General features: G+C 69.7%; 49 protein-coding genes (1 of these 49 running past the window's edge). 13 read left to right on the top strand and 36 right to left on the bottom strand.

From position 1 onward, the window contains the following. Positions 1-84: 84 nt before the first annotated feature. Positions 85-318, bottom strand: coding sequence for a hypothetical protein (locus P3T34_RS12070; protein ID WP_280666031.1), 234 nt, complete (start codon positions 316-318; stop codon positions 85-87). A 242-nt stretch (positions 319-560) separates the two neighbouring features. Here P3T34_RS12070 and P3T34_RS12065 point away from each other — a divergent pair, with 242 nt between their 5' ends. After that, positions 561-1,412, top strand: coding sequence for a DUF6602 domain-containing protein (locus P3T34_RS12065; RefSeq protein ID WP_280666030.1), 852 nt, complete (start codon positions 561-563; stop codon positions 1,410-1,412). A 38-nt stretch (positions 1,413-1,450) separates the two neighbouring features. On the opposite strand, the gene P3T34_RS12060 is transcribed toward P3T34_RS12065, so the two are convergent. The 11 genes from P3T34_RS12060 to P3T34_RS12005 all read right to left on the bottom strand — a co-directional run bounded on the left by P3T34_RS12060 (position 1,451) and on the right by P3T34_RS12005 (position 13,370). Beyond that, positions 1,451-1,936, bottom strand: a complete 486-nt coding sequence (locus tag P3T34_RS12060) for an NUDIX hydrolase (RefSeq protein ID WP_280666029.1) — start codon at positions 1,934-1,936, stop codon at positions 1,451-1,453. After that, positions 1,933-2,655, bottom strand: a complete 723-nt coding sequence (locus P3T34_RS39900) for an NUDIX domain-containing protein (RefSeq protein ID WP_348534651.1) — start codon at positions 2,653-2,655, stop codon at positions 1,933-1,935. Before P3T34_RS39900 ends, P3T34_RS12060 begins: the two co-directional genes overlap by 4 nt. Positions 2,656-2,659: 4 nt before the next feature. Continuing rightward, a complete protein-coding gene (locus P3T34_RS12045) occupies positions 2,660-4,576 on the bottom strand; it encodes an ABC transporter ATP-binding protein (protein WP_280666028.1) in 1,917 nt (638 codons plus the stop codon). A 54-nt stretch (positions 4,577-4,630) separates the two neighbouring features. After that, complete coding sequence (locus P3T34_RS12040; RefSeq protein ID WP_280666027.1) at positions 4,631-5,785, bottom strand: hypothetical protein; 1,155 nt, start codon at positions 5,783-5,785, stop codon at positions 4,631-4,633. 89 nt (positions 5,786-5,874) lie between these two features. Continuing rightward, entirely contained in the window at positions 5,875-7,959 is a 2,085-nt protein-coding gene (gene fxlM, locus P3T34_RS12035) for a methyltransferase, FxLD system (RefSeq protein WP_280666026.1), read from the bottom strand. A 30-nt stretch (positions 7,960-7,989) separates the two neighbouring features. Further along, complete coding sequence (locus tag P3T34_RS12030) at positions 7,990-9,261, bottom strand: lanthionine synthetase C family protein (protein ID WP_280666025.1); 1,272 nt, start codon at positions 9,259-9,261, stop codon at positions 7,990-7,992. Continuing rightward, the gene (locus P3T34_RS12025) at positions 9,258-12,221 is read right to left on the bottom strand and encodes a lantibiotic dehydratase (RefSeq protein ID WP_280672002.1); all 2,964 of its coding nucleotides are present in this window, start codon (positions 12,219-12,221) and stop codon (positions 9,258-9,260) included. Before P3T34_RS12025 ends, P3T34_RS12030 begins: the two co-directional genes overlap by 4 nt. A gap of 229 nt (positions 12,222-12,450) precedes the next feature. Continuing rightward, the gene (locus P3T34_RS12020) at positions 12,451-12,597 is read right to left on the bottom strand and encodes an FxLD family lanthipeptide (RefSeq protein ID WP_280666024.1); all 147 of its coding nucleotides are present in this window, start codon (positions 12,595-12,597) and stop codon (positions 12,451-12,453) included. Between the two features lie 100 nt (positions 12,598-12,697). Next, a complete protein-coding gene (locus P3T34_RS12015; protein ID WP_280666023.1) occupies positions 12,698-12,928 on the bottom strand; it encodes a hypothetical protein in 231 nt (76 codons plus the stop codon). Then, a complete protein-coding gene (locus P3T34_RS12010) occupies positions 12,925-13,131 on the bottom strand; it encodes a hypothetical protein (protein ID WP_280666022.1) in 207 nt (68 codons plus the stop codon). Before P3T34_RS12010 ends, P3T34_RS12015 begins: the two co-directional genes overlap by 4 nt. Then, a complete protein-coding gene (locus tag P3T34_RS12005) occupies positions 13,128-13,370 on the bottom strand; it encodes a hypothetical protein (RefSeq protein ID WP_280666021.1) in 243 nt (80 codons plus the stop codon). Before P3T34_RS12005 ends, P3T34_RS12010 begins: the two co-directional genes overlap by 4 nt. A gap of 257 nt (positions 13,371-13,627) precedes the next feature. Between P3T34_RS12005 and P3T34_RS12000 the strand changes: the two genes are divergently transcribed. Continuing rightward, positions 13,628-14,950, top strand: a complete 1,323-nt coding sequence (locus P3T34_RS12000) for an XRE family transcriptional regulator (RefSeq protein WP_280666020.1) — start codon at positions 13,628-13,630, stop codon at positions 14,948-14,950. On the opposite strand, the gene P3T34_RS11995 is transcribed toward P3T34_RS12000, so the two are convergent. From P3T34_RS11995 to P3T34_RS11960, 8 genes are all read right to left on the bottom strand, one after another. Next, positions 14,947-15,759: an alpha/beta fold hydrolase gene (locus P3T34_RS11995; RefSeq protein ID WP_280666019.1), complete on the bottom strand. Its 813-nt coding sequence runs from the start codon at positions 15,757-15,759 to the stop codon at positions 14,947-14,949. The genes P3T34_RS12000 and P3T34_RS11995 overlap by 4 nt on opposite strands. 88 nt (positions 15,760-15,847) lie before the next feature. Then, positions 15,848-16,045, bottom strand: coding sequence for a hypothetical protein (locus tag P3T34_RS11990; protein ID WP_280666018.1), 198 nt, complete (start codon positions 16,043-16,045; stop codon positions 15,848-15,850). A gap of 101 nt (positions 16,046-16,146) precedes the next feature. Further along, the gene (locus P3T34_RS11985; RefSeq protein ID WP_280666017.1) at positions 16,147-16,701 is read right to left on the bottom strand and encodes a hypothetical protein; all 555 of its coding nucleotides are present in this window, start codon (positions 16,699-16,701) and stop codon (positions 16,147-16,149) included. A gap of 710 nt (positions 16,702-17,411) precedes the next feature. Beyond that, positions 17,412-18,806: a DUF2637 domain-containing protein gene (locus P3T34_RS11980; RefSeq protein ID WP_280671998.1), complete on the bottom strand. Its 1,395-nt coding sequence runs from the start codon at positions 18,804-18,806 to the stop codon at positions 17,412-17,414. Between the two features lie 93 nt (positions 18,807-18,899). Then, positions 18,900-19,286, bottom strand: a complete 387-nt coding sequence (locus P3T34_RS11975; RefSeq protein WP_280666016.1) for a hypothetical protein — start codon at positions 19,284-19,286, stop codon at positions 18,900-18,902. Beyond that, positions 19,283-19,537 carry a hypothetical protein gene (locus tag P3T34_RS11970; RefSeq protein WP_280666015.1) on the bottom strand — a complete coding sequence of 85 codons (255 nt, stop codon included), beginning with the start codon at positions 19,535-19,537 and terminating at the stop codon, positions 19,283-19,285. Before P3T34_RS11970 ends, P3T34_RS11975 begins: the two co-directional genes overlap by 4 nt. Continuing rightward, positions 19,534-19,668, bottom strand: coding sequence for a hypothetical protein (locus P3T34_RS11965; RefSeq protein ID WP_280666014.1), 135 nt, complete (start codon positions 19,666-19,668; stop codon positions 19,534-19,536). Before P3T34_RS11965 ends, P3T34_RS11970 begins: the two co-directional genes overlap by 4 nt. After that, positions 19,665-19,862 (bottom strand): hypothetical protein, encoded by a 198-nt coding sequence (locus tag P3T34_RS11960; protein ID WP_280666013.1) that lies wholly within the window; start codon positions 19,860-19,862, stop codon positions 19,665-19,667. Before P3T34_RS11960 ends, P3T34_RS11965 begins: the two co-directional genes overlap by 4 nt. A gap of 617 nt (positions 19,863-20,479) precedes the next feature. On the opposite strand from P3T34_RS11960, the gene P3T34_RS11955 reads away from it, so the two are divergent. After that, complete coding sequence (locus P3T34_RS11955; RefSeq protein WP_280666012.1) at positions 20,480-20,920, top strand: type II toxin-antitoxin system prevent-host-death family antitoxin; 441 nt, start codon at positions 20,480-20,482, stop codon at positions 20,918-20,920. A 77-nt stretch (positions 20,921-20,997) separates the two neighbouring features. Here the strand turns inward: P3T34_RS11955 and P3T34_RS11950 are convergent, their stop codons facing one another. After that, positions 20,998-22,353, bottom strand: a complete 1,356-nt coding sequence (locus P3T34_RS11950) for a hypothetical protein (RefSeq protein WP_280666011.1) — start codon at positions 22,351-22,353, stop codon at positions 20,998-21,000. Positions 22,354-22,938: 585 nt separating this feature from the next. Further along, complete coding sequence (locus P3T34_RS11945) at positions 22,939-23,175, bottom strand: hypothetical protein (RefSeq protein WP_280666010.1); 237 nt, start codon at positions 23,173-23,175, stop codon at positions 22,939-22,941. 476 nt (positions 23,176-23,651) lie between these two features. Between P3T34_RS11945 and P3T34_RS11940 the strand changes: the two genes are divergently transcribed. Then, entirely contained in the window at positions 23,652-24,698 is a 1,047-nt protein-coding gene (locus tag P3T34_RS11940) for a hypothetical protein (RefSeq protein WP_280666009.1), read from the top strand. A 7-nt stretch (positions 24,699-24,705) separates the two neighbouring features. Then, positions 24,706-24,933, top strand: a complete 228-nt coding sequence (locus tag P3T34_RS11935; RefSeq protein ID WP_280666008.1) for a hypothetical protein — start codon at positions 24,706-24,708, stop codon at positions 24,931-24,933. Positions 24,934-24,937: 4 nt separating this feature from the next. Here P3T34_RS11935 and P3T34_RS11930 read toward each other — a convergent pair whose 3' ends face one another. The 3 genes from P3T34_RS11930 to P3T34_RS11920 form a co-directional block, all read right to left on the bottom strand. After that, a complete protein-coding gene (locus P3T34_RS11930) occupies positions 24,938-25,465 on the bottom strand; it encodes a YceI family protein (RefSeq protein WP_280666007.1) in 528 nt (175 codons plus the stop codon). After that, positions 25,465-25,734 (bottom strand): hypothetical protein, encoded by a 270-nt coding sequence (locus P3T34_RS11925; protein ID WP_280666006.1) that lies wholly within the window; start codon positions 25,732-25,734, stop codon positions 25,465-25,467. The genes P3T34_RS11930 and P3T34_RS11925 overlap by 1 nt, the downstream gene beginning before the upstream one ends. A gap of 342 nt (positions 25,735-26,076) precedes the next feature. After that, complete coding sequence (locus P3T34_RS11920) at positions 26,077-32,622, bottom strand: LamG-like jellyroll fold domain-containing protein (protein ID WP_280666005.1); 6,546 nt, start codon at positions 32,620-32,622, stop codon at positions 26,077-26,079. A gap of 534 nt (positions 32,623-33,156) precedes the next feature. Between P3T34_RS11920 and P3T34_RS11915 the strand changes: the two genes are divergently transcribed. After that, positions 33,157-39,408: an RHS repeat-associated core domain-containing protein gene (locus P3T34_RS11915; RefSeq protein WP_280666004.1), complete on the top strand. Its 6,252-nt coding sequence runs from the start codon at positions 33,157-33,159 to the stop codon at positions 39,406-39,408. A gap of 686 nt (positions 39,409-40,094) precedes the next feature. Here P3T34_RS11915 and P3T34_RS11910 read toward each other — a convergent pair. Beyond that, on the bottom strand, positions 40,095-40,286 hold the full coding sequence (locus tag P3T34_RS11910) for a hypothetical protein (RefSeq protein WP_280666003.1): 192 nt from the start codon (positions 40,284-40,286) through the stop codon (positions 40,095-40,097). A 64-nt stretch (positions 40,287-40,350) separates the two neighbouring features. Between P3T34_RS11910 and P3T34_RS11905 the strand changes: the two genes are divergently transcribed. Further along, positions 40,351-40,611: a hypothetical protein gene (locus P3T34_RS11905; protein WP_280666002.1), complete on the top strand. Its 261-nt coding sequence runs from the start codon at positions 40,351-40,353 to the stop codon at positions 40,609-40,611. A gap of 34 nt (positions 40,612-40,645) precedes the next feature. Here P3T34_RS11905 and hemC read toward each other — a convergent pair whose 3' ends face one another. Beyond that, the gene (gene hemC, locus P3T34_RS11900; protein ID WP_280666001.1) at positions 40,646-41,611 is read right to left on the bottom strand and encodes a hydroxymethylbilane synthase; all 966 of its coding nucleotides are present in this window, start codon (positions 41,609-41,611) and stop codon (positions 40,646-40,648) included. 88 nt (positions 41,612-41,699) lie between these two features. Next, on the bottom strand, positions 41,700-42,695 hold the full coding sequence (locus P3T34_RS11895; protein WP_280666000.1) for a transglycosylase SLT domain-containing protein: 996 nt from the start codon (positions 42,693-42,695) through the stop codon (positions 41,700-41,702). A gap of 420 nt (positions 42,696-43,115) precedes the next feature. On the opposite strand from P3T34_RS11895, the gene P3T34_RS11890 reads away from it, so the two are divergent. After that, positions 43,116-45,179, top strand: coding sequence for an NEW3 domain-containing protein (locus P3T34_RS11890; protein WP_280671997.1), 2,064 nt, complete (start codon positions 43,116-43,118; stop codon positions 45,177-45,179). 58 nt (positions 45,180-45,237) lie between these two features. Here P3T34_RS11890 and P3T34_RS11885 read toward each other — a convergent pair whose 3' ends face one another. After that, a complete protein-coding gene (locus P3T34_RS11885) occupies positions 45,238-46,245 on the bottom strand; it encodes a phosphotransferase (RefSeq protein ID WP_280665999.1) in 1,008 nt (335 codons plus the stop codon). A gap of 75 nt (positions 46,246-46,320) precedes the next feature. Continuing rightward, complete coding sequence (locus P3T34_RS11880) at positions 46,321-46,827, bottom strand: pyridoxamine 5'-phosphate oxidase family protein (protein ID WP_280671995.1); 507 nt, start codon at positions 46,825-46,827, stop codon at positions 46,321-46,323. A 226-nt stretch (positions 46,828-47,053) separates the two neighbouring features. Between P3T34_RS11880 and P3T34_RS11875 the strand changes: the two genes are divergently transcribed. Further along, positions 47,054-47,650, top strand: coding sequence for a PadR family transcriptional regulator (locus P3T34_RS11875; RefSeq protein WP_280665998.1), 597 nt, complete (start codon positions 47,054-47,056; stop codon positions 47,648-47,650). 53 nt (positions 47,651-47,703) lie between these two features. On the opposite strand, the gene P3T34_RS11870 is transcribed toward P3T34_RS11875, so the two are convergent. After that, a complete protein-coding gene (locus P3T34_RS11870) occupies positions 47,704-47,922 on the bottom strand; it encodes a hypothetical protein (RefSeq protein ID WP_280665997.1) in 219 nt (72 codons plus the stop codon). A 346-nt stretch (positions 47,923-48,268) separates the two neighbouring features. Between P3T34_RS11870 and P3T34_RS11865 the strand changes: the two genes are divergently transcribed. Then, positions 48,269-48,976, top strand: coding sequence for a bifunctional DNA primase/polymerase (locus tag P3T34_RS11865; protein ID WP_280665996.1), 708 nt, complete (start codon positions 48,269-48,271; stop codon positions 48,974-48,976). 29 nt (positions 48,977-49,005) lie between these two features. Here P3T34_RS11865 and map read toward each other — a convergent pair whose 3' ends face one another. Continuing rightward, positions 49,006-49,863: a type I methionyl aminopeptidase gene (gene map / locus P3T34_RS11860; RefSeq protein ID WP_280671993.1), complete on the bottom strand. Its 858-nt coding sequence runs from the start codon at positions 49,861-49,863 to the stop codon at positions 49,006-49,008. An 84-nt stretch (positions 49,864-49,947) separates the two neighbouring features. Here map and P3T34_RS11855 point away from each other — a divergent pair, with 84 nt between their 5' ends. After that, a complete protein-coding gene (locus P3T34_RS11855; RefSeq protein WP_280665995.1) occupies positions 49,948-50,250 on the top strand; it encodes a hypothetical protein in 303 nt (100 codons plus the stop codon). Positions 50,251-50,257: 7 nt separating this feature from the next. On the opposite strand, the gene P3T34_RS11850 is transcribed toward P3T34_RS11855, so the two are convergent. Together P3T34_RS11850 and P3T34_RS11845 are read right to left on the bottom strand one after the other, a co-directional pair. Then, positions 50,258-51,577 carry an MFS transporter gene (locus P3T34_RS11850; protein ID WP_280665994.1) on the bottom strand — a complete coding sequence of 440 codons (1,320 nt, stop codon included), beginning with the start codon at positions 51,575-51,577 and terminating at the stop codon, positions 50,258-50,260. Between the two features lie 70 nt (positions 51,578-51,647). Continuing rightward, positions 51,648-52,253, bottom strand: coding sequence for a hypothetical protein (locus tag P3T34_RS11845; protein WP_280665993.1), 606 nt, complete (start codon positions 52,251-52,253; stop codon positions 51,648-51,650). 215 nt (positions 52,254-52,468) lie between these two features. Here P3T34_RS11845 and P3T34_RS11840 point away from each other — a divergent pair, with 215 nt between their 5' ends. Further along, positions 52,469-52,651, top strand: coding sequence for a hypothetical protein (locus P3T34_RS11840; RefSeq protein WP_280665992.1), 183 nt, complete (start codon positions 52,469-52,471; stop codon positions 52,649-52,651). A gap of 58 nt (positions 52,652-52,709) precedes the next feature. Here P3T34_RS11840 and P3T34_RS11835 read toward each other — a convergent pair whose 3' ends face one another. Then, the gene (locus P3T34_RS11835) at positions 52,710-53,519 is read right to left on the bottom strand and encodes a site-2 protease family protein (RefSeq protein WP_280665991.1); all 810 of its coding nucleotides are present in this window, start codon (positions 53,517-53,519) and stop codon (positions 52,710-52,712) included. 148 nt (positions 53,520-53,667) lie between these two features. On the opposite strand from P3T34_RS11835, the gene P3T34_RS11830 reads away from it, so the two are divergent. After that, positions 53,668-57,033 (top strand): BTAD domain-containing putative transcriptional regulator, encoded by a 3,366-nt coding sequence (locus tag P3T34_RS11830; protein ID WP_280665990.1) that lies wholly within the window; start codon positions 53,668-53,670, stop codon positions 57,031-57,033. 35 nt (positions 57,034-57,068) lie between these two features. On the opposite strand, the gene P3T34_RS11825 is transcribed toward P3T34_RS11830, so the two are convergent. Then, positions 57,069-57,671: the 3' portion of an ABC transporter permease gene (locus P3T34_RS11825; RefSeq protein ID WP_280665989.1), read on the bottom strand. The gene runs 198 nt beyond the window's last position; 603 of the gene's 801 nt are visible here — the last part of the coding sequence; its start codon lies beyond the right edge, outside the window; it ends in the stop codon at positions 57,069-57,071.

Here is a 57,671-nt window from a genome sequence, read left to right as displayed (position 1 = left end):
TATGCGAGCCGAGGGAGATATCCGCTTCGGTGGGTTGATGCTGACTCAGCGGGGATTGCTGGACTGGGTCGCGTGAGTCGCGGTTCATGAAGTTGCTCCGTTGAGAGAAGTCGGCGCCCAGCTGCCGGCCGGTGCTGCGTTCGGGTTGACGGTGGGGGCGCTATTGGTCGGCGCGAGGGACTGGTACTTGCCGCGCTGCTCGGCGAAAGGCTGGATGGAGGCGAGGCGGCCAGCGTGCTCCAGGAGTACGTTCTGGGCGGTCCGGCTGCCGGTCGCATTCGTCGGCATCGAGCCGCCACACGGTGTCGGGCTGGGCATGGAGAGCCTCCCTGCGAGAACGGTGATCATCAGCGTAGGGAGGGCCATTTTTCTGGAGGTACTCGCCGAGTTCGTTTGTGACTCGGGGATTCCCGAGGCAGTCCGACGTCGAGATCAGCGTGGAGCCGTCCGCCCTGGCCGCCTGGCGCTGATGACCCACTGGCGCCGCTCCGCGTTGCGCTTCCGTAACTTGCTTGGCGAAGGGCCAGACGCGTCCCCGGGCTGGGGCCTACCCTCGGCCCGTGGCTAACACCAGACTCGGCAAGATCATGGACTCGGTCGCCGAGCGGCTTCGTGCCGAGTTCAAACAGTCCGGCGGCTTCAACCACTCAGGAGAGAAGGGAACTGCCCGCGAGAAGCTGGTGGTGGATGTGATCACCAAGTATCTGCCGGGGCACGTCCAGGCGTTTCACAGCGGCGAGATCGTGTCCGCCGACGGCCAGGTGTCGAAGCAGTGCGACATCCTCATCTGCGACCGGTCTACACCGCCCCTCGTGGATATGGACAGCTATCGGGTGGTCCCCAACGAGTGCGTCTACGGGGTGGTAGAGGTGAAATCGAAGCTCAACCGCCAGGAGCTGCGCGGGGCATGCGAAAACATCCGCGCAGCCAAGCTGCTCCCCAAGACTGCATATGTCCCGCACGGCGCCTTCCAGACGCGCTACAGGCTCTACGGGAAGACGTATGATTACCAGCCGACCTACGGCATCATCTTCGCGTTCGACAGCGTCGACATGGAGAAGCTCGGCGAGCACTTCGCTGAGTGGTGTGCTGAGTATCCGCCTGATGAGTGCCCGGACAGCATCTGGGTACTCGGTAAGGGGTACTTCACATGGCTTGACGAGGTCGACCATCACCCGCAGGTTTCGCCGACGCCGGGCTCTCCCCTCTGCCACACGGAGCCAGGTCCGAGCGGCGACGTTCTTCTCCCCTTCGTGCTGTACCTCAACATGTACTTCGCGCAGTCGAGGATGAACCCGCTGCGGCTTCTTGATTACGCGGGCTCCAGCACCCTCGGGGTCCCAAAGCACAAATGGCTGGATGTTCCCCTCACGGAAGAAAGGGACGGAACGGGACTCTCCCCAAAGGGGTGATGGCCCGGGACTGGAGCCGGAGTCCGTCGTGGTACTGGTCAGTCGACTGGGGCTGTGATGTAGGCGGCCACGCCGGTCCGGCGCGCGGCGTCCAGAGAGCGCAGCAGCTCGTACTGTGCGGCGGGTACGAGCGGCTGCCACTCGTCCAAGCTCTTTACCGCGAAGTCGGTGTGTTCTTTCGGGTCCAGGATGATGCCAGCGATCTCCTCGGTGCTCCAGTCGCCGCCGTCGAAGATGAATCCGAACCGCGTCGGGAACTCCTCAGTGGGCGGTCGGAAGACGGCGGCCAGGAGCTTCGGCTCCCCGCCGATGATCCGCCCGGTCTCCTCCTGCGTCTCCCGGATCGCGGCCTCCCAGGGTGTCTCGCCCGGGTCGATCATCCCACCCGCGCAGATCTGCCAGCCCTTGTGGTGGGACTTGATCATGATCGGGCGTCCGGCTGTGTCGGTGGTGTAGGTGCACGCCCAGCCGAAGGCGTAGGGGTACTGCTCGAACAGCCAGTTGTGCTGTGGGTCGTGGATCACTGCTTGGCTCCGTTCGCGTCCCAGGCTGCCAGGTGCTCCGACAGGACCGAGGCGGCGTCCGGCGTCGTCTCCCGCAGCGCGACCATGGCGGTGACGATCACGTCGCACAGCTCACTCTGTAGATCCTTCATGGTGTGGCTGTAGCCCTTGCGGGGGTTGGCCCCGAGAACACCGATCAGCGCCTCCGCGACCTCGCCGGCCTCCTCCTGGATCTTCACCACCTGGAGAGGAAAGAACGGCTGCCCGATGGCGGCGCGGTGCTCGGTGACGTACGCGTGAATGCGGTCGATCACCGCCCACACCCGAGGCTTCCCCACCCGCAGGTGCCCTTCCAACTGCCGGATGTAGTCCTTGATGTGCGGTGGCACCTTCATGCCCTGCACGTCGGCCAGCGGGACGAACCGCAGCTCCTGGCCCTCCCCGAGAACGATCTCTCCGGGGTCGCCGTCCCAGACCGCGTGGAAGTACCGCTCTGCGAGAGTGTCGTGGTCGCCGTAGGGCACGACATCCAACGGCAGCAGGCCGGGCACGTCGAGGCCGGTCTCCTCCCGCAGTTCGCGCCGGGCGGTTTTGTACGGCGTCTCACCTGGCTCGCGCCCCCCACCGGGGGACATCCAGTAGCCGGGCCAGCAGATGCCTTCGATGTCGTCCCGCAGCTGGAGCAGGATTTCTCCCTGGCTGTTGGTGATGAGGCTGTCGGCGCTCTTGAAGTCGGTCATCTGATTACTCCTGCTCTGTTCGAGGGGCGGGGACGCCACGGTCGTTCTGCAATAGCCACAACTCCCGGAACAGGCCCGGTTCGTTGACCAGCTCGGTGAACGTGCCGGACTGGATCACGCGCCCGTGGTCGAGGACGACGATGCGGTCAGCCATGGCGATGTTTGCGAGGCGGTGACTGACCAGCACCACGGCGCGGTCGCGGGCGAGTTCGCGCAGTCCGGAGAAGATCCGGTGCTCGGCGCGGGGATCGAGGGCGGAGGTGGGTTCGTCCAGGACCAGGAGCCCGGCCGGGCGGTGGAAGGCCCGCGCGATGGCGATTCGCTGCCACTGGCCGCCGCTCAGCTCCTGGCCGCCCCACATCTCCCGCGCGAGCAGGGTCTCCAGGTCGTTGCGCAGCACCGCGAGCACGTCGTCGGCCCCGGAGGCGAGTGCCGCCCGGTGGACCGCCTCGTCGCCGCCGTGGGGCTGGCCGAGCGTGATGTTCTCCCGGGCGGTCATCGGGAAGCGGGCGTAGTTCTGCGGGACGACGCCGGTCTCGCGCCACAGTGCGTGCGGGTCCAGGTCGCGGGTGTCGACGCCGTCCCAGGTCACCGCGCCGTCCGTGGGGAGGTAGAGGCCGGCCAGGAGCTTGGACAGGGTGGTCTTGCCGCTGCCGTTCTCGCCGACCAGAGCGAGGACTTCGCCGCGTCGCACTTCCAGGCTGACCTTCTCCAAGGAGGGGCTGTCCGACGAAGGGTAGGTGTAGGTGAGGTTCTCCACCCTCACAGCGGTGGGGGTGGCGGGGACCTGGTCGCCCCGGCTCAGCCGGTGGCCGCCGGCCTCGTCCAGGAACTTCGACCAGTCGTCCAGATAGAGCCCGGACCGGTACAGGTCGGCCCCGTACCCGACGATGCCGTGCAGTCCCGAGCCGGCCGCCCCCAGGGCGAAGACCGCCGTCCCGGCCGACGCGACCGACATGTGCCCGGTGGCGAGCAGGACGATCACCGCGCCCCAGACCAGCGCGGAGGCGAGCCCGGCCGCGAGAGCGCCGAGGATGTAGACCTTGGCACTGCGCCAGGCGGCGCTGTTGGTGGCGATGGTGATGCGGTCCCCGGCGGCGCGGTACTTGCCCAGGAGGTAGGGGGCCATCGTGCCCGAGCGGATCTGATCGGCGGCTTCCTTGTCCACCAGGTACCAGCGCAGCATCCCGAGCAGACGCCTGTCGCTGAAGGTGTCCATCATCGTGAGGTAGCTGATCCGGGCAGCGCGCACCGAGGCGATCCCCTGCGGGAGGGAGGCGAGGATCAAGAGGGGGAGTAGCACGGGGTGGAGGACGGTCAGGACCCCGGCGGCGGCGATGAGCGAGGCGGCCGACGCCATGACGTTCTGGGTCTCACCGATGAGGTCCTTCGTCACGTCGGCCCCACGGTCGGCGGCGTCGAATCGGTCGTTGTAGCCGGGGCGGTCGTAGGCGGTCAGCTCCGCGTTGGTCCCCGCGTCGAGCAGCATCAGTTCCGCCTCGCGGGCGATCTTCGGCGAGATCCGGGAGGAGAGGGCGCTGATGGTGATCCCCAGCAGGGACCGCAACCCGGCTGCCACCGCGATGACCGCCACGGAGGGGATCGCCTGGTGGAGGCGCTCGGCGATGTGTCCGGAGGCGATCAGGGCCTTGATCGTGCCGCTGGTGGCCAGCAGGCCGAAGGCTCCGAGGATGCCGGAGAGGACCTGACAGATCAGCAGGACGACCACGGAGACCCGATCGACCCGCCATGCCAGGCCGAGCGTACGGCGCATCAGGTGGGGGAGCCGCCGGGCCATGTTGCGGGCGGTGATGGCGGCGGCGACTTCCTCGTTCTTGTCGCCGAGGTACTGATAGCGCAGTTCCTCGGCCGGCTTGGGGTCGTCCTCCTGCGTGGGTTTCGCGGTGATGTCGGCGGTCAAGGGCACTGTCCTGTCTGGTCGATGGTGGGCCGCCAAGCGTGCTGAGGCTGTCCATCAGGCGGCGGCCACTCTGCGGTCGACTGTGGGTCGGTCAGGAATCCGATCGTCGTCAACGTGAAGCGACTGGTCGGTGATGACCGTTTCAGCCCGGTCGAGGGAAGCCAGAAGGTCACCGTTCAGCTCGGGCGGCAGCGCCTGGCGGTCGAGCGCACAGGCATCCACCACTTCGGTGAGGGCCTGCCTCTGTCGGGCCGTCATCAGGACGGCACAGCCGTCGTGGACGAGTACGTCGCGTGCCGCATATCCGTCGCCGACCTCCAAAACCCGGTCGACAAGCTCAGCTGCGTGCGACCGCACTCCTGGGTGTCCGCTGCGACCGGCGGCGTCGACAACCGACAGCATCAGGCGAGTGTGGAACACCACCAGCTCGGCGCGGAAGTCGACTTGGTGGCAGCAGTCCAGCAGAGTGCCGATTTCCTCCTCGGTGGGCCGGGGGTAGGGCGAGCGGCAGAGAACGGAGAGGCAGACGGTGACAGCGTTCTCCCAAGGTTCGCCCGGAGTGGTGTCGGTGAGGAGTTGCTGAGCACCGTCGTGGTCGCCGGTGGTGGCGCGGTCGAGGACGGCGACTTGGCGCCCGTCGAGCATGTGTTTGCCGACGCCGTGGTGCTGCTGGAGGTGGGTGAGGGCGTCCTGCCAGCGTCCGGCGCTGGTCAGGGCGCGGGTGCCGTCGGCGATGATGACCCGCCACAGCCACTGGCGTACTTCCTGGCGGTCCGCGTCGGTGGCAGTGAGGTCGGCTGGAACGGTGATCCTGTCGAGGATGGCGCCGCTGCCCTTGGTGACGGCCTCGTAGAGGGCGAGCAGCAGTCGGTGGCCCTGGTCGCCGCGCCCGTCCCGGATGTGCAACCGTGCCAGGTTGACGATCGGTTCGAGCCCACGGATCGCGTCCATGCCGCCGAGGGGGCAGGCGTTCAGGTAGGCGGCAGCGTGCCGGTGGCACCATTGGCGGGCAGTCTCGGGTAGGCCGAGGTCGGACGCGAGAAGAGCGGCCTGGTTGAAGACGCTGGAGGCGGTTCCCTGGTAGGTCTCCCGCTCGGCTTCGGCGGCGAGTTCGCGGAGTCTGCCGATGCGAGCGGGGAGCGGGAGACATACCGGGCGGGGCCGTGCTACGAGTGGGAAGCGCCGGGCTGTCGAGCCGTGGGGGTCCATGCGTTCCTTTCGGACGATGGTGCTGACCGCTCGGGTGGGCGAGTAGGGATCGGCCTCTCACCCTGGGGGCTAGCTGGCCGGCGGACGACTCACTGCCACTCGACAACGATCCGGTTCAACGGGGTGTCGAAGACGAACCGGCCCGGGGCCGGATCGACGGCTGCGGCGTCGAGAGGTTGGATCTCGAACCGGGCCTCGCAGTCGCGGTACTCGCGGTCCCAGGTGCGCATGGACTCGGCGACTCGGGCGGCCAGGTCGGCACTACCAGGGCCGTGTCCGACCACCCCGAATTCCCACAGCTTGCCGCCCTCGGGGGTCTGCTTGGTGGACAGGCGCCGAGCGAGGTAGGTGAGCGCGCCCTTCTCGAAGGCGGCCGTGGAGCTGGGGTAAGGGTCGTCGGTGAGCAGGCTGCCGACGGTCTCCCTCTTGAAGAGCATCCGGTTCAGGCCGCTCGGGAGCGTGCAGGTCAGCCAGAGTTCCATCCACTCCGGCGACTCCATGACGCGGTAGTAGACATCGGACCAGACCACGGTGCGAGGCTGTTCGAGGACGTCGGCGAGGGCTTCCACGTCCACAGAGTGTTCGTCGTTGGTCTGGAGGCGCACGGAGCCGTTCGCGGTCAGCGGGATCATGTGGCGGTCGTCGTCGGCGACCCCCTCGCGCAGCGGCATGAAGGTGTTCATCTCGCTGCCGATGGAGACCCAGGCGCCGTTCTTCTGCTCGTAGGCGATCGAGCGAGACACGCTGCCGCGCAGCCGCTGGGGTACGAGCAGTCGGCCGCCGGGCGCGAGCTGGTCCATCCAGGCGTGCGGGACAGCGTGGGCGCCAACCGCAGCGATGATGCTGTTGTAGGGCGCGCCGTCTGGGTGTCCGAGTGCTCCGTCGGTCTTGAGGACGGTGACGTTCTTGATCCCGGCTGCGGCCAGGTGGGAGCGGGCGCCTTCCACGAGGTCGTCGTCCACGTCGATCGTGGTGACGTGGCCGTTCTCGCCGACCAGGTGGGCGAGGAGCCCGGCGTTGTAGCCGCTTCCGGCGCCCAGTTCGAGTACCTTGTCGCCGGGTTGGGGCTGGAGCTGTTCCAGCATGAGGCCGATGATGCCCGGCTGCGACGCGCAGCTGATCGACGTCCCGTCGTCGGTCTGCTTGATGTCGACCGTCGAGTTGGCGTATGCCTCTTCGAGGGACGCAGCAGGGACGAACATGTGTCGGGGGACGGTCCGCATGGCCTCTTCGATGCGGGGCGTGCGAACTCGCCCCTCCTTGATCACCTGGTCGACCAGGGCGTTGCGGAGGCGCTCGGGGGTGGTGTCGATCTCTTCGATCGTGTCGCTGTTCACCTCGCTGAGGCTAGTGCGATCGCGGGCCAACTCGCGTGAGGACGCGGTGTTTTCACTCGTTCCCATGACTACTTCTCTCGCTAGTTTGGACATGGCGCTTTGGTCCTCCAAGGGGAGGCCGGCGCGGTTGGCGTGAAAGATCAGATGATGGGCCACGACCGCCCGCAGGGCCCTGGTCAACTGGCCGCGACGCGCCAAGTGGGCCAGCGTCTGCCCGGCGTGTTCGAAGGCGCTCACCCACGCGTCGTGTCCGGTGAGCGGACCGTTCGGGTTGCACAGGGTTCGGACGTTGACGGTCATGAACCGGCGCATCGCCGCGAGCGCCTGGACAGCGGAGCCGGACCCAGGGACACCCGAGAGGGGACGCAGCTCGGCGACCTTGTCCCAGACGTCACCCTGCTCGTACCAGTCCAGCCCGGCGGCGCGCATCATCGCGCTGCACAGCAGGATCGCGGTCTCCCGGCGGTCCAGGTGCCGGGCGCCGGGTGACGGGTCGTAGGTAAGCAGGTGATGGCTGTCGTGGTGGAAGAGCGCGTGGGCGGCATCCATGGCAGGGGCGCCCCCGAACGCGAACGTCTCGGGGTCGTAGATTCCGGGATCCCAGCTGATGATCCGGCCGTCGGCGGCGAGCTTGTCGAGCAGTTCGCCGATGGCGTCGGGGGTGGTGGCCAGGTAACGCAGCGGCCACGGCTGTTTGTTCATGTACCACCAGCTGTGGACAAGTCCGGCGGCTTCGGCGCTGATCATGGCTGGGCCGATGGCGCTGGTGATGACCTGCCGGGCGCGCTCGCGGTCGGTGAACTCGATGTTGTGTTGGTGCCATCGGGCGGTTGACATCCGCGTGTCCTCGCGTCAGGTGATGAGCGGTCAGGAGGTGAGCAGGCAGGTGTCCCAGGTGGAGCTGAACGAGCTTGTGGTGGTGGTGAGCGCTGCCAGGGCGACACCGGCCGCGCCGTCGAGAAGCCCCGGTCCGCCGCCTTCCGCGTCCAGGAGCGCGGTGACGGTGTGGTTCGCGTCGGCGTCGGGAGGGTGGACGGCGCCCAGCAGCGCGGGAACGAGGGCATGCAGTTGGCCGGCCGTCTCGGGGGTCGCGTCGGAGGCGGCGCGGGCGGCTACGTGGGCGAGGCCCGCGAATCCGTGGCACAGGGAGATGTCTGTCGTTGCTGCGAGCGCGGCCGGGTCGGTCAAGGCGGCGATGAGCGCCTTCTCCACTGTGTGCTGGCGGTCGGTGTCTCCGATAGCCAGGGCGGCGAGCTGTTGGGCGCGTCCCAGGCCCGCAGCCCCGTAGCACCAAGATGGGCGCTGCGGCTTGGGCGGGTGGGGGCGCCCGGCTCGGAGTTCGTCACGGGTGACCCAGTAGGGCCACGCCGGTCCCTGGTCGGTCTCGGTCTTCCAGCGGTCGAGCCATGCGCAGATCGTGCGTACGGCGTCGAGTTGGCCGTCTACCGTGATGCCGCGCCGCGCCGCGATGGACAGCAGGCTCAGGACTCCGGTGATGCCGTGGGCTGAGCCGTTGTTGGCGTGGCCGTCGGGGAACCGGCCGTCGAGCCGTCCGGAGGGTCCTGAGGGTGTCCACCAGCCGGGCACTGTCTCCCCGTTGAGGGTGATCGGGTGGGTGAGGCGTACGAGGTGTCCGAGGGTGGCTTGTAGGGCGTCACCGTCGGGGTCGCGGCGCAGCAGGTAGGCGCCGTAGCCGGTCAGTCCCCGGAGCGCGTCGAACTCGGCGAGCGCGGGGGCTTGTCCGAGGTCGATGCGGTGGTGGGCTGCGGCCACCCGGTGGTGGGTGTCGGTGACGATCTGCCGATCGAGTGCTTCCAGCGTGCGCCCGTAGGCCCCGGGAAGGCGGTCTGCGGCGCAGGCCAGAGCGTGTGCGAGGGCGGGTGCCCCGTAGTAGGGGTGGCTGTCGGTGCCGCTGGTGATGGGGGCTCCGGTCGCGGCGGCGAGCCAGTCGTGGGCGCGTTGCCATGGCCTGAGACCGGCAGAGGCGAGTTCGATGTGCAGCAGCGCGATGCCGGGGATGCCGTGCGCGAGTGACTGCCTCCACCCGTCCTGGCTCCGGCACTCAGCGGGTGCGGTGTCGGGGTGCGCGAGGCGGTCGGCGATCACGCCGATGAGGTCGCCGGCCGGGTGCCGGGTCATGCGGGCCTCCGTGAGGCTCGGGCTGTCCACGCGAGGGCGGCGGCGCGTGCGAGGTGCAGGCAGATGGCTTCCTCGGGGAAGTTGACGGCGACGGCGCGCACGAAGTGCACGTGGAGGAGGGAGCCGAGAACGTCGTCGGCGTCGATGCCCTGGGTGTCCGGGCCTGGGAGGTGGCGGCGGTAGTCGGACACTGCCCGGTCTCGTTCCGTCCACGCCTCCACGATGGCGCCCCCGCCCGGTACTGCCCGAAGGGCGGCCCAACCCTCGGAGGGGTCGGCGAGCCGGACAGCTTCGGCGAACTGGTGCCGGGGAACAGGCTCGGTGGCTGCGGCGGGGACGTGGTCGATGAGCCAGCGCATGCCCGCTTCGGTGCTGCCCAAGAAGGCGCAGGCGATGGCGACCGTGTGGGCGGCGACCAGGGCGCGGTGATGCGGGCGTACCGGTTGGCGGAGCTGGGCGAGCAGCGCGGACGAGTCGGTTCGGAACACCGCCTCGGCGGCACCCCACGCCAGGCCGGAGCCCCAACGTCCGGTCTCGGGGTACGAGGTGGGGTAGCGGACCTCCCGGAGCAGCCCGGTGTGGTGGAGTTCGTCGGTCCAGGCGCTCACAGCGCGCGCGATCCGGCCGAAGTCTTCGCGGTAGGGCAGAGCGATACGCAGACGTAGGTGCTGGTCGGGATCGCGGTACCGGACGTACCACCAGGGTGGTTGACCGAGTTGGTCGAGCAGGGTCGGCAGGTGCTGGGCGAGGATGGTGTCCTGGCGCCGGATGTCCCCGTACAGGCTGGCGAGCAGCACCATCGACGTTGCCGGGGTCTGTCCCTGGTCGCGCCCGATGAGCCGCGCGCGGGTGGGCTTCGGAAGGCGCGGCCATGGTGGCGCCGTGGCCGATTTCAGCGGGACGACGATCTCGTGTGCCCGACCTCCGAACCAGCCGGAATCGTGCAGTGCTTCCGTCAAGGTGGCGTGCGCGGAACGGTCCAGGTGTGCGCGAAGAAGAACGCGGTGGGCCGGCTCGTCCAGGTCCAGGGCGAGCAGTCGATCCCCCTCGGTCAGGTACACCTGGCGCGGCACCCGGCGCGTCTGCCGCCACACGGTCAGGGTCTCGTCCCACGCGGTCCAGGACTGCGATCGGGCCGGTAGCTCGGTGCCCTCCAGACGCCACCGGGCCGGGGAGAGGATGGTGCGTCCGTAGCGCAGCCGAGGAAGGTGCGGCATCGTCCGAGCCGACCCCCAGTCGAACAGCGTGACGGCGGCGCACTGGGCGCGGCTCAGCTCGGTCAGGAATCGGGCCATCGGCGGGGTGTGGGTGTGCAGGTTCAACGCGTGCATGCCTACGGCTTCCACCCGGTGTCCGCGCGAAGGGGCGGCCAGGTACATGCGGCGCCCGTCGCAACCCACCGCCAATTCTGCGACCGTCAGAACCCGGTCATCGGGGGCGCGGTGTTCCTCCAGGCTGATCACGAGCGGCAGAACCTGCGGGGAGCGGGTGACGTGAGCCGTCTCCGGCACCAGCGGCGGGAACGACAACTGCGCCGGAACGGTTTCGCCGTCAGCGGCGGGAAGATCAGCCAACTCCGACGCCAGCCGAGCACGATCACGTTCTTCCAGGACGCCGAGAAACCGACCCGTTCCGACACCCGCACCTCGGGAGACAGACACGACTTCCAGCCGGAAATCCCCCCGCTGAAGCTCGGCCAGGCCGGCGGCGTGCACGCGCACCCCCATCTCCAGGTGAGGCGGTAGCCGGATCTCGTCCGGACCCAGCTCCAGCGACGTCATCAGCGCCTCGTCCAAGACCACTTCGTCCCGGCCGTCGAGCACCGCGTTCTGAGCCAGCCGGACCAGCACCTCATCCCGGAGCGACAGCGGTGATCGGCGCTCCCCCTTCACGGACCCCGGATAGCCGTCGGGAAACCCGATCCCGCTGTCGGCGACCACGTCCTGTACGGGCACCATCGAGCCGATCCCGAACCGCTCGTAGAACCGCTGGTGGTACACCTTCCAAGCGGTGGCGCCGTAGGGTGCAGCACTCACACGGGCCAGGGCCAGTGCGGCACGCTCCACTTCGCGGGCTACGTCGCGGGGAAGCGTGACCGAGCCGTCGAGCCGTAGATCCACCGCCAGCGGATGCCTGCGAACCGGAACCAGGGCGCTCATCCGTTCGGCTACAGCGGTCGTGGCCGTCCGGGCGCGGGCAGCGGGGAGGGCATTGCATTCCGCCAGTTCCGCACGGACCTTCCGCAGCGTCAGTACCAGCTCGGTGACCGGAGTGACAGTCTCGGCTTCGACGGCCTCCAACTGCGCCACGAGGTACCCGAGCGCGTCGGTCTCAGTGCCGGGCGCATTCAATCCGGTGATCAGAACACCCCGCGCGACCAACTCCGCGAGCAGCGCCGTCACCTTGTCCATACCGACGGCCGGAAACTCCGCCAGGATCTTCGCGCCCAAGTCCTCCACCGAGATCGGGGCCTGGGCTGCGGCCAGGATTGTGCGAACCGGCGCGGTGTGCCGCAGTGAGACTTCCACCGCCCCGGTTCCGTGCTTTTTCACGTTCGGCTGATACGGAACGATCAACTGGTCGCCGCGAACTGTCAGCCCGGTGTTGGCCACCACCGGCAGGCGGGTCAACAGCTCAGGGCAGCTCTCCAACCGTCCTGTCACGGCTGCCAACCACTCCGCCGAGGCCCCTGCCACCGGCCGGTGCTTGGTGCCCCAGGTCACTTCCGCGCAGGTCTCGAAGGAGGCGGTCGTCACTCCTGCGAACAGCCCGAAGGGGGTAGCGCGCCCCTGCGAGCGCAGCAGATAGCGGGCGACGGACAGGACCGCGCGCCGGACATCACGCGGGGACGGATTCTCGGCCTCGACCAGAGTGCGCACCTGCACGGAGAGGACCGGACTTGCGTGCTGCACCGCTTCGGCGACGTCGTCCGCACTCCACACTTCCCGCAGCCATGCGATGTGCGAGACCGTGACCGCAGGGTTGGAGGAAAGCCCGGTCAGGTCGGGCCACGGCGGCAGGCTCAGCGAAGGGCGAGCGACAGCGCGTACGAGTGCGACACTGCCAGCTCGGAACGCAGGGGCGACCACGTGTACCTCCGTATGTGCGCAGTGAACGGGGACCGTCGGTGCCGCCGCACGGATTCGTCTGCGGCGGCACCGACCTACTCAGCGGGAGATGCGTTCCAGGTCAGGCGACACCGGTGGTGCAGGCGCCGCAGCTGCTACCGCAGTTGTCGTCGGTGATGTTGACCAGGCCGGCCGAGTCCGCGACCTCCAGCAGGGTGACGTCCAACTCGAACTCGGCGGCCAGGTCGGCCTGGATGATCTGAGTCATCTCGTTCCTCCTCAGTGACGGTGTTTCTGGTACCTGGCCTGGGTGTCCAGGCCAGGAGACTGTGATGCGCGTGCGCATGCCTGCACTGGGTGCGTTGTGGTCAGCGCCCGACGTGGCCGAAGTTCCCGCAGGAGCAGGACGGCCACGTCGCCGACGAGTGCAGCGCGGCGGCCGGGACATCGGCGGGGTCGACGGTGGTGACACCGGAGTCGCCGTACCGGGTGCCGTCGGGGGCGACCTTGTACGTGCGGATGTAGAGCCCCGGGTGGCGGTTCTCCGGCATCACGAAGTCCGCGCTGGTGTCCCGGTCGGAGCGGACGGCAGTTGTCATCGTCGACCCCGCAGTCTGCGAAGTACGGTCTTGCGGCGGCCGACGGCCAGCCGGGTAAGGACGGAGCGGCGGCGCTCGGCGCGGTCCTCGTCGCAGATGAAGATGGTGTGGCCGCCGGTGCTGGTGATGTCGTAGTAGTACTGCGTCGGGAGAGGGCGCCACTTGGGGCCGCCGCTCGCGACGCGCATGGGCACGGCGGTCATGCGGTGCCCCCGAACCGGATGCTGGCGGTAACCTCGCACGGCCACTGCGTCTGGCACCGCACACACTGGCCGTCCTGGCTGCGGTGGTCGTCCAGCGTCATGCGGGCCTTGGTGGCGTCGACACTCTCCGCCGAAGGCTGCGACGGCGCCCGGCGCGGGACCACGGTCGGGTTCGGGTCCACGAGCGTGCGGGAGCCCTGTGCGGCCCAGGGGTGGGGGGATCGGTCAGCAGTCGTCATCAGCGTCTCCGGGTTGGCGTGGGGTGCGGCGGCCCCTCCGGTGACGGGGGACGCATCGACGGGGCCGCCCGCAGGCTCATCCGGGGGGAGCCCTGGTGTCTTCCACGGCGCGAGCGGCTGATGAACAGTTCACCGCGTCCAGATCCCGAGAACGAGGCCGGATCGGAGGACACATCACCGGACACTTCGGCGAGTAAGTTATGTCCTCTCACTGCCGGTGGTGCCTGGTGGCCTAGGTTGGAGCGATGGGGGTTGGAGTGCCCGAACAGACAACCGCGAACTGGAAGTTCGTTGCTGCGCGAGTCGAACGAGGCTGGTGCACGCAGGAGGACTTCGCCGAGGCGTACAACGCTGCGGCCTCAGCCCTTCAGTCGAAAGCGCAGATCTCCGTACGGCAGATCAGGCGCTGGGAGTCGGGACAGACGACGTGGCCGAACAAGGACGCGCGCAGTGTGCTGCCCAAGATGTTCGGTGTGTCTCTGGAACAGCTCGGCTTCATCCCGCGAGCCAGCGTGCCGAGACGGCTTGATGCCCCCTCCGATCTCAAGCCCGATCTGGAGGACCACGTGCTTCGACGCACGTTCGTGGGCGGCCTGGTGGCCGCCGCCGCGCCGTTGCTCGATCTCGCGGCGCTGGACCATCTCACGGCCGCCACCCGGGACGCCCATCGCTACAGCGATCAGCAGCTCGTGGAGCACTTGCGCGGTGCCCTGGACGAGACAGCCCGCGCGGATGTCCTGTTGGGGCCACACCGCGCCATGCCGGCGGCCCTCGGGATTCTCTCCGTCATCAACACTGCCGCCCGTGACGCCAAGCCCGACGTCCGCCGCCAGCTTCTCAACCTCGGTGCCCGCGCAGCTGAATTCACGGCATGGCTGCACCGCGACGCCGGATCGCCAGACCAGACCACGGGCTACTGGTACGGCCAGTCCAAGGAGTGGGCGACCTTCACCGGCGACGGGGCGATGCACGCCTACGTCCTGCTGCGTCAGGCACAGGCACTCGGCCGCAACGATCCCGCTCGGATACTCGATCTGGCGGGAGCGGCGACCAGCGGACCGTGGACGCTTCCGCCGCGCCCGCGTGCCGAAGCGTTCCAGCAGAAAGCGCGGGGTCTGGCGATGACGGGCGCCGGGGAGGAGGAGATCAGGCGGGTGCTGGACCAGGCGCACGCTGCCCTCGACCAGGCCGCACCGCCAAGTGGGGCGCCGAGTTGCACGGGCCCTCTCGGTGACGGGTACACCAGGACCCGGCTCCTGGTGCAGTCCGCAATCTGCTGGCGCGAGGCCAAGCTACCGGCGGAGGCGGTGTCAGTGTTTCAGACCTACCTGATCCCGGAGAGATTCCTCCCGCGCGACCACGCCCACTACAGCGCCTACCTGTCCGGCGCGCTGGCCGAGGTGGGTGAGCCAGACGAGGCCGCCTCCGTGGCACTGACCGCCTTGGAGATCGCCGTCCCGGCCCGGTATGGGCAGGCCATCACTGAACTCCACCGAACCGCCAGCATCCTGTTCCCGCACCGCCAGCGGTCGGCAGTGCGGGAACTCCACGAACGCCTTCTCGTTCTCACGGCCAGCTAGGAGGCTAGGAAGTCACTGACCTTGGCGATGACCTCGCGCTGCCACGCCTGCGACTGAGGGTGTGCGTAGGTGGGGTCATCGTGGACAGCGAACCCGTGCTGTGCGCCTTCGAGCTCGTACAGCTCCGCTCCGGCGCCGAACAGCGGCCGGAACCGGCGAGACAGCTCGATATCGACGAAGGTGTCCTTCGTGCCGTGGACGATGAGCACCGGGGCCTTCACGTTGGCGCATAGCTTTTCCGGGTCGAGGTGGAAGACCTCGTTGAGGAGCCCGCGGCCGGTCTCGAACGGCTGGTGGACCGAGAAGCCGCGCTCATCGAGCTTAGTGGCGCGCTCGGGCGACAGGTAGTTCTCGTTCCATCCGGCGGTCTCGGTGATGAAGCGGTTCTGGTAGTCCATGCGCGGGTTGAGCAGTACCAGCTTGGCCACGTCGCCGGGTCGGCTTCCGGCGTGCAGAGCGGACGCGCCGCCGGAGAACGACGCCGAGATGACGTGCACCGGCCCCGGGCGTCCGGCGACTTGGAGAAGGTGGTCGGACGCTGCACGGATGTCGTTGGCGACCCCGGCGATCGTGACGTCCGAAAAGCGGCCCGCACTGGCGCCGTGCGCCCGCAGGTCAAACCGCAAGCAGGTGATGCCGGTGGACGCCAGACCGGCCGTCAGGCGCGTGAAGAAGCCGCCCTCTTCACGGGTGACGCCCGCGCCGTGGGCGAGGACGGCCAGCGCGGCGGGAGGAGTTGGAGAAGGGGTGACCGTGCCGAACAGCGCTGTGCCGTCCAACGACCGGAACGCAGTCTCGTAGTCAGTCATGCGCCGACCGTAGCAACTTGAAGGTGGTCCGGAAACGACGGAGCCCCCGGCCGCCGTGGTGATCGGCAGTCGGGGGCTTTCTCGGGGCCTACTCGAAGATGTTCGGCATGGGGATGCGGTTGGTGCTGCGCTTGTTGCTCCACGCCTCGGCGACGAACACGTGAGCGGCCTTGATGCGGCCCGCCGTGCCGCCGTCGTGGGTGCCACCGTTGGTCGCGAAGTTCTGGATCTGCGTTCTGGCGGCGGCGCTGGATTCCGTCAGCGACCGTTGGACCAGCGAGCCCACACGGGGATCGCGGGGTTCGAGACGGGACGCAGGTCTCCTTCGGGAACGGCGAAGGTCCCGCCCTGTGGGGAACGGGCCTTCGGGATAGTGCCGAAGTTGGGTCAGTCGGTCAGCCAGTCGTCGCGGAACTTTTCGACGGCCTCTGCGTCGTTGGGGGCCTTGTCGGCGATCAGGGTCGCGAAGGCGGCCTGCTCGACGGCACTGATCCACAGCTCCCCGGCGTATGCGGCGCGCTGCTCGTGCCCCAGACGCTTTCCGACGACTGCCCCAACTGCCGCGCGGTGCTCGGCGTCAAGCGTCTGGAAGGCATCGAGCATGCAGCGGGCCAGCGCGGTTTCGGTGGGGTGCGCGAAGGTCAGCTGGACCCAACCTTCGACGTTGGCGGCCATCAGGTAGAGGCTGCCACTGGCGGTCTGGACCTCGAACCAGAAGTGCGGGTCGTCTTCGTCGTTGGGGGTGGGCAGCGCGGCGAAGAGCGCCAGCAGGCGCTGGTTTGCGGCGAGGACGGTGGGTTGGGCGGCGGTGATCGCCGACAGCTGCAAGGCGCGTTCGACCGTGAGCTTCGACAACTCCAGGTCGGGCGGGCAGTTGAGGTACTGCTCGGCGTCGTGCTGGCGGAGTTCCTGACCGTCGTCATAGCCGTACGAGGTGAGCAAGGTTTCCCCTCCCGGGTGGTGTCGGCCAGTCGGCCGGCACGGTCGCCAGGGTCCGCTTGGCGGCCATGCTGACGGGCTGGTCACTCAGTGGTGCGGGGCAGCGGGGTGGTTGCCCGGCGGATGGCTTCCTCTGCCAGTTCGAGGTATCCGGCGGCCTCGCGGTACTCGGGCAGCCGGTGGGAGAGGTCGCCGACTTCGAGCAGTGCCCGGTGGTCAGCTGGGCGGGGCCGTCGAACGGGTCGGGCTTGCCGTGCGGCTTCTGAATCAGCTGGCCGAGCACTCAGTACCCGGCGACGGCCCCGACAAGGGCCACTGATCCAGCGGTCTGATCGATGGCGATCAGAGTCCCGTTACCGATTCCGACGACCGCGAGGGTCGCGGCGGCTTTCGCCTTCACAGGATCGAACCGATCTTCCACGGTGGCTCCCTTGGCGGAGTGTCGAAAGGGTGAGCATCGCATGGTTCTTGATGAAACGTCAGGAGATCACGGCAACTGTCATGGCGGGCGCTGAAGAAGAATGTCGAGCTTGTCCTGGTCGGGGTCATGGCGGTCGGGAAGGGCCACGTTCTGTCCCTCGGAGTGGTGGGGCCCGCGTCGTAAAACAGGCGGGCGGCCCCGCCTTCATGCCGGCGGCATCGGCCGCACTGGTCGTGATCGCATCCCCGGATGGAAGCGGGTGACCTTCGACCAGCACGACCGGGGTTGCCGATCAGGCGTTGATCAGTGCGGCGGGCCGCTCGTTCACGGCCTTGCTCATCCAGCCAGGGGACCGGCCGATGCGCCGCGCGTACTCCCCTTGCGTCAGCTCCGGCTCGATCAGCTTCACGGCGCGGAAGTCGGCTGCCGCCTTCTCGCGTTCACGCTTGGCTTCCTCCGGGTCGGAGGACTGCTGAGCGCTTTCCGCGCGGGCCTTCTTCACGGGCTTCGCCTCGGGCCGTTTGCTGCGGTTCGTGACGCCCTTCACGGTGGATCGCGGCGGCGTTCGCGGGTAGGCGTGAACGGTTGCCTCGGCCTCCTCCGGGGTCTCAGGCTCCGGGCGTGGCGGTAGGGGCATGAACGTCAGCCCCAGCGGAAACGCATTCTCCTGCACGGGCTCCGGCGGGGTTGCCACCGGGGCGTTCACGGAACTGTTCACGACCGCCAGGGTGGTGCTGGCGTAGTGCTTGAAGTCGTCCGTCTCTGCCAGGTTGAACAGGTCGATCGAGCCTTCGCGCACGGGCTCGTTCACGGTGGGGGGATCTACGTTCACGGGCTCGTGCACGCTGTCCTTCACGAGGTTCACGGGCTCGGCCACGGCGGCGGGGGGAAGCACCGCAACCTTCTCGGCCACGGTCTCCGGCTCGGCGTTCACGAGGGGCTCGTTCACGCGTTCCGAGTCGTCATTCAGGAGCCCGGGAAAGAGCGGGCCGTCCAGCGTGTCCAAGATCCTCAGGTCCAACGGGACGCCGAACTTGGCGAGCTTCAGCGGCATCAACGCCTGGACCGGTGCTGAGCGACGCCACCCCCGGCCGTACCGGAAACGCAGCTGGGCCCGGTAGACCATGCGGTTTTGCTCCAGGTGCACCACCTCGTCGTACGAGCGGAGTTCCCACAGCTTCATCCGGCGCCACAGACGGAAGGTCGGCACTGGGGCGAGCAGCCAGCGCATCCGGCGCACGGAGTCCATGCCCCGGCCGGACACCAGCAGGGCGTAGCGGCCGACTGCGTGACGGGCGGCCTCGACCACGATCACGAAGAGCAGCGGGATCACTGCGTGGATGCCGGCGGTCAAGTAGGTCATCCAGGTGGCGTGGCCTTGGACCGGCCAGCCGGAGGCGGAGTTGAAGGCGATGGTCGCGGCGGCGAGGACCCAGGCGACGTGGCGCAGCGCGGGAAAGGACATCCGCATCCACGTCAGCAGCAAGTCCAGCGCGAGCAGGACCATGATCCCGGCGTCCACCCCCACGGGGAGCACGTAGGAGAACCAGGAGAAGCCGAGCCGGAGAGTGAGCTTCTGCACGGCAGTGTACGAGCCGGAGAACCCGATCACTGCGAGCATGGCGGACCCAGCGGCGATGGCCTTCGCCAGCCTCCGCTGAACCCCCACCACTCGATCAAGGCGCATCGGCTCGGTGCCGTCAGCCGGGGACTGCATGATCCCCTCCATTTCTGTTGTCGGATCCTGGCCGGCCCGGGGGTGAGCCGGACCGGCCAGCGGTCACTTCGCGGCCATGCTGAACAGCGAACTGGCGGCGGCGTGCACGGTCTTGCTGAGCGCTCCGGCCGGGGTGCCGTAGGCGCTGTAGTGCGCAGGCTCGGCAATGGCTTTCGCGTCGGCGAGTTGGGCGAGCACCTCGGCGACGACGATGGCCGGGTCCTCCCGGGTGTCCATCACGACCTTGCCCTCGGCCTGGCGCTGCTGGAGCTGATGGGCCAACTGCTCGAACAGCTGGGGGAGGCGATCGAGCATCACCACCAGCGCCTGCATGGTCGCGCTGATCCTCGGGGCCGGGAGGCACTCGTTCAAGGTGACGTGGTTGAGTTGGCGGATCGCCTCGGCAGCCTCGTAGGCGATCTTCACGGGGTCGGGCTTCTCGGCCGTCACCTCTGCTTCTCCTTGCGGGCGGCAGCCCTCCGGGCGGCCAGCAGGTTCCTGACCAGCACGGCGCGAGCGGCGTTCACATCGGCCATCGGCACCAGCTCGCGGGAGGTGCCGAGGATGTCGGCGATCTCGTCCTCGGGCAGGCTCGGCGCAACCAGCGCGGCGGCCGTGTCGGCGGTGTGTAGCTGCCCATCAAGGGTGGTGGCCTCGGCCTCCCGCCCCTCCGGCGCGGTGAAGTGCATGTGGTTGCTCACAGTTGGTCGCTCTCCTCGGCCGATTGGTCGCGCTGCGGCTCGGGCTCGGCCCGGTCGTCCACCTCGGCCGCGAAGTCCTCGGAGCGGCGGTGGGTGTAGTTGCCCGCGTGGTTGCGCAAGATGTCGCTCACTCGGACACCTCCAGCAGCCGGGCAGCCACGCCCTCGGGGAGGGTCACGTCCGAGCCAGCGCTGAAGGAGAGTTGGAGCAGCGCGGCGGGAATCTGGGCGAGCTGGCCAGCCGCCTCGATCGTGCCGTCCAGGCCCAGCTCCTCCAGCAGGCCGGGCAGCACGTGGTTGCCGGTCGTCCTGCTTGCGGCCGTCACGAGAGCCACCCCAGCTTCGGCTTCGTGGTGCCGTACCGGGGGAGCAGGTAGTCACCCCTGCGCCCCCGGCCCGCCCACGCCTGTCCGGCGCGGGCGGTCGTCATCACGGCTGCGGCGCGGAGCTGTTGACCACTACCCTGGTTCTTACTGCCGAAGTTGAGCATCAGGCACCGGCCTTGCCGAGCAGGATGTGCAGCACGCTCTTGCCGACGGCCTTCGCCGGGTTCTTGATGATGGGCGGAATCTTGGGCTGTACCGTGGTTTTCACGTCGTTCTCCCTGGTCGTAGGGGGATCGCTCGGAGGCCCTCGGTTCGGTGCTGAAGACACCGGGTCGAGGGCCGTTTCGTTGGGCGGAAGGCCCACTGCTCCGGCTCGGTAGATACACCGAGCTGAGCGGAAGATCATCTGATCTCGTGGCACCTGCGGACTCCGCCTTCCCCGCCGATGGCAGCGGGTGGTTCGGGCGCGATGCCGATTCAGTTGACAAGGAACTGCGCTTCCCTGGCCGCACTGCTACGGCTTCCGGACGCCTGCATCTGTGCTGGTCAAGCTGCTGATTGAGTCTCAAGTCCGGTCTTGTTCAACGACGTTGGGCTTGTTCGTTCCGGGACAGAGCATGGCATGGAAAAGCAAGGAAGTGCAAGGATTCTCAAGGAAGGAAGCGGACCCGTACGATTCCGCCATGGAGACGTTCAAGATGGCGGCTGTGCCCAGGGCGCTCGGCCCGGTCCTCGACCTGGTCCAGCTGGAGAAGGTCCCGGTCACCGTTACGCGCCGCAATCGACCGGCGATCGTCTTCGTTCCGATGGACTGGTACGCCCGTGCCGTGGCCGAAGTGAACGGTCCGGCGCCAGAGGATGGCCCGCCCACTGTGGATGAACTGCGAGCCCAGTACGCTGAGTTGATGCGTCGGGTCCAGTTCGATGGGGCTCACGTCCGCATTCGCCGACATGGCGGGCCCGCAGGCGTCGCCGTCCCGGTGGACTGGTACGAGCAGGCGAAGACGGTCCTCGAACCCGCCGGCGCCTCCCCGCCGGCCGAGTCGGAGAACTCCTGAGCCAGCCGTCCGCCAGGCCCTCGCTGTGAACTCTGCGGCGGGGGTCTTCTGCTGTCCCATGTCGGGAGCCTTCGTGATCACCAGAACGGGTTGCCGTTCGGGCGGTAGCTCTCGGGATCGAACACGTCGTGCTGCGGGAGCGGGTCCATCGCGGCCGCCCAGATGTCCAGGGCGCGGCGAGCGCCGGCCCTGACCTCGAACTCGATGGGGCCGGACTCTTGGGTCTCGCGAGTTGCGCGCGCACGGAGGGCCCGGCGATCGGTGGTGTCCTTCGCGGCAGCGCGGGCCTGTTCGAGTGCGGCGGCGCGGGCAGCCTCGCCAGTTGGGCCGACCTCGGCCGGCAGGGATTCCGGAATCGGAACGCGCTCGATCTGGTCGGATCGGTGGGCGGTGGCGCAGAGGCCGCAGGGCAGCGCGGTGCCAAGGTGGACGCGGCACCTGGCTGCGGCGGCCGGGCGCTCCGCAGGCTGGTAGACAGGGGCTCGGCTGGTCCAGGTCTCGAAGTAAGCCCGGATGTGCCGAGCCGGTCCCTTGCCCTCGGCGACGGCGGCGCGGGTGACCACCGAGGCGACCCAAGCCATCTGCTCCGCACCGAGGATGCCGAGCAGCTCGGCAATCAGCGCCTGGTCGCCGTCGGTCAGGTTGGCGGTCGAGACCAGCAGCCCGCGCTTCTTCAGCTCCATGTCGATCTCCAGCACGGAGGGGGAGACCACCGGCCGCTGGGGCAGAGCCCGCATCGGCTTCGGCTCGGCGAGGACCGGCTTCTGACCCCGCGCCAGCTTCACCGGCTGCTCGACCTGATCCACAGCCTCGCCCGCGCCGCAGTGCATGTCTCCGTGTGCGCGCTCTTCGCGTGTGCGTGCATACGCACGCGGTAGAGAGCCTGGCTTTCCCCCAGGCGAGAGGGCGGATGATTTCTCATCCGGGGTCGGGTGAGCTCTCATCCTCCTCAGCGCCGACGAAGGGATCACCGGCACGGCATCGCCAACAGGGTTATCCACAGGCTCGGCGGCAGCCTTGCGGGCAGCGCGGGCGGGCACGGTGGCGTCGTCGGTGTGGGTGAAGAACGCCCGTTCGCCACCGGCCATCGACCGGTGCTCGACGTGGGCCCCAAGATCGGCGTGCAGGACGATCAGGTTCGCCCCACCGGGCATCTCGGTGATCGTGGCCCAGCCGAGGTTGTGCGCCTTGTGGCCCCAGGTCTTGACCCACTGGCGGTCACGGCCGCACTTCTCGGCGAAGTCCCTCCACGGCATCTCAAGGGCGTTCTCGCCCTTGCTGACACGGTTGACGTACGTCCACCAGGTCCGGACGGCATCGCTGGCCCGCTGGTCGAAGACCAGGGTGGAGGGGAGCGGGGCGAAGTCGTATCCCAGCGGGGTACCGGGCCGGCGGCGAGCGGTGGCCGTTCCCTCGGTCTGCGCCGCGCTCACGCGGTCACCGCCGAGCCCCGCTTGCTTGCGTGAACGAGGCGCTCGTGTCGGCGAGCGGGGTTGACCTGCAGCAGGAGAGGCGACTGCACGCGGGATGCCCGCGTAGCGCGCAGCCGCAGATGTCGGGGGAGTGGTACGCCTCGTGCGCACCCTTGATGGAGCTGTTCGGCTCTCCATCGGGCGAGAAATCTGGCACCATGGGGATCGCTTGGCCGTCCGCTGGCCTGGCCCTCTTACCCCTGGGATTCGCAGTCTTACAGGGGTGGAGAAGGGGATCTTCACCCCTCGCAGTACCAGTCAGAGCCTTCAGGGGTGTACAGACCCCTGGGGGCTCTTGCTGCTGCTACGAGTGATCGGGGTGACAGTGCCCCGGACGTGCGCTGATCCTGGGAAATCCTGGGAAAGCTGCGGCGTGAGCCACGGTCAACCCGAGTGATCCTCAGTGAGCTGTTCTCGCAGCTCAACCCCGGTCCACCCTTGCGGCACCGCTACGGTGGAAGAACCCGGCGTACAGGCCGACTCGTCCGCCCCTCACCTCGCTGACCGGCGAGGGAGGGGCTTTTTCCTTGATCCGTCACACACGCATCAGATCCAGGTGTAGTTCGCGTCGGTGATCGGTTCCAGCTCGAATGCCGGGAGTGGGCTCTGCGGGGAGCTGAGCCGGCAGAGGATGCCGCCGATGGTCGTGTAGTGGACCGTGCCCTTGTCCTCGCGGGTGCGGCGCAGCAGCGCGACTTCGGTGCCGCAGAAGACCAGCCCGGTGACCCGGACCTTGATCCTGCTGAACGGCTGCTCTCCGGTCGGTGCTTCGGTGGTGGTCATGGGGTGGAGTCTAAACAATGACGGCTCGGCAATTCTGTGCAGCGGCGTTTCCCTCTAAGCGATATGACATCGCGTCATTTATCTCCCCTGTCGACCGGTCACATTTTTGTTGACGGTGAGACATGCGCGTCTCTCGCATGGGGGGTATTTCGTGGCTGCGATCCGATAACGATCCATCCGACGGTTGGTCAGCATGTCCCTTTCCGTATGATCTGCTCGAATCGTGCGTCCTTAACATTTTCTTAGGTGCTCAATTGTGAACTTGTGAAGAGATATTGACTGATCGGGAGACCGACGTGGGTCCATGGCGCACGGAGACGCCAGCGGGGCAATGGTCGCGGGGGGGCAGACACCGACGGTTGAGCATTTTCATGCTCCTGTGGGTGTTGTTGTCGAGCCTGTTGGCGGTGCCGGACGCCTCGGCGTTGGCGGCTCATCGGCCGCATGGGAATGTGTGGACGCCGACGACGCCTCTGGTGTCGCAGAAGTCGGTGAAGGGCAAGAACGTGGTGCCGTCGGCACCGAAGGCTCCGGCGTTCCCGGTGCCGGGGACGTACAAGCCCTCGGCGCCCTCCGCGCCGTCGGGTTCGACGACGGTGACGCTGGGCGGGGCCGCCGTGCAGGCCGGGCAGTTGCCCGTCAAGGTGGCCGCCGGGAGCGGTGACGCCGGGCATGCGGTCACGGTCCAGGTGACCGACAGCGCCCAGGGCAAGGCGGCGGGTACGACCGGTCCGGTGATCGCGCTGACCGACACCGCCGCTGTCGTGGGTGGCACGGGTGGCACGGTCAAGCTCGCGTTGGACCTGAGGGCACTGCAGGACTCGGTGAACGAGGACCGCACGCGTCTGGTGGCGCTGCCGGCCTGTGCGCTGACGACGCCGCAGGCGGCGGAATGTCGCCGGCAGACGCCGGTGGCGTCGAGCGTGGACCCGAAGATGGGCGTGCTGACCGCCGAGGTCACCCTCCCCGCCGCGACCCCGGCCGCGAAGGCCGGTGTGGTGACGCAGGCGAGCTTCGTCCAGGCATCGGCTCCGACCGCGACGCCGATGGTGCTGGCGGCCACGACCGCGCTGTCCGGTACCACGGGCACCTACACGGCCTCACCGCTCTCGCCGTCGGATTCCTGGGGTGCCGGAACCAACATCGGCAGCTTCACCTACTCGTACCCGATCCAGGTGCCGCCGGCGCTCGGCGGTACCGCACCGTCGGTGTCGCTGTCCTACAACTCCTCGTCGGTGGACGGCAAGACCTCCTCGCAGAACGCGCAGGCGTCCTGGGTGGGCGAGGGCTGGGACTACCAGCCCGGGTTCATCGAGCGCAGCTACCAGTCCTGCGCGAAGGACGGCATCACCAACTCCGGTGACCAGTGCTGGGCGGGGCAGAACGCCGTCATCAACCTGGGCGGTCACTCGAGCACGCTGGTGCGCGACGACACGCGCAGCAGGGCATGTTCCTGCTCGCCGGCTGGATCGCGATCGTGTTGGGATCCATCGCGCTCATCATGGGTGCGGTCCATGAGCTGATCGTCAAGTGATCACCCTGGCAGTGGGGTTGGTGGCCGCACTCTGCGCAGTGCGCGCCGTCTTCGCCCTCCTGAACCGGGAATGGCTGTGGGCCGCGGCGTCCTCGTCGGCCGCGCTCGCCGTCGTCATGAGCGGCCTGGCCCTGTTCGGCCGCCACCCCTGGGCCTCGCCGGTCGGCACGGCACTCCTGCTCGGCGCAGCCGCCGCCGGCATCGCCGCCCGCCGCCGGGCCTGAGCAGCTAGGCGGGACCGTCGTCGGTGCGTCGGGCGCGGACGGTCGCCGTCAACTGCAGGCGCCGCGCGGCCAAGCCCTTGAGCTTGGTGACGCCGTGGGCGTAGCGGTCGACGGTCGCGGTGGCCTCCACCGCGATCTCCTCCCCGTCGACTTCGGCCTTCGCCACGGTGAAGGTGACGGGTGCTCGGACACCGCGCGCGGTGAGCAGTCCCTGGAGCGTCCACCCGCCGGTCTCGTCCTGTGCGGCCCCGGTGGAGGTGAAGACGATGTCCGGGTAGCCGGCGGTGTCCAGCAGCGTCTTGGACAGGACTTGGCGGTCCCGGTTCTTGTTGCCGGTGTCGCAACTCGCCGCGTCCGCGACGGCGTCCACGCGGCTCGCGGTCAGCGGCTCGGCGAGGGAGACGGTGCCGCCGCGCAGCCGGAAGCTGCCGCGGACCGTGCCGAGCCCGAACAGGTGCTTGGTGGTGAAGCTGATCTGGGAACGCAGGACATCGATGTCATACCGGCCCGGCGTCGGGGCTGTGGTGGTCATCATGGTCTCCTGTGGATTGATCCTTCATGGCTGCGGTGACCCGGTTCTGCTGAGGTGAGCTGTGGGGTGAGCTTTCGGATCTCCAGCAGGTCCAGGCCGAGCGCCTCGATCTCGGCCAGCACGCCGTACAGCGCCGACCGGTCCAGCAGGCCGATGAGCACAGTCTGGGCGCCGTGCCGCCGCGGCGCCAGCGCCGGGAACGCCGACAGTACGGTGGCGCCGAGGTGTCCGTTGATCCGGATCAGGTACGGGGCGGATGCCAGGTCCATGCCGCCATGATCGCCGGGGGACGGTGACCCCGCACCACCCGGATCCGGTGACCCGCACCGGGGCTAGGGCGCATGGCGAGCGGCCAGCAGCCGTAGTTCCCGGGCACGCCGCATGGCCGAGGACACTGTCCGGGACCGTACCCGCGCCGCCGCAGACGCCGCCGCAGCCCGTGGTAGCGCAGCCTGCGGCACCACAGCCCGTGACCGCGCAGCGGCAGGAGGACCGAGCCGCCCTCGCCGCGGCAGTCCGCCCTTGCCGGCTCTGCTAGTACACAGAAACGGGCCGGGCGCTCCTGGGGGAGCGCCCGGCCCTGGGGACGGATCAGGTGGTGCGGTCTAGCGTCAGTCGATCGTCATGAGCTGGGTGGTGTTGTCCCAGCCGTTGCTCGCGGTTGCGCCGGGGTAGCCGGCGATGGTCGCAGCGCTCACCGAGCTGGGCAGCGGGGTGTAGGCACTCCAGGTGCCGTCGGGGTTGCGCATCTGCCAGTGGACGGTGGCGCCGCTCACCGAGAGGAACTGGGTGCTCCCGTCAGCGTCGCCGGCCGCCGAGACGGCGGTGACGCCGGAGTTGCCGAGCAGGCCGAAGGCGCTCCAGGTGCCGTCGGCGTTGCGGATCTGGTGGTATTCGACCGTGCCGACGACGGACAGGAACTGCGTGCTGCCATTGGGCAGGGCCGCTGCGGCGACGGCGGTGACCCCGGAGTTGCCGAGCATGTTGTAGCCGCCCCAGGTGCCGTCGGCGTTGCGGATCTGGTGGTACTCGACCCCGCCGACGACCGACATGAACTGCGCGGAGCCGTCGTTGAGTCCAGCCGCGGAGATCGCGGTGACGTTGGTGGCGCCACCGGGCGGGGAGTTGAGATAGCTCCAACCGGCCTTGGCGGTCCAGGTCTGGTGCTCAAGGGCGCCACCGGTCAGGGACAGGATCTGGAGCGTCCCGGTGCCGTCCGCGGTGGCCGCAACGGCGCTGATGTTCGTGTAGCGCACGCCGGTGCTGCTGGTGGTGTTGATGAGGGTGACGGGGCTCCAGGCAGGAGTCGCGTTCGCGTAGTGCCACTGGGCGTACTCCTGGCCGCCGGCCAGGGTGATGTAGACGGTGTCGCCGTTGGGCATGCCCGCGGAGCTGACCGAGGTGGCTCCGGGGATCGTCGCAGCCAAGGACGGGCTGCCCCAGGTGCCGGTGGCTCCTGCGCTGCGCGTCTGTCCGCTCTCGGTCCCGGGAGCGGCCTGGCTGCTGCCGGGGTTGTTGCTGATCTGCTGGTAAAGGGCGGTGACCTGGGGGGCGGTGACGGGGTAGTTCCAGGCCTGCGCGCCGCTGATCATGCCGGGGAAGTAGTCGGTCCGGGTGCCGTGGTAGAGGGCGGCTCCGATGGTGAAGTTGCCGGTGGCGGCCCAGTTCGTCAGACCAGTGGTGGTGGCGGCGAGGGTGCCGTTGACGTAGAGCTGGGCGGTCTGGGTGGTGGCGTTGTAGACGCCGACCAGGTGAGTCCAGGTGCCGGGGGTGGTGTTGCTGGTGGAGCAGGGCGACAGGCCGCTGCCGGTGGAGGTCGCTGTGTCGCTGGCCATGGTGGTCAGGCACCAGCTTTTGACCGCGGCGTTGTACTGGAGGTAGAAGCCCGAGTTCTGGGTGCCGTCCTCGGAGGCGATGGTGGCGTTAGCGGTGGGCGTGCTGGCGAGGTTGGCCCAGGCGGACACCGTGAAACTGCCTGCGGTGTTGAGGACGGGGCCGTTGCTGGTGGTGCCGCTGCCGTAGGCGGTGGTGCCGTCAAGGCTGAGGACGGTGCCTCTGGTGGGGTCGGCCGTCCAGCTGTAGCCGCCGTTCAGCGTGAGGGGGGCCTGCCCGATGGCGGGGTTGTTGGCGAGGTAGGTATTACCACTGTTGGAGGCGGTGTCGCTCGCGGTGCCCCCGCCTATGGCGCCGTCGTTGAGCTGCCAGCTGTCCACCGCCCCGAGAATGGCGGAGGTGAGGGCTCCGTAGCCGGCTGTGCTGAGGTTCACATGGTCGGTGCCGGCGGCCGCGTTGGTGTTGAGCTTCGTTTCGCCGTTGCTGGTCTCTGGCGTGCCGACAGCGGTGTCAGGGTTGATGTAGTAGAGGGCCGGGGTGCTGTACCAGGCCAAGCCCAGGGCGCCGGTGAGCCAGGTGTTGACGGTGGTGCGGTTGTGGTCGACCGTGCTGGTGCACGGGTCGTTGGCGCTGTTGTCGGTGGCCTTGTCGCCGGTGTAGCCGTCGCACGGAGTCAGTCCGACCACCTCGATGGCGATACCGGCGTTGCTGAGGTAGCCCAGCAACTGCGTGTAGGCGTTGCCGGTCATGTTGTCGGCGCTCTGGCCGTGGAGGAGGTCCTGGAGGCCCTGGTTGAGGACGACGGTGGTCAGGCCGGGCTGGTCGAGGATGTCGCGGTCGATCCGGGACAGGGCGGACGGTCCGCCGTACATGCCGACGGCGTTGTCCTGCATGACCTGGTCGCCCACCACGCTCTCGTCGATGGTGCTGGACGGCGTGGCGGAGGACGACTGGGCGGCTGCGAGGTCGGCGGCGAGGTGGACGGCGGTGGTGGAGATGACGGGTGCGGTGCCGGGCTGGCCCGGGTCCACGAGGCCGTCTCCGAGGACTGCCTGGGTGGGGACGTTGGTGGTGGCGACGTCCAGGTTGGTGAGGAAGTCGGTGAACGATCCCCAGGCGCCGGAGTAGGCGCTGCCGGTGGTGTCGGTGGTCTGGTCGCCCGAGCCGGTGGGAGACAGGAACGAGTAGGCGGTGTTGGCCCACGGGTTCATGGCCATGGTCGGCATGGAGTTGGTGAAGCTGAAGGAGACCAGGAGGTTCTTGCTGGAGGTGACGGTGTACGGCAGCGGGTCGCTGTAGACCATGCCGCCCACGGGGACGGTGACGCCGGCGCCGCCGCCGAAGGTCAGGTTGGTGGTGGCACCCGCCGCCGCCGCCGAAGTGCCGTTGGAGGCGACCGCGACTGTCGCGTGGCCGACCACCAGGGGGAGGTTGGTCAGGGCGTTGTCGAGTTTGATCCGCAGGGTGTTACCGGACACGGACGGCTTGACGTTGACGCGGATGGTCTGGTTGGCGAAGTTGCCGCTCTGACCGGCCAGCGAGTAGTTGCCCTCGGTCGGAGTTCCCCAAGAGGCGGTCCAGGACTGCCCGCTGGGCGCGGCCGGGCTGGTGCCGTTGACCTCGGCGGTGCCGGTGGTGGTGTTGCGGGTGGACACGCCGAAGACGTGCAGACCCATACTGGCCGGCTGCGTGCCGACATCCGGCAGGGTGACCGAGGCGATCGTCTTCCCGGCCTGCAACTGCACCGAGAACGGGTAGATCTTCGGGCTCTGCGCTGTCGACTGCCCGGCGGGGTTGTTCCAGTGCGGAAGGCTGACCGCGGCCAGCGAGGCGGGTCCGCTGATCCAGTCCGGGACGACGAGGGAGTAGGGCTGGGTGGAGTTGTCGGTGTAGGTGATCACGCCGCTGGCGGGGCAGTACGCCGCCGGGTTGGTGGAGTCGAAGCAGTACGTGCCCGACACTCCGGTGCCGGCCGGCACATAGGGTGCCGCGTCGTTCGTGACGGCGCCCGGCGCCGCGAGGCTGCCGTTGGTCGTGGAGGCGAGGAAGACCAGGGCGCTGCCGGTGCTGGTGGGCGTCGGGGTGAGGTTGACGGTCTGGTTGGCGGCCAGCACGTTGTCCGCCTGGCCGCTACCGAACGCGGGCAGGGTGAACGTGGCACCGTCGACGGTGACCTTGCCGCCCGAGTTCCAGCCGGCGTTGGCCAGGTCGTTCGCGGAGTAGCTGTAGCCGCCGCCGTCCGCCGAAGCCTGGCCCATGTTGGAGTCCGAGCTGATCGCGACGTTGTTGAGGCAGGCGACGAGGGTGGCGCAGGTGGTGTTGGGGTGACCTGAGGTCATGAAGCGGTAGGCGCTCATGCCCGAGAGGTCGCCGGCCGCGTCGAGGGCGGCGGTCCACAGGGTGTGGGGGCCGGCGGCGAGCGGGTTGAGGCTGACGGCCGCGTAGGGGGAGGAGTAGGCGGTGCTGATCTCGGCGGCGGTCAGTGCCCGGGAGTAGGTCTGGACGTCGCTGACCGCTCCGCTGGCGAAGTTGTTGGTGGCCCCGCCGGCCAGCTTCACACCACCGATGGCCAGCGGCCCGGTGGCGTTCCAGGGGCTGGGGTTGGTGCCGGTGGCGGCCAGGGCGCCGTTGACGTAGAGGCTCATGGCGCCGGTGGCGGAGTTGAAGACACCGGTCAGCTGGGTCCAGGTGTTCAGCGCCGGGGCGCTGGTGGTGGACGCGGAGTAGAAGGCCGGCGCGGCCCCGTTGTCGATGCTCGGGGAGACGAAGGACCAGCCGCCCGCCGAGGGGGAGTACTGGAGGTAGAAGGAGGCCGCGTTCGCACCGCCCTGGGAGACGAAGGTGCGGAAGGTGGAGGTGTCAGCGAGCTTGACCCAGGCGGACACCGAGTAGGAGGAGGCGGTGTTCAGCACTGGTCCGGTGGTGGCGGCCAGTGCACTGGTGCCGTTGAGGGTGAGTGCGGTGCCGCGGGTCGGGTCGGTGGTGGTCCAACTCGCGCCGCCGGCAAGGGTTGCAGGCTTGCCGCCGGCGGTGTCCGCGGCGGTGCTGCCGCTGCCGTCGGCGAGTTGCCAGTGCGCGGCGGGGGTGGCGGCGGTGGTGCCGCTGCTGGTGATCGTGGCGGTCTGGTTGGCGGGGGTGCCGCTGGTGGCGGGCTGCTGGTCGAGGCGGTAGATGAACTTGGTGGCCGGTGCGCCGTTGGTGGCGCCGTTGAGCACGAACTGGGTGGCGGTGCCGGCGGGGGCGCCGGTCTTGCCGCCGTTGTCGGTGTTGGGGTAGGTGGGGTTGGGCATGACGCTGGGGTTGTCCGGGCCGCTGGGCTCGGCGGTGAAGTGGCAGACCGGGGACCAGCCGGACCAGGCCTCACCGTCGGTGACCTGGGTCTGCCAGTCGACGGTCTGGCCGTTGCTCAGCGAGGAGATGAAAGAGGAGGGCAGGGAGTAGGCGGCGGTGCTGCCGTTGGCGAGGTTGTCGCCGGACAGGCCGCTGGCGGTGTTGGAGGAGCCGTCCACCCAGTACTTGAAGTTGGCCTGCAGCGCGTCGCCGTCGGGGTCGGAGATGTGGGCGTTCAGGACGGGGGTGTTGGAGGCGATGGTCTTGCCGATGTACGGGTACGGAGTGCTGGTGGCGCAGCCCGCGTTGTCCGCTCCGGTGACGGCCGAAAGGTCGCTGGCGCCGGGGGTGTTGGGGTGCAGGTTGTAGAAGATCTGCAGGCTCGGGTTGGAGGAGAAGCGGGAGAAGCCCAGGTCGTTGCCGGAGGACTCGTAGGAGTCCTCGGTCAGGGCCGCGGTGAACTGGCCCCAGTGCCCGGACGCGGATTGCGCGATCGGGGATGTGACGTCCAGGCTGTGGGTGACCGAGCCGTTACCCGGGCAGAAGTTGGCGTTGTAGGAGGGGCCGAACTGGGCGCTGGAGATATCACCGCCATAGCCGGGCTGGTTGTTCCAGTCCGTCCCGGAGCCGATGCCGCCCGCCCAGTGCAGGGAGACGGTCGGATTCTCACTGCAGGACGCGGAGTAGACCTTGGTGGCGTTGACCGTTGCGGAGCTGATGTCCGCTCCCCAGATCACGGTCGGCAGTGACCACTGGTAGTAGGTCCGCATGATGCCCTGGCAGGTGCTCCAGCCGTTGACGCCGACGCCGAGCTGGCCGCCGTCGCCGGCGGAGCTGTAGTTGTTGAAGAGTGAGCTGCCGTTGCAGGGCGAGCCCTGCTTCACCTCGTCGAAGGCGGGTGAATTAGCCGACGCGGGGTGCCAGTTGAACGTCGGGTCGATGAACTCGGGGAACGCCGCAGCGGCGTTGGTGAGGAACTTGGTGTCGGGGATCAGGGTCAGCGAGTGGGCGTCGGCCTTGGTGGCGACGACGGCGATGCGGGCGGCGGCGCCGGGATGGGCGGCATCCGAGGCATCGGGGGCGACCTTGGCAGTCACCGCCTGACTCTGAGTCAGGGCGCCTGCGCGCGCCGCGCTCTTGGCCTGCGGAGCAGCGGCGGCGGGCAGGGTCGTGTTGGAGTCCCACATCATCGGCGTGGCCGACTCCAGCACCGCGCCGTCCGCGCCGCCGGTGACCGCGACCCCGTCCTGTGCCTTGGCGGCGGCCAGCTTGCCACCGGCCACCTGCGCGGCCAGTTTGAGCCCGGCCAGCGCCGGATTCTTCGCGGCCTGAGCGTTCTTGACGACCAGTACGTCACTGAAGCCGCCGCTCACGGTGGCCGACACCGTCAGGTCGACGCCCGGCAGGACCTCCGCGTACGTCGCCGTGCCGCCGCTGACAGTCGGCGTCGGCAGCGCGGTCGGCCAGGAGACCGAGTAGCTGGCGCCACCGGAGGACGTCACCGCCAGCGGAGCCCTACCGCCACCGGAGAACCGCACCGAGCCGTACGCGGTCGCCACCGGCGACAGCATGCCGTCCGCGCCCTTGCGCAGCGTCGTGTCGACGGGCTTCCAGACGCCCGACTCCTTCGTCCGCACCGGCTTCGGACTACCTGTCAGCGCGAACCCGCCCTTGGGCTGCGCCACCACCTGCTGGCTCTCGGTGGTCAGCGCGTCCACCACGACCGGCTTGCCGCTCGTGTGCGCCTGGGCGGCAGCGGCGACCATGGCCGCCTTCTCCGCCACCGTGGGCCCCTGCCCGCTCTCCATCGCGGACAGATTGGTCGGCTGCTTGGGAGCGGGCGCCGCGGGCGCCGCATGGATGGGGACGGCTCCCGCGGGCGCGCCCGGGGTGGCTGCGAACGCGGCCGGAGTCGCGCCGAACACGGTGGAGGCGAGCACTCCCGCGGCCACGAATGCTGACGCTTTTTTGCCGACCGGGAATTGCCCGATCATTTTGCTGCTTTTACTTGGCACGAAATCCTCTTTGCTAGACATTTACAAAGCCCCTCATGCGACGGATCGCAGCGGGTGCAGGTCGAGACGATACGGTGCTGGCAAATAAGGGGGCAAGGTGCGTCCGATATGGCACCATCTGGCGCGATTGTCGCCAAAAGTGGCAGGTCAGTGAGGGTATGAGATGACCCCTAGCGCCTTGTCGCCTTAGGCTGGAAATTTCACAGGTGGCATTTTCCGGCTGGCGGAATAGGCATGCGAAGGCTGCCAGAAAAATAGTCTCCACCAACTTCTCCTCTCTGATACGGTCGCGCTCTGACTGGCATGATCATCGGGCATTGTGATGGCGAGGGGCGGGGACTGTGGGATTCGGCATGGGCCGGACCGGGGAAACGCGATAAGGCGACCGGGAGACAAAATGGGCGCGGCGCTGCTCGCGGCTGGGCGGTAGCCCTGCTGGCGGGCGCGCTGACGGCTGGGAGCGTCGTGGCGGCGCCGGTGGCTTTGGCTGCCGGGGTGCATCCGGCGCCGGCTGTGGCGCATGACAAGTCGATACCGGTGGCGGCGGTGAAGGGCCACTACCAGCAGCCGAAGCCGATGCCGAAGTGGCAGCCGACGAAGACTGTCTGGCCGTCGGGCAGTGCGGCCGCCGTGCTGGCGGCCCCCGGTGGCAAGGCCGGTGCGGCGGTGCAGGCCGGTTCGCTGCCGGTGCGGGTCGCTCCAGCGGCGGGGCGTGCGCAGGGGGTTCCGCTGAGCCCGTCGGCGCTGGCGGCCGCCTCGCCGTCGAGTGTGCAGGTGACGGTGGCGCCGCGTGCGGCCGCTTCGGCGGTGGGCGTGAACGGTGTGCTGTGGTCGGTGCAGCGCGGTGATGCCGCTGCTGTGTCGGGGGCGGCGCATGTGGCGCTGTCGTACGGTCAGTTCCAGGACGCCTTCGGTGGCGACTGGGCCTCGCGGCTGTCGCTGGTGGAGTTGCCGGCGTGTGCGCTGACGACACCGAACGTGGCCGCGTGCCGGGTGGAGACGCCGGTTGCCTTCCACAACGACGTCAAGGGCCAGAGTCTGGAGGCGGACCTCGCGGTCCCACCGGCCGCCACGCAGACCACCGCGCAGAGCGGTAAGGCGGCGGGGGCGAGCGCGTTCGCGGTCAGGGCGGCGGCGGCGCCGATGGTGCTGGCGGCAGCCGCGAGCGGCTCGGGTTCGGGCGGGGGCGGTGGTGATTTCACGGCCACCAGCCTGAAGCCGTCCGGCTCCTGGCAGGCCGGCGGGTCCGCGGACGCGTTCGACTGGTCCTACCAGCTGCCCACCCCCGCGGTGCCGGGCGGGCTGGAGCCGAAGCTGGGCCTGTCCTACGACTCGCAGGGCGTGGACGGGCTGACGTCCTCCACGAACAACCAGGCCTCACTGGTGGGTGACGGCTGGCAGCTGCCGCAGTCCTTCATCGAGCGGTCCTACGCCTCGTGCAGCCAGAACCCGGCCGGCCCCACCCAGACCGGTGACAACTGCTGGTCCAACAGCAACACCCTCACCCTGTCGTTCAACGGCAACACCACCACCCTGGTCAAGGACGACACCACCGGCACCTACCGCGCCCAGGGTGACTCGAACGACCGCATCGACTACCTGACCGGTGCCGCGAACGGCGCGCAGGGCGGGGAGTACTTCCGGGTCACGACGACCGACGGCACGCAGTACTACTTCGGTATGAACCAGCTGCCGGGCTGGGCGTCGGGCAACGCGGTGACGAACTCGGTGTGGACCGAGCCGGTCTACGCCACCGCCGCGGGCCAGCCCTGCTACAACGCGACGTTCGCCAACTCCTCGTGCCAGCAGGCCTACCGGTGGAACCTCGACTACGTGGTGGACACCCACCAGGACGCGGTCTCGTACTTCTACACCACCGAGCAGGGCTCCTACGCGCCCGACCTGACCACCACCGCCAGCGCGTCCTACACCCGCGGCGGCTACCTCTCCAAGATCCAGTACGGTCAGCGGGCCGGCCAGGTCTACGCCACCCAGCCCGCCGGCCAGGTGTCCTTCACCGTCAACGGGCGCTGCAACACCTCCCCCACCGGCTGCGACCCCTCGACGCTGAACAGTTCGACGGCGGCGAACTTCCCCGACGTCCCCTACGACCTGAACTGCGCCAGTGGCGCGGCCTGCCAGACGCAGTCGCCGACGTTCTGGTCCCAGGAGGAGCTGACCGGGGTGCAGACCTCGGCGCTGGTCGGCTCCACGCTGACGCCCGTCGACTCCTGGGCGCTGACGTACTCCTTCCCCGCCACCGGTGACTCCACGACGCCGTCGCTGTGGCTGAACTCCATCACCCACACCGGCCAGGACACCAGCGGTGGCGGCAGCTCGATCGCGCTGCCCGCGGTGGTCTTCACCGGGCGGCCGCTGTCGAATCGGGTGAACGTCACCAACGGCTACCCGCCGCTCACCCGCCAGCGCCTGACCGGCATCACCACCGAGACCGGCGAGAACATCACGGTCGGCTACTCCAGCGCGGCCTGCGCCGGCGGCACGCCCTCGGACGCCTCGCAGAACGGCTCGCTCTGCTTCCCGGACTACTGGACACCCACCGGGCAGACCACGCCGATGCTGGACTGGTTCAACAAGTTCATCGTCACCGCCGTCACCGAGCAGGACCCCACCGGCGGCTCCGCCAACGACACCGTGGTCACCAGCTACACCCCGGTCGGCAGCCCCGCCTGGCACTACAACGACAACCCGCTCACCCCCACCGCCCAGCGCACCTGGGACCAGTGGCGCGGCTACCAGGGCATGACCGTCTCCACCGGCACCGCCCCCGACCCGGTCACCCGCACCCAGTACACCTACTTCCGGGGCATGAACGGCGACACCCTGCCGAACTCCGGCACCCGCACCGCCACCGTCGCCGACTCCCGCGGCGACCCGGCCGTCACCGACTCCGACCAGTTCGCCGGATCGACGTACGAGACGCAGGAGTTCAACGGCTCCGCCACCGTCACCGACACCATCGACGACCCCTGGACGTCGGCGGCCACCGCCACCCACGCCCTGACCGGCGGACTCCCCACTCAGCAGGCCTTCCTGACCGGCACTGCGGACAGCAAGGTCTACACGCCCCTGGCCTCCGGGAGCACCCGCACCACTGAGACCGACTACACCCACGACGCCTACGGCCGCGTGAGCGCCACCAACGACCAGGGCGACACCTCCACCACGGCCGACGACCTGTGCACCACCGTCAGCTACGCGGACAACACCACGGCCTGGATCCTCGACAAGACCGCCGAATCCAAGACCGTCTCCGTCAACTGCTCCACCACCCCGTCACTCCCCGCCAACGCGGTCAGTGACGACCTCACCTTCTACGACTCCTCCACCACCCTCGGCGCCCCGCCCACCATCGGCGACGCGACCATGACCCAGCACGCGACGTCCTACACCGGCTCGACACCGGTCTACACGACGATGCAGACCACCACCGTCGACCAGTACGGCCGACCCACCGCCGCCTACGACGCACTGGCCCGTAAGACCGCCACCGCCTACACCCCGGCCACCGGCGCCGAACCCACCTCGGTCGCGGTCACCGACCCGCTCAGCCACACCACCACCACCAGCTACGACCCGCTGCGCGACCTGCCGCTCGTCAAGACCGACCCGGCCGGCTACGTCACCACCCAGCAGTACGACGCACTGGGCCGCCTCACCGCCGTCTACCAGCCCGGCCAGAGCGCACCCAGCCCACCCAACCTCAAGTACACCTACACCGTCTCCAACAGCGGCCCCTCCGTCGTCGACACCTACACCCTCAACGACGACGACTCCTACCGCCTGACCGAAGCCCTCTACGACGCGATGCTGCGCACGCGTGAGACGCAGACGCAGACCGTGGATGGCGGGCGGACCATCACCGACACGATGTACAACACCGACGGCTGGCAGTCCGAGACCACCGACCCGTACTACAACTCCGGTGCCGTCTCCACCACCTACGTCCAGGCCCAGGTCGGCCAGGTCCCCTCCGAGACCGGCTACAGCTACGACCAGGCCGGCCGCAAGACCGCCGCCATCGCCTACGCGCTGGGCACCCAGACCTGGCAGACCACCACCAGCTACGGCGGCAACTTCACCACCACCGTCCCCCCGGCCGGCCAGACCCCCACCACCGTCGTCACCGACGCACGCGGCCAGCAGACCGACCTGATCCAGTACAAGACCGGCATGCCGACCGACTACGTCAACGACCCGGCCGCCGACTACACCGACACCAAGTACACCTACACCCCCGCCGGCAAGCAGGCCACCGAGACCGACCCGGCCGGCAACACCTGGTCGTGGAACTACAACCTGCTCGGCCAGCAGACCGACGCCTACGACCCCGACACCGGCCACAGCCAGAGCACCTACGACGCCGCCGGACAGCTCACCACCTCCACCGACGCCCGCAGCAAGCAGACCACCACCACCTACGACCTCGACGGCCGCAAGACCGCCAACTACGACACCACCACCACCCAGACGCTCTCCGCCGCCAACAAGGTCGCCGCCTGGACCTACGACACCCTGAAGAAGGGCCTGCCCACCGCCACCACCTCCTACTCGAACGGCGACACCTACACCAATACCGTCCTGGCCTACAACAACCTCGGCAAACCCGCCGCCAACCGCATCAACCTCACCGGCGAGGGCACCGCCCTGGTCCCCACCGCCGGATACACCACCACCTACGGCTACAGCCTCACCGGCCGCCTCACCAACCAGAACGACCCCGCCGAGGGCGGCCTGCCCGCCGAGAACCTGTCCTACCAGTACGACCAGTTCGGTGAGCCCACCACGATGAGCTCCGGCAGCGGCGACTACGTCCGCGCGGTGGGCTACGACGAGTACGGCCAGCCCGTCCAGTACTCCTTCGGCACCTCCGGCAACTTCGCCACCGCCAGCTACACCTACGACCCGCAGACCCGCGACATCACCGACATCCAGACCAGCGCCTCCACCGTCTCCGGCACCATCGACGACCTGAGCTACAACTACACCAACGCCACTGTCTCCAAGGGCGCCGGCCTGCTCGTCTCCACCACCGACAAGCAGAACGCCGCCACCACCACCGACACCCAGTGCTTCAGTTACGACTACGCCGCCCGTGCCCAGCAGGCCTGGACCGCCACCGACAACTGCACCGCCACCCCCACACCCGGCAACAGCGCCACCGTCGGCGGACCCATCGCCCCCTACTGGCAGTCCTGGACCTACGACGCGGCCGGCAACCGCACCACACAGACCGACCACGACACCACCGGCAACACCACCAACGACACCACCACCACCTACCAGTACCCCACCGCGGGATCCAGCACCGACCAACCCCACACCCTGACCAACACCACCGCCACCGGCCCCGGCGCCACCGCCAACACCGCCACCTACACCTACGACGCGGCCGGCAACACCAGCACCATCAACGGTGGCGCCCTCGGCAACCAGACCCTCACCTGGAACGACCAGGGCAAGCTCGCCAGCGACACCACCGCCGCAGGCCTCACCACCTACGTCTACGACGCCGACGGCAACCAGCTCCTGCGCCGCGACCCCGCCAGTACCACCCTCTACGCCGGCGACACCCAACTCGTCCTGACCGGAACCACCGTCACCGGCACCCGCTCCTACACCATCGGCGGCAAGACCACCGCAGTCCGCACCAGCAACAACACCGTCGACTACCTCGCCCCCGACCGCCAGGGCACCGACCAACTCACCATCGACGCCAGCACCCAGGCCGTCACCCGCCGCCAGTACCTCCCCTTCGGCCAAACCCGCGGCACCACCCCCACTACCTGGCCTGGCGACAACGGCTACATCAACGGCCACAACGACACCACCACCAACCTCGAAACCCTCGGGGCCCGCGTCTACGACACCACCACCGGCCGCTTCCTCAGCGCCGACCCCATCTTCGAAACCACCGACCCCACCCAAACCAACGGCTACGACTACGCCGGCAACAACCCCATCACCGGCTCCGACCCCACCGGCCTACGCTCCGAATGCGGCCAAAACGGCGACTCCGCCTGCGACCCCAACGCAGGACCCGCCGCCGGCGGCCACGGACCCGGCAGCTGCGGCGACACCGACAGCTGCTCACCGATCGTCGTCCATCAGCCCACCCGTCCTACTGTCTCGCATCCTGTCAAGAAAGCTGCATGCCATGGCTTCTGGGGCTGTGTAGGGCACGATTTCCACGGTGTCGTAAATGTCGCCGGAGCAGCTGCCCCATTCGTGACAACCCTCGCGATCGCCACTTCGTGGATACCCGGCGTCGATGCCATTACTGCTGGACTGTCTCTGGCCGTCGACGGTCTCGCTACGGTGGGGAGCATTTGGAATGTAGCCACCGATTTCACAGACAATGGATCCGGCGCGTTTGATCAGTGGCAGACTTATGCCGATGCTGGAGGGGCGCTCCTGGGCGTGGCCGGCTTTGGTACGTCCATACGCTCCGTGGTGCGGGCATCTGCAAAAGAATCTGCCGAGAATGCAGTCAGCGAGCTTGCCGCAAAGGCAAGGCTAAAGAATTCCGGGAATCCTCTGACAAAGAAGGATGCCCTTGCTGCGAGGGCAGCCCTTCCCGGGGCAAGGGCATCGCTCAGTGCGTCGAGCCTTGCGTCCGGCTATGCCAATAGTTTCGATCGTGCAGTCAATGCCGCCGGCGTGGCGGAGTCTGTTCCGACGAACGTTGGCGAGGGATCCTGGAACCCGTGGACTGTGCTCAGAAGCTATAACTGGGCCGGCTGACGCTTCATGACGGCATCGGAGGCCCCCCATTCCGAAGCAATCGGGTGCCTCCGCTTCACAGTTGGGAACCCTGATCGGTTCCAAAATGAGGCTAGCCGCCACCTGGAGGACCGTGTATAGTCTAGAATTATGATTCTGGCTGACTCCTATTTCGAGCTGAACTCGCTTCCGATCGGGATCATGTGGATCCTTGCAGCCGTGGGGATTCTCTTCTTTTCTGGAGTTTTGTTCTGGATGATGCCATCTCGACTCCGCTCCGGACAGGGAGGGGCTTCAGTTGCTCTGGCCATGGCACTATTCGTAGCGTGGGCAGCACTGAGCCATGACTCCCGAGGCGTACTGTGGGTTGGTGCATCTGGCTTTACTCTGGTCTCTCTCCCCTTGCTTTGGATGGGGAGACTCCCCGCCGATATGCCCTCTGCTCGAGATCCTGCCGCCCGTCAGCATCCGCGATATCGTGAGATAGAGCGGCGCGGTCGGATTGCGGGCCTTGCAATGGTAGTTCTGATCGTAATTGATCTTACTTTTTCCGCAATATTTCTCCACGGAATGTAGCGGTCAGCTAAGCGTCGACTCCCACAGGCGCAACCTGGCTGTGGGAAGTCGACGCGGTTCCATTCGCAGGTCGATAGCTGCGCCTACCCTGGCCGGCTCGTGCTGGAGGAAATGCGCAGGCTGGCGCAGCCTCACCGGCTGCCGCCGATCTTCTGCCCGGCGTAGACGCCGTTCCCCTGCATCACCTCGGTGTTGCCGTCGCCGACATTGATATCGCCGCCGACCACCAGCGCGTTGCCGCCGGGCAGCGCCGCGACCTGGTCGGGCGTCAGCTCCTGGCCAACCGTGAACCCGCCCCTGGACAGCCGCACTCTTTCGGCCACCCGCGCAATGGTCAAGACCGATGTCCGGGATGCGGCGCGTCGGATTGCGGGGGAGGGTCGGGGTATGGGCAGTGTGGTGATCCTTCTGGAGCTGGAGTCGTCCACCGAAGTGCTCGACGCCGGCGAGGTTGATGTCGGGGCGCGGGTGCGGTGGGTGCACGCGGCGGCTGAGGGCGGGGCGCGGACGTTGTGCGGGCTGGACACGGCGCCGCTGGAGTACGAGCCGTACCGGCCGGGCGGTCCGGACGAGCCGTGGTACCCGCCGCAGCACGGGACGCGCCGCTGTCAGGAGTGCGACGCGGCGCTTGGTGCCGCGGGCGGGTGACCCAGCCGGTCGGCCGGTCAGCCGGTCAGCCCGCTCAGTGCGGGATGCTGTCGATCAACTCCCGCGCTCCCTGGCGGAGCAGGGCGACCGCGACCGAGGTGCCGAGGGTGGCGGGGTCGAGTGGGCCGGCCCACTCGTGGGCGTCCAGGACGGTCTTGCCGTCGGGGGAGAAGACCCGGCCGCGCAGCGAGAGCCGGCCATCGCGTTCGGCGCGGGCGAAGCCGGCGATCGGGCTGTTGCAGTGGCCCTGCAGGACGTGCAGGAACATCCGCTCGGCGGTGGTCTCCCGCCAGGCCGCCGCGTCGCCAAGGGCCGCGACGGCCGCGCTGGTGGCGGCGTCGTCCTCGCGGCACTGCAGGGCGAGCACCCCGGCGCCGATCGGCGGGCACATCGTCTCCACCGAGAGGATCTCGGTGATCCGCTCCTCCAGCCCGATCCGAGCCAGTCCGGCGGCGGCCAGCAGAAGGGCGTCGGCTTCGCCGGCGTCCAGCTTCTCCAGCCGCCGGTTGGCGTTGCCGCGGAACGGGACGCAGACCAGCTGCGGGTGTGAGACCGCGAGTTGGGCGACCCGGCGGACGGAGGAGGTGCCGATCCGGGTGCCGGGCGGCAGTTGGTCGAGGGTGAGGCCACCGGGGTGGACCAGGGCGTCGCGGATGTCGTCGCGGCGCAGGAACGCGGCGAAGACCGTGCCGGTCGGCAGCGGCCGGTCGGCGGGTACGTCCTTGACGCAGTGCACCGCGAGATCGGCGTCACCGGCCAGCAGCGCGGCGTCCACCTCCTTGGTGAACGCGCCCTTGCCGCCGAGCGCCGAGAGGGCTCCCGGCCAGCGGTCGCCCGAGGTGGTGACGGGCACCACCTCGGTCCGCAGGCCGGGGTGCAGGGCGGCCAACTCGGTTCGGACGCGCTCCACCTGGGCCAGGGCCATGGGCGAGGAGCGGGACACGATCCGGATCGGACCGATGGGCGCGGGCGTGGGTGTGGGCGATGGCGACGACGACATGCCGTCCACGATAGAGCGCCGGACGGCTGCCGGTGGACTGTGGACACCAACAGCCGTTGTGACGACGCGCTTTGTTCGTATGTCAGTTCTAGTGCAGGCAGCTGCAGTTGGTCATCAGTGCCTCGACGCTGGTGACGTAGGACGGGTTGGGGATCACCTCGGCGCCGGTGACGGTGGTGACGCCGGTGGTCGGGTCGGTCGTGCTGGTGGTGTTGTAGTGGACGTTGCCCGCGCCCGCGTTGTAGGCGGCGACCACCACGTCGAGCAGCGGGTTCTTGCCGGTGACCGGGTCGGGCGTCAGGTCGTACTTGCCACCGAAGTCGGAGTCGCCGTAGTAGGCGACCAGTTCGTCCAGCAGCTCGGCGCCGAGGTCGGTGTTGCCGGCCAGCGTCTGCACGTCGTTCTTGGTGCCGAACTTGCCGTTCATCCAGGTCACGGTGGCCGGCATGAGCTGCATCGTGCCGATGCCGCCGTCGCACGCCTGGATGGCCGACTGCCAGCCGCTCTCCTGCCAGGCGATCGCCTTGACCAGGTTCACCGGCAGCGGCGGGAGCTTGTCGGTGCCGCCGCTGCTCAGGGTGAGCGTGCGGGACTTGCCGGCGGCGGCGGTGAGTGCGGAGCCGACCGCGCTCTGCGGCTGGTTGGTGCCGTTGAAGCTCTTGCAGCCGCCCTGCGCGGGCGGAGTCTGCTGCGGGGCGACCGGCGGGGGCGGCGGGGCGACCGGCCCCGCCTTGGCGACCGGTGCGGGCGCGGGGGCGGGCGCGGACTTCGCCGTCGTGGTGCCGGGCCGGGTCGAGGCCGGCGCGACCGTACCGGGCGCCGAGTGGCCGGGGGAGGGCGAGGCGCTGATCGAGGCGCTCGCGGACGCGCTGGCGGACGGGCTCGGCGAGGGGCTGGCGGGGCCGCTCGGCGCGGTCGAGGGCGACGGGTTCGGCCCGCTCGGCGGGTCGGCGGCGGTGACGGTCTGCACGTCGGCCGTGGTGTGCTTGGCGCCGAGGTCGCTGACTCCGTAGGCGGCTATCGCGCCGACCACCGCCACTGCCGCCAGTCCGGCCGCAGCCTTGTGACGTTTGCCGATCTGCATGGTCCCCACCCCGTGGTTGGTCGTACGTCGTACCCAGACAAGAGTTCGTCATCGTATCCACCGTCCGAACGGGGGCCGATGGCAGGTGGCGGCTGTTCGAAGTTGGGTGATTCCGCCGGGGTGTCCTCGGTGCGGCGCTGGCGGGATGCCGGTAAGACGGAGTGGTGGAAATCCGGACGGATCGGGATGTGATGCTCATGTCGCCTGCGGGAGTGGCGAGTTGACGCACCCAATCCGGTGTTAGTTATTGACCGGTGATGTGGAGTTTTGATTCCCTGGGGTCGCCATGCGCATGGCCAACGGACCTCGCACGCGTCCACCCTGCTCCCACCCCGCTCCCACACCTCGATCCTCACAAGTACCTCTCACCACCCAGGAGATGGCATGAAGAAGGCGTGGGCCGCACTGCTCGCCGCCGCCATGACGGCGGCGCCGCTGGCCGTCGTCACGGCGGCGGCGACACCGGCGGCCGCACTGGACAACGGGCTGGCGAAGACGCCCCCGATGGGCTGGAACGACTGGAACACCTTCGGCTGCAACGTCAGCGAGAAGCTGGTCGAGCAGATCGCCGACACCATGGTCGCCTCGGGCATGCAGCAGGCCGGCTACCAGTACGTCAACATCGACGACTGCTGGATGAGCAAGTCCCGTGACGCGGCGGGCAACCTCGTCCCCGACCCGGTCAAGTTCCCGGACGGCATCACCGGCGTCGCCGCGTACGTGCACAGCAAGGGGCTCAAGCTCGGCATCTACGAGAGCGCGGGCACGATGACCTGCGCCGGCTACCCGGGCAGCCTCGGCCACGAGGACGCGGACGCCGCCTCGTTCGCGTCCTGGGGTGTCGACTACCTCAAGTACGACAACTGCAACAACCAGAACATCCCCGGTCAGCAGCGGTACCAGGCGATGGGCGCGGCGCTGGCCAAGACCGGCCGTCCGATCGTCTACTCGCTCTGCAACTGGGGCAACGAGAACGTCGCCTCCTGGGGCGCCGGCGTCGGCAACCTCTGGCGCACCACCGGCGACATCAGCGCCGACTTCGGCTCGATGCTGGGCAACTTCCACACCAATGTCGCGCTGGCGGCCGGGGCCGGGCCGGGTGCCTGGAACGACCCGGACATGCTGGAGGTCGGCAACGGCATGACGCCGATCGAGGACCAGTCGGAGTTCTCGCTCTGGGCCGCGATGGCCGCCCCGCTGATCTCCGGCGCCGACCTGCGCACCGCGACCCCGCAGACCATGGCGATCTACACCAACCGCGACGTCATCGCCGTCGACCAGGACCCGCTGGGCAAGCAGGGCGTGGAGATCGCGAACAGCGGCGGCCTGGACGTGCTCGCCAAGCCGCTCGCCGACGGCAGCGTCGCGGTCGCCCTGTTCAACGAGAACGCGACCACCGCGACCATCAGCACGACCGCCCAGGCGGTCGGCCTGGGCGCCGCCAAGGGCTATACGCTGCACGACCTTTGGAGCAAGCGGACCACCGAGACGCCGGGTGCCATCAGCGCCGCCGTCCCGGGCCACGGCACCGTCCTCTACCGGGTGGCCAAGACCGACAAGCCCGGTACGTTCCCGCCGAGCATCTCGCTGGACACCGCGATCCCGGCCCAACTGAACGGCCCCACGGCCGTCGTGACGTCCGCCTTCACCAACAACGGCAGCTCGGCGGTCGGCAACGTCACCCTGGGACTGAACGCGCCGGCCGGCTGGCTGGTCAAGCCGCTCACCGCCACTGGCTTCGGCACCGTGCGCCCGGGTCGGATGGCCATCGCGGCCTTCCGGATCACCGCACCGACCGTGCTCACCAAGCCGATCGAGACCGACACCCTGACCGGGACGGTCAAGGCGCGCTGGAGCGGCGGCGACACCACGGGTGACTCGCCCGGTACCGTCCGGGTGGCCGCCCCGGTGCAGTCGCCGTACCTGACCTACAGCGACACCACGGCGGTCTTCGGGCAGTCCGGCACGCAGCTGGGCATCCTCGGCGGCGGCGCCGACGCGTGGGGCAGCACGGACGAGTACAGCACCGTCTACCGGCACGGCGCCGAGCACGACGGCTCGACCACCATCGTGCGGGTCACCGCCCAGGCAGCGACCAGCAGTTGGGCCAAGGCGGGCATCATGGTCCGCAACGACGTGACGGCGCCCGGCAGTTCGCCGGGCTACCTGATCCTCGCGGTCACCCCCGGCAACGGCTACGTGCTGCAGTGGGACAGCACCGGCAGCGGCCAGCTGGACAGCAACTCGGCACCGTCCGATTCGGGCCTGGGCGCTGCCAGTTACCCGACCTGGCTGAAGCTGGTGCGGACCGGCAGCAGCTACACCGGCTCCTACTCGACCGACGGCACCACCTGGACGACGGTCGGCAGCGCCACCGTTCCCGACGTCGCGGCCACCCAGGACGCGGGCGTCTTCATGACCGCCCACAACAACGGCGGCGGCACCACCGGAGAGGTCGACTTCGACAGCCTGAGCCAGAACTGATCCCAGCGCGCACAGGAGCCGCCGATCCACCCGGCAACCCGGCAACCCGGCTACCGGGTTAGATCGGCGGCTCCTCAAGGAGTTTCAGCATCCATCGGGCGGTCTCCGCAGCACCCGCCGCGTCGGTGGCGTCGGACGCCCCGGGGAAGAGCCGGCCCCAGGAGCATGCACGGCCGATCGCGCCCAGTCGCCACGCCAGGCTCACCGCACGCCGCAGTTCCGCCGCCGTCCGACCGTCCCCCGTCCAGGGTTCCAGGTACGCGTCCCGCAGCCGGGGCAGCACCTCGGGACCATGCTGGTCGCGGGCTCTGCCGGCCGGCACGAGGAAGCTGCAGAAGGGGTGCGAGACGCTGGCGTCGCCCCAGTCGAAGAACGTGCTGCGACCCGCCTCGGTGTGGAAGAGCTGACCGTCGTGCAGGTCGGAGTGGTCGAGCGAGTCGGCGACGCCGAGCCCGGCGAGCTCCGCGCACCAGTCCGCCAGGCGCGGGCGGAGTTCTCGCAGCCTGCCGTGCTCGTCCGCTCGCAGCGCGCTGTTCCCGGCGACGACCCGGTCGAAGAGCTCGGGGAGCGCGGCCGTCCGCGCGCTGGGCACGCCGAGTCGTTCGATCTCCTCGGCGTACGGGACGAGCGCGCGCTGCATGCTCGCGTACTGGCGCAGCGGCTGCTCCCAGGCGCGCGGATCGGCGGGCCCGCGGCTGAGCACGTCCTTGAAGAGCTCACCGCCATCGGGGAGCAGCGACCAGCCGCGCCCGGCGTCGACGGTGAGCGGCTCCAGTACGTGCTCCGGCACCCAGCGGGCCAGCGCGGAGGTGAGCGCCGCCTCGAAGGCGCTGGCGGGCGGATTGGCCTTGAACCACACGGGCTGCCGACCGTCGACGGTGAACCGCACCAGGACGGACCACGGCCGCAGCCGCACCCTGCGCTGCCCCGTCTCGCGCAGCCCGCGAGCAGCGAGCTCACGCTCCGCCCACCCGAGGGCGCTCTCCCGCCAGGCCGCCCGCTCCCAGGGCGTGACCGCCTCCGGGTACTGGCCGCGATCCACCACCGTCGACGTATCTCGTTGCATCGCGCCATCCCAGCACGGAACCCGCCGGGTCCTCCAACGGTTTTGCCCGGCGAGCGCCTCCGGTTTCACGCGGTCTCAGGCACCGCGTTCGCGTTCGCGTTCGTCCCGCTGCCGGATCAGCTCCTCGACCGCGCTCGGGAGGGTCGTCTCGAAGTCGATCAGCTTCGCCCAGGTCGGGGTCACGACGATCCGGACCATGCCGTCGTAGAGCGAGCGGACGCCGGCCTCCCACTCGACCCGCTGCTCGGGCGTCATCGTGTAGGAGCCGTTCATCTGGAGGAACTCCTCCGGGATGCCCTCGACTTCGTCCAATTCGGCCCGACCGCGGATGAGCAGCATCTTCGGCGGATGCACCTCGGTGTCGATCGTCAGCGCGACCGCCGGGTTGCGGCGCAGAGCCGGCAGCTTAGCGGCGTTCTTCGACGTGCACATGACGACTTCCGAGCCGTTCCAGTGGAAGCCGATCGGAATGGCCCGGGGCGTGCCGTCCGTGGCGACGTAGGCCAGCCGGGTCAGGTCACGGGCCAGGAGCTCCCGGCTGAGCGGACGGTTCAGAACCTCGGCGATCTCACTCGGCTGCACGGTCGGACCCACCTTCCAGCGCTCGTTCACCAGTCCTCCCAGCGTAGGTACGGAAGGGCGGTACCGACTATCGGTAGGCGTTGACGAGCGACAGTTACCGATATATCGTCGAAGTATCGAGACACTACTTCGAGAGGTGGTGCGCATCATGCGCGCGGAATTTTCGTACGGCCCCGGTGGCCGTAGGCGTGGGCACGGCAGGCGGCGGGGCCCCGGGTTCGGGGGGATGCCGGGGATGCCGGGGGAGCGTGGTGAAGGGCGCGGGCGCGGGGGGTTCGGGCCGCCGCCGTTCGGGCCGCCGTTCGGCGGGGGCGGGCCCTTCGGCGGCGGTGGGCCGTTCGGGCATGGCGGGGGCGGCCGGGGGCGTGGGCGACACGGTGGCAGGGCGCGGCGCGGGGACGTCCGGGCGTCGCTGCTGGCGCTGCTCAAGGACCGGCCGATGCACGGCTACGAGATGATCACCGAGATCGGTGAGCGGACCGAGGGCGCGTGGCGTCCGAGTCCGGGTTCGGTCTACCCGACCCTCCAGCTACTGGAGGAGGAGGGGCTGATCGCGGCTCAGGAGTCCAGTGGCAAGCGGCTGTTCGGGTTGACCGAGGCCGGCCGGGCCGAGGCTGAGGCGGGTCCGGCGGAGCCGTGGATGCAGACCGGCCGCGAGGTCGGCTGGGAGGCGGTGCAGGAGGTCGGTCAGGCGCTGGCCTCGGTGGACCACGCGATCCGCCAGGTGATGGCGACCGGCACCGAGGAGCAGCGGGTCAAGGGGCTCGCGGTCCTGGTCGAGGCCCGCAAGAAGCTCTACCTGATCCTCGCCGACGAGGGGTAGGGCGAGGGGTAGCAAAAGGCGGAGCGGAAGGTGAGAAGGGCCACAGGGGCCGGTTATTCCGGTGGCGGTGCGTACTCGTACCGCCACCGGGCGCGGCCCTTGGCGTCGTACTGCTTGGCCCGCACATAACGCAGCGTCTGGGCCGGGACGTCCCCGTGCGCGGGCACCGGGACGCTGTAGACCTTGGGAACGGCGTTGAATGGGGACAGCAGTACGGGCAGCACCCGGCCGTCCAGTGGCCCGCCCACGAATTCGGTCTCCGCACTCCTCATCGCACCAGCCTCGCACCTGAACCGGCACCGGCCAAACGCCTCGGTAACCCCCCGGTCCGCGAGAGCCCCGCACTCCCTTATCCTGCTCTGTACGCCCCCGGGGTTCACCCGGGTCAGCGGCCCCGTGCGGGTCGGGTGGCGCGCTGAACTGCGCCTGCCCGCCGAGCTTCTGTTCTCGCGCTCCGCACCGTGGACCAAAGGCGTCGGCCGCCCGGTGACCCCGGCTCCGGCCGTCCGGCGATCGACCAGGTGCACTCGGGGAAGCAACGGGTGGTGCGGGGCGTTGCGTCGGATACTGCGTCGAACGCTGTGCCACACCCGACACAGCAGGTGCGAAAGGGGACCGATGGAAGCCAGCAGCAGGTGGACGACGTGGTGGCAGCGACGCGATCGGCAGCACCCCGGAACGGACATCGGCGGCGTGACTTCTCCCGCAGCCCGGCTGGACCTGCTGCTCGGCGCCGTCCGGGCCGGCTTCCCGCTGGCTCCGGCCGCTCATCCCGCGGGCCATCGCTGCTCGTGTGACCGGGTCGGCTGTCCGGCGCCCGCCCAGCACCCGGTCTCCTTCGCCTGGCAGTCGCAGGCCACCACCGACGCCGAGCAGCTCGGCCGCTGGCTCTCCCGCGACCCGCAGGCCAACTTCATCACCGCCACCGGGCGCGCCCACGACGTGCTGGACGTGCCCGCCGCGGCGGGCGTGCTGGCGCTGGAGCGGCTGGCCGAGCTGGGCGTCGAGGGCCCGGTTGCGGCGGTCGGCGAGGAGCGCTACCTCTTCTTCACCACCAGCCGTGGCACCCCCGCCGACGAGGACGAGTGGTGGTCCAGCGCGTTGGATACCCACCCCGACACCGTCTCCGAGCACCCCGGCCTGCGCTGGCACTGCCGCGGCTCGTACACCCTGCTGCCCCCGGCCGCCCTGCCGGACGGCTCGGAGGTGCGCTGGCTGCGCGGCCCCGAGCAGCCGCTGCCGGACCCGCTGCGCGTGCTGGACGTGCTGACGGACGCGTGCACCGAGGTGGGCGCGGTCGCCGAGGAGCAGTGGCTGATCGGCTGAGCAGCCGATCAGCCCGCTTACGGAAGTGCTTACGGAAGGGTGAGGATCTCCGCGCCGTCCGCGGTGACCACCAGGGTGTGCTCGAACTGCGCGGTGCGCTTGCGGTCCTTGGTGACCACCGTCCAGCCGTCCGGCCAGATCTCGTAGTCGTAGGTGCCCAGGGTCAGCATCGGCTCGATGGTGAAGGTCATCCCGGTGCGGATCACCTCGGTGGCCCGCTCACTGTCGTAGTGCGGGACGATCAGGCCGGAGTGGAACGAGGTGTTGATCCCGTGGCCGGTGAAGTCCCGGACCACGCCGTAGTCGAAGCGCTTCGCATAGGACTCGATGACCCGGCCGATCACATTGATCTGACGGCCGGGCTTGACCGCCTTGATCGCCCGGTTGAGCGACTCCCGGGTGCGCTCGACCAGCAGCCGCGACTCCTCGTCGACGTCCCCGCACAGGTAGGTGGCGTTGAGGTCGCCGTGCACCCCGTGGATGTAGGCGGTGGCGTCGATGTTGACGATGTCGCCGTCCTGGAGGACCGTCGAGTCCGGAATCCCGTGGCAGATCACCTCGTTGACGGAGGTGCAGATCGACTTGGGGAAGCCCCGGTAGCCGAGGTCGGAGGGGTAGGCGCCGTGGTCGCACATGTAGGCGTGGGCGACGGCGTCGAGTTCGTCGGTGGTGACGCCCGGGGCGATCAGCTTGGCGGCCTCCGCCATCGCCTGCGCGGCGATCCGGCTGGCGATCCGCATCTTGTCGATGGTCTCGGCGGTCTGCACCTCGGGCCCGGTGTACGGGGTCGGTCCGGGCTTGCCGACGTACTCCGGACGGGCGATGTGCGCCGGGACCTTGCGGACGGGGGACTGGGTGCCGGGAACGAGGTGAGCCATGGGCGCGATCCTATCCCTCGGGCCCGCCGCGCCACCGGCTGCGTGTGCGAAGCGGGTGACCGGGAATGATCACCCTGACGAGAGGAAGAGGCCATGCCCCTGGGATTCGGCCGCAAGCCCACCGGAAGGCCGGGCGAGTGGTTCTACTGCGTCAAGCACGGCAAGGTCGAGGAGGGCCCGGAGTGCCCGGCCAAGGACCGGCTCGGCCCGTACGCCAGCCGAGAGGAGGCCGGTCGGGCGCTGGAGACGGCCGCCGAGCGCAACCGCGAGTGGCAGACCGACCCGCGCTGGCACGACGACCAGGCTGCCCAACCCGACGGCCGCCCCACCCAACCCGACGGTCGCCCCACCGAGCAGGGCGACCGCCCCACCGAGCAGGGCGAAGGGGGCAAGTGACGCCGAGTCAGGCCGCCGGTGCGACGGCGTCGGGTCGGGCGGCCGTCTGCTCCCGCTGAGCGCGGACGGCCGCCACATGCGGGTCGGTCCGCGCGTCGTAGGCGAGCAGTTTCGGCAGCACGGTCGACAGCCCCAGCACGCCGACCACGCACGCCAACCCGCCCATCCAGACCGAGCCGCGCACCCCGACAACCCCGGCCATTCCGCCCGCCCGGGCCTGGCCGAGCTGCGGGCCGACCGAGTAGCTGAGCAGTTCGACGCCGGCCAGCCGGCCGCGCAGCTCGTCCGGGATGGACTGGTTCCAGATGGTCGACCGGCCCATCCCGCTCACCATGTCCGCGCCGCCCGCGACCGCCAGGAAGAGCAGCACCAGCCAGACGTTGCCCACCAGCCCGGCCAGTGCCATCGCCGCACCCCAGCCGAGCGCGGCCAGCACCACCATCCGGCCGTGCCGGTGCACCCGGGAGGCCCACCCGCTGGTCGCCGAGACCACCAGCGAGCCGACCGCCGAGGCGCCGTACAGCAGGCCGAGCGCCCAGTGCGCGTGCAGGTCGTCGGCCAGGAACGGGAAGATCGCGACGGGGAACGCGAAGAACATCGCGACGATGTCCACCACGTAGGTGCCGAGCAGCTCCGGACGGCTCCAGGCGTACTTGACGCCCGCCACGATCGCCGCCACGGACGGCTTCTCGGCGCCGGTCGGCGGCGGCACCGCGCGCAGCCGCACCAGCAGCAGCAGCGAGACGGCGAAGGTGGCGACGTCCAGCGCGTACGCGGTCTGCACGCCGGCGAAGGCGCAGATGAAGCCGGCCAGCGCCGGGCCGAGCACCGAACTGGTGCTGCGGTAGAGCGAGAGCAGGGCGAAGGCGGCGGTCATCTGCTCGTGCTCGACGATCCGCGGCACCAGGGTGTCCAGCGCCGGGCGCTGCAGGCCGTCCACCGCCGCGACCAGCCCGGCGACCAGGTAGATCGGCCACAGCACCGGGTGCGGCAGCAGCGCGTTGAGCAGCAGCAGGCCGGAGAGCAGGCCGAGCCCGGCCTCCGAGCAGAGCACCAGCTTGCGCCGGTCCAGTGCGTCCGCCAGAGCGCCGCCCCACAGGCCGAAGAAGATCAGCGGCAGCAGCTCGACGGCACCGATCAGGCCGACCGCCAGGTAGGAGCCGGTCAGCTCCTTGACCTGCAGCGGGACGGCCACATAGGTCAGGAAGCTGCCGAAGGAGGAGATGCAGCCCGACCCCCAGAGCAGTCGGAAGTCGCGCGACTCGCGCCAGGGGGAGAGGTCCGGGCGCAGTCGGCGCAGCAGGGTATTCGGGGGATCGTCGCTCACGGGGGTTCATGATGAGCCGCGCTGACGGCCCTGGGCAACGCAATTACGCCCGGAGTGCCTGCCCGCCGGGTCACCAGCGGTTGGCCGGATCGGTGCTCAACCCGGCCACCAGCCGGGCGAGCCGGGAGCCGGCCCGCTGCCGCTGCCCGGCAGCCGTGCTGACCAGGTGCTGGACCAGGTCGAAGCCCGGCTCGTCCGGGCTGTCCACCGTCAGGCTCTCGTGCGCCAGCCCGGCCAGCTCGCGGTCGCCCGCCTCCAGCGCCAGGACGGTCGCCCCGGCGCGCCGCGCGCCGTGCAGCCGCTCCAGCAGCCCGGCGCCCGCCGCGACGGGGGTGACCACCAGCACCGTCTCGCCGCGCCGTGCCTCGGCCAGCCGGTGCAGATCGTGCCGCAGGTGCGCGGGGGCGCCGGGGGTGACCTGGTGCTGCAGCAGCGTCGGCGCCAGCAGCGGGACGCCCGACCAGGCGGCCTCGTCCTGGAGGTGCGCGGCCAGGTGCCACGGCTCGTGCCGCGGGGTACCGACCAGCAGCAGGCCGCGGGCCGAGCGGCGGCTGACCGAACCGCGCAGCGCCCCGGCGAAGGCGCGGGTCGCGGCGAGCAGGCCGGTGCCGGCGGGCTGGTCGGCGAGTTGCCCGGTGAGCTGCTCGGTGAGGGCCGACACTCTCATCGCGTCCATGCGCACCAGGATGGCGCCGGCCACCGGGTCAGGCGGGCGGTTCGGCGCGAGACCCCTCGAACCGGTGAAGATCGCGGGAGATTACGGGAGATCGCCGGAGATCGCGGGCCGCCCAGCGCGCCGACACGGCAGGCCCCGGGCCACCCCGTTGCGGGGCGTCGCGCCGCTTCGGTGAGAATGGGAGCGACACACCCCGACCTCTGGAGCCGGCCGCCATGCCCCGCAACGCCCTGTACGCCTCGATCGTCTTCGTCCTCGCGCTGGCCGCTGCTGTGGTCTCCTTCGTGCAGGGCAACTGGCTCGGCGTGGTCTGGGTGCTGCTGGCGGGCGTCTCCAGCAACATCGCCTGGTTCTACGTGCGCCGGGAGCGGATGGCCAGGGCCGACCAGCCGCTCTGACCGCTCAGCAGCGACCGCTCAGCAGTGACCGTTCAGCACGACCGGTCAGTGTGACCGCTCAGTGCGACCAGAAGCGGAACAGGTACTGCCCCACCTCGGCGAAGCCGCCCTGCACGCCGAACACGCCGAGGATGTCGTAGACCAGGCCGAAGAACCACTGGTTGACCTGCGACTGCCACAGCACGACGAAGACCGCCATCAGCCCGTACGGCGCGAAAGGCTGCACCGCGCGGCGGGTCTTCAGCGAGAGCCAGGGCTCGACGATCCCGTAACCGTCCAGGCCGGGCACCGGCAGCAGGTTCAGCAGCGCAGCGCTGACCTGAAGCATGCCGAGGAAGGACAGCGCGGCCGCGAAGGGGCTCACCGGGTACCCGTCGACCTGCAGGGTGGCGGGCAGGCCGTCCAGCCAGCCGGCGCCGACCGGTACCAGCAGCACGACGGCGCAGACCAGGTTCACCAGCGGTCCGGCCGCCGAGATCAGGCTGTGCTTGAGCCGCCCCTGGATCCGGTGCCGCTCGATGAAGACCGCGCCGCCGGGCAGGCCGATGCCGCCCAGCACCACGAAGACCACCGGCAGCACGAAACTCATCACCGCGTTGGCGTACTTGAACGGGTTGAGCGTCAGATAGCCCTTGGCGCCAACCGTGATGTCGCCGCCGTGCAGCGCGGTGCGCGCGTGCGCGTACTCGTGCAGGCAGAGCGAGACCATCCAGCCCGCGACCACGAAGAGGAAGACGCCGAAGCCGGTGGTGCCGTAGCCGGTCCACACCGCCCAGCCGGAGGTGCCCAGTATCGCCAGCAGGACCCAGAACACCGGGCTGATCCGGCGCTCCTCGCTGCGTGGGCGGTGCGTGTCGGCGTAGCTCATCGTGTTCGGGTCTCCGAGAGGGCTGGGTGGTTGGCGCGGAACCCCACCGATGATGCCAGTTGCGGGGGCCCGTCCGTAGAACGGCCGTGACAGAGGAACGAGGGCAGCCCGGTCCCGGTTCCGCGCGGGCTACCGACAGAATGGTCCGGTGCACTACGGCATCCTCGGTACCACCACGGCCCATCACGACGACGGCACCCCGGTCCCGCTCGGCGGCGCCCGGCTGCGGGCGCTGCTCGCGGCGCTGGTCCTGCGCCAGGGGCGGCCGGTGTCGGCCGAGCTGCTGGTGGGCGAGGTCTGGGACGGCGAGCTGCCGCAGGACGCCGCCGCGGCGCTGCAGACCCTGGTCGGGCGGCTGCGCCGGACCGTCGGGCGCGAGGAGGTCGGCTCGGGGCCGGGCGGCTACTGGCTGACCGGGTCGGACACCGACCTCGGCCGCTTCCAGCAGCTGGCCGAGCGCGGCCGCACCGCGCTGGAGGCCGGCGAGTCGGAGCAGGCCGCGCGGCAGCTGCGCGAGGCGCTGGCGCTGTGGCGCGGACCGGCGCTGGCGGACCTGCCGGACCGGGCGGGCAGCGCGGTGCGGCTGGAGGCGCAGCGCGCCGACGTGCTGCGCCAGCGGATCGCCGCGGACCTGGCGCTGGGGCGTGCCGCCGAGGTGTCCGCCGAGCTGGCCGGCCTCTGCGCGGACCGGCCGCTGGACGAGCCGCTGCACGTGCTGTGGCTGCGCGCGCTGCACCGCTCCGGGCGTACGGCCGAGGCGCTGAGCCGCTACGAGACGGTGCGGCGATCGCTGGCGGACCGGCTTGGCGTCGACCCCGGCTCGCAACTCGCCGAGCTCCACCGCGAGTTGCTCTCGTCCGACGCTGCCCCCAAGGCCCCGGCCCCGGCCCGGCAGGCTCTGAAGCTCACCCCGGTACGACCCGCCCCCGCCGGCAACCTGCGGGCCCGGCTGACCAGCTTCGTCGGCCGCGAGCAGGACCTCGACACGCTCGCCGCCCTGCTCACCAGCGCCCGACTGGTCACTCTCACCGGCCCCGGCGGCTCCGGCAAGACCCGGCTCTCCGTCGAGGCCGGCCACCGCGCCCAGCTGGACGGCGCCCAGCTGGACGGCGCCTGGCCCGACGGCAGCTGGCCCGACGGCACCTGGCTGGCCGAACTCGCCCCGCTGCAGAGCCCGTCCGCCGTCCCGGGCGCGGTGCTCTCCGCGCTCGGCCTGCGCGGCACCCTGCTGCACCACGGCCTGGTGACCGAGGCCGCCGAGGGGCGGGAGGACCCGCTGCGCCGGATCATCGAGCACTGCGGCCGCGGCCGGATGCTGCTGATCCTGGACAACTGCGAGCACCTGATCCAGGCCGCCGCCGAGCTGGCCGACCAACTACTCACCGAATGCCCGGGGTTGACCATCCTGGCGACCAGCCGCGAGCCGCTCGGGGTGCCCGGCGAGGCCGTCCTGCCGGTCGAGCCGCTGCCGGACCCGGTGGCGCTGCGGCTGCTCGCCGAGCGCGGCGCCGCCGCCCGGGCGGGCTTCGACCCGGCCGACGACCCGGCGGCCTGCGCCGAGATCTGCCGCCGCCTGGACGGTCTGCCGCTCGCCATCGAGCTGGCCGCGGCCCGGCTGCGCAGCATGACCGCGGCTCAGCTGGCCGCCCGGCTGGACGGCCGCTTCGCGCTGCTCACCGGCGGCAGCCGGACCGTGCTGCCACGCCAGCAGACGCTGCGCGCGGTGGTCGACTGGAGCTGGGAGCTGCTGGACAAGCGCGAACGCGCGGTGCTGCGCCGGCTCTCGGTCTTCTCGGGCGGCTGGACCCTGGAGGACGCCGCCGAGGTCTGCTCCGACGTCGCCGAGCTGCCGGCCGAGGACGTCGCCGAGCTGATCTTCTCGCTGGTCGACAAGTCCCTGCTGGTGGCCGGCCTCGACCCGCAGGGTCCGCCGCGCTACCGGATGCTGGAGACCATCCACGAGTACGCCGCCGAGCGTCTCGCGCAGGCGGCCGAACCCGAGGTGGCACTGCGCCACCTGGCCTGCTTCCGCGAGCTGGTACGCACCGCCGAACTCAGTCTGCACGGGCCTCGCCAGGCGCACTGGCTTGAGGTGCTGGAACGCGAGAAGGACAACATCCGGGCCGCGATGCGCCGGGCCGTGGACGGCAACCGCGAGCCGGACGCGCTGGTGCTGGTGCTGGGCATGTCCTGGTTCTGGGGCATGCGCAACTACCGTGAGGAGTCGCAGCGCTGGTTCGCGGCAGTGGCCGCGCTGGGCCCGGACCCGTACGCCGCCGACGCCCCCGCGCCGCAGCCGCTGGACCGGCTGCCGCTGGAGTACCCGATGCCGCTCGCCGAGCCGGTGCTGGACGAGATGCGCCGCCAGCTGCGCCTGCAGTTGCTGGTGTCCAAGTTCGACGCCGGCATGGAGGTGATGGGCAACCTGGGCAACGTCGAGCTGGCCGAGCGGATCCTGGCGGTCTACGGCCCCGACCTGCCGCAGTCGTACACCGTCACGCCGCTGCTGCGGGTCTTCGCCGGCTTCCTCTCCGGTTGGATGCACCGGATGCACGAGCTGCTGGACGACGCGGTGGCGGGCTGCCGCCGTTACGGCCACGACAGCGCGCTCGCCTTCGCGCTGCAACTGCGGGCGAAGATGTCCAACGACCTGTCGAGCGAGCTGTCGCAGGCCGCCGAGGACGGCGTCGAGGCCCTGGAGATCTACACCCGGCTCGGCGACGGCTGGGGGATGGCCGAGGCGTTCACCGCGCGGGCCGAGACGGCCGCCAACCTGGGCGACTCGGCCACGGCCGTGCACTACTACGAGCGGTCCATCGAGCTGGCCGAGGAGTTGGGCGCCCGCCAGGACATCCCGACACTCCGGATCCGGCTGGGGGAGGCGCTGATGGCGAGCGACCCGTCGGCCGGTGAGCTGCTGGTCCGCCGGACCGTGGCCGAGCTGCGCCCCGGCGACGACCCGGGCGGCAGGGTGCGGCTCTTCGGCCACCTGCTGCTCTGCGGGTTGCAGACCGATCGGGGCGAGTACGAGGACGCCGAGCGCGAGCTGGACACGCTCTCGGCCCTGGACACCCAGCTCGGCGCGACCGTCCCCGAGGTCTTCGAGGGGATGTTCAGCTGCACCCGCGCGCTGGTGACCGCCCTGCGCGGTGAGATCCCCACCGCCGTGGAGCAGTTGCGTCAGGGACGCCGGCTGCTGCGCGCGGTGCCGGGCTCGGCCTCGGTCTTCGCCCAGCACGTGACGATGATGGTGCTCCCGGTCGCGGTCGCCGTCCTGGCCCTCGCGGCCCGCTCCGAGGGTGACCTGCAGTCGGCCCGGGGGCTGACCGTACTCTTCGGCGCGCACAGCGAGTTGACGGTGCAGGGCACCTATCTGCTGCGGCGCCAGTCCGCCCGTTCCCGTGAGCTGCTGCTCGGGGTGCTCGGCGAGGCGGAGTACGAGCGCGCGTACGCCGAGGGCGCCGGCCTCCCGTGGGAGGAGGCCGTCGCCCTGTTCGATGAGCTCATCGGGTGATCCGGCCCCCGGCCCCCCGGCCACCCGGCTGCCGCTCAGGCCTTCTTGCGGAACTGCGCGACGGCCAGCGGCGCGGTGATCGCGGTGATCCCCACCGACCAGATCAGCACCATGGTCACCGAGTGCGCCAGCGGTCCGCCGTTGATCAGGCTGCGGCACGCGTCGGCCAGATTGGAGAGCGGGTTGTAGCGGGTGAAGGCCCGCAGCCAGGCCGGCATGGTGCTGGTCGGCGCGAAGATCGAACTGCCGAACTGCAGCGGCATGATCACCACCATGCTGACCCCCTGGACGGCCTGCGCGCTGCGCATCACCAGGCCCAGCAGCATCGAGATCCAGACCATCGACATGCCGAAGAGCAGCGAGAGCCCGACCGCGGCGAGCACGCCCAGCGAGCCGGTCCGCAGCTGCAACCCGAGGATCAGCGAGAAGCCGATCAGGACGGTGAACGAGACCAGCCCGCGGCAGACCTCGGCCGCCAACTTGCCGACCAGTACCGAGGATCGGGCGATCGGCAGGGTGCGGAAGCGGTCCATCACCCCGGTCTGGAAGTCGGTGTTCAGGCCGGTCCCCACCGCCATCGCCAGGTTGAGGCCGGTGGTGCCCAGCAGACCCGGGATCATGTACTGCTTGTAGTCCTG

It is taken from the genome of Kitasatospora sp. MAP12-44, from assembly GCF_029892095.1.
GTDB lineage: Bacteria > Actinomycetota > Actinomycetes > Streptomycetales > Streptomycetaceae > Kitasatospora.
This window is presented reverse-complemented; position numbering and strand designations above follow the sequence as displayed.

Bases quoted from the DNA above. Each gene is read 5' to 3' on its own strand.
- P3T34_RS11870 (WP_280665997.1), bottom strand. From the start codon at position 47,922: ATGAGGAGTGCGGAGACCGAATTCGTGGGCGGGCCACTGGACGGCCGG.
- P3T34_RS12040 (WP_280666027.1), bottom strand. From the start codon at position 5,785: ATGGACCCCCACGGCTCGACAGCCCGGCGCTTCCCACTCGTAGCACGG.
- P3T34_RS11890 (WP_280671997.1), top strand. From the start codon at position 43,116: ATGACGGCGGCGCCGCTGGCCGTCGTCACGGCGGCGGCGACACCGGCG.
- P3T34_RS11885 (WP_280665999.1), bottom strand. From the start codon at position 46,245: ATGCAACGAGATACGTCGACGGTGGTGGATCGCGGCCAGTACCCGGAG.
- P3T34_RS12005 (WP_280666021.1), bottom strand. From the start codon at position 13,370: ATGACGACTGCTGACCGATCCCCCCACCCCTGGGCCGCACAGGGCTCC.
- P3T34_RS11855 (WP_280665995.1), top strand. From the start codon at position 49,948: ATGCCCCTGGGATTCGGCCGCAAGCCCACCGGAAGGCCGGGCGAGTGG.
- P3T34_RS11875 (WP_280665998.1), top strand. From the start codon at position 47,054: ATGCCGGGGATGCCGGGGGAGCGTGGTGAAGGGCGCGGGCGCGGGGGG.
- P3T34_RS12020 (WP_280666024.1), bottom strand. From the start codon at position 12,597: ATGACTCAGATCATCCAGGCCGACCTGGCCGCCGAGTTCGAGTTGGAC.
- P3T34_RS12030 (WP_280666025.1), bottom strand. From the start codon at position 9,261: ATGACCCGGCACCCGGCCGGCGACCTCATCGGCGTGATCGCCGACCGC.
- P3T34_RS12015 (WP_280666023.1), bottom strand. From the start codon at position 12,928: ATGACAACTGCCGTCCGCTCCGACCGGGACACCAGCGCGGACTTCGTG.
- P3T34_RS11980 (WP_280671998.1), bottom strand. From the start codon at position 18,806: ATGCGCCTTGATCGAGTGGTGGGGGTTCAGCGGAGGCTGGCGAAGGCC.
- P3T34_RS39900 (WP_348534651.1), bottom strand. From the start codon at position 2,655: ATGACCGACTTCAAGAGCGCCGACAGCCTCATCACCAACAGCCAGGGA.
- P3T34_RS12010 (WP_280666022.1), bottom strand. From the start codon at position 13,131: ATGACCGCCGTGCCCATGCGCGTCGCGAGCGGCGGCCCCAAGTGGCGC.
- P3T34_RS11955 (WP_280666012.1), top strand. From the start codon at position 20,480: ATGGCATGGAAAAGCAAGGAAGTGCAAGGATTCTCAAGGAAGGAAGCG.
- P3T34_RS11845 (WP_280665993.1), bottom strand. From the start codon at position 52,253: ATGGACGCGATGAGAGTGTCGGCCCTCACCGAGCAGCTCACCGGGCAA.
- P3T34_RS11840 (WP_280665992.1), top strand. From the start codon at position 52,469: ATGCCCCGCAACGCCCTGTACGCCTCGATCGTCTTCGTCCTCGCGCTG.
- P3T34_RS11895 (WP_280666000.1), bottom strand. From the start codon at position 42,695: ATGCAGATCGGCAAACGTCACAAGGCTGCGGCCGGACTGGCGGCAGTG.
- P3T34_RS11905 (WP_280666002.1), top strand. From the start codon at position 40,351: ATGGGCAGTGTGGTGATCCTTCTGGAGCTGGAGTCGTCCACCGAAGTG.
- fxlM (WP_280666026.1), bottom strand. From the start codon at position 7,959: ATGTCAACCGCCCGATGGCACCAACACAACATCGAGTTCACCGACCGC.
- P3T34_RS11945 (WP_280666010.1), bottom strand. From the start codon at position 23,175: ATGACCACCACCGAAGCACCGACCGGAGAGCAGCCGTTCAGCAGGATC.
- P3T34_RS11835 (WP_280665991.1), bottom strand. From the start codon at position 53,519: ATGAGCTACGCCGACACGCACCGCCCACGCAGCGAGGAGCGCCGGATC.
- P3T34_RS11865 (WP_280665996.1), top strand. From the start codon at position 48,269: ATGGAAGCCAGCAGCAGGTGGACGACGTGGTGGCAGCGACGCGATCGG.
- P3T34_RS11925 (WP_280666006.1), bottom strand. From the start codon at position 25,734: ATGGACCTGGCATCCGCCCCGTACCTGATCCGGATCAACGGACACCTC.
- P3T34_RS11995 (WP_280666019.1), bottom strand. From the start codon at position 15,759: ATGACTGACTACGAGACTGCGTTCCGGTCGTTGGACGGCACAGCGCTG.
- hemC (WP_280666001.1), bottom strand. From the start codon at position 41,611: ATGTCGTCGTCGCCATCGCCCACACCCACGCCCGCGCCCATCGGTCCG.
- P3T34_RS11920 (WP_280666005.1), bottom strand. From the start codon at position 32,622: ATGATCGGGCAATTCCCGGTCGGCAAAAAAGCGTCAGCATTCGTGGCC.
- P3T34_RS12070 (WP_280666031.1), bottom strand. From the start codon at position 318: ATGCCCAGCCCGACACCGTGTGGCGGCTCGATGCCGACGAATGCGACC.
- P3T34_RS11930 (WP_280666007.1), bottom strand. From the start codon at position 25,465: ATGACCACCACAGCCCCGACGCCGGGCCGGTATGACATCGATGTCCTG.